Here is a 57,671-nt window from a genome sequence, read left to right as displayed (position 1 = left end):
CTCTTTTAAATACCAAGATTACACAGTAAATGAGCTGATCGCGGTTGCACTTCCAGTATCTGCGAAGGTAGGTTTTGTTGCCTTTATCTTCACACTATTGATGGGGGTCACCGTCGGGACGATTGCCGCCTTGAAGCACAATACCTGGGTCGACTACACCATAATGTCGACCGCCATGCTCGGGGTGGTGATGCCATCCTTCGTGTTGGCACCGGCGCTTATTTACCTTTTCTCCCTGCACTGGAACATATTCCCAGCAGGTGGTTGGCATGGCGGTACATTCATGTACATCGTGCTGCCTGTTATCGCGATGTCTCTTCTTTACGTAGCAACCTTTGCTCGTATTACTCGCGGTAGCATGATTGAAACGCTAAACAGTAACTTTATCCGAACTGCTCGTGCAAAAGGTCTAAGCTACCGTTATATCATTCTAAAACATGCACTTAAGCCGGCAATGCTGCCTGTTGTTTCTTACATGGGACCTGCGTTCGTAGGTATCATCACAGGTTCAGTTGTTGTTGAAACCATCTTCGGCCTACCAGGTATCGGTAAGCTGTTTGTTAACGCCGCGTTTAACCGTGACTACTCGCTAGTAATGGGTGTAACCATCTTGATTGGTTTCCTATTCATCTTGTTCAACGCAATCGTTGATATTTTGCTAGCGCTTATTGACCCGAAAATTCGCTACTAACAGGGACGCATGGTTATGTTGAATAAAAAAGAAAATTTAGAAGCGATCGAAAAGTTCTCTGAGAGCTTAGAGATTGAAGGTCGTAGTTTGTGGCAGGACGCGCGCATTCGTTTCATGCGAAACAAAGCTGCGATGGTGAGTCTGTTCATTCTTACGCTTATGGTACTGGCAGTTATCTTCTTACCAATGCTGGCTCAGTACACTTATGACGATACTGATTGGTACGCAATGCACGTTGGTCCGAATGCGGATCACTGGTTTGGTACAGATAGCTTAGGTCGTGATTTGTACGTTCGTACTCTTGTCGGTGGCCGCATCTCATTGATGGTTGGTGTGATGGGTGCCTTCGTAGCGGTACTGATTGGTACGCTTTACGGTGCAGCTTCAGGCTTCATCGGCGGTCGTACTGACCGAGTGATGATGCGTATCCTAGAGATCTTGTACGCAGTACCATTCATGTTCCTAGTAATCGTACTGGTAACGTTCTTTGGTCGTAACATCGTCCTAATCTTCGTTGCTATTGGTGCGATTGCTTGGCTAGATATGGCGCGTATTGTACGTGGTCAAACGTTGAGCCTACGTAGTAAAGAGTTCATTGAAGCTGCACACGTATGTGGTGTAAGCAAATGGAAGATCATTACACGTCACATCGTACCGAACGTACTGGGTATCGTAGCGGTTTACTCTACGCTGCTTATTCCAAGCATGATCCTTACAGAATCATTCTTATCTTTCCTTGGTCTTGGTGTTCAAGAGCCTATGACAAGCTGGGGCGCATTGCTTCAAGAAGGTTCGCAAACAATGGAAGTTGCAATCTGGCAATTAACATTCCCTGCGGCATTCATGGTAGTTACGCTGTTCTGCTTTAACTACGTAGGTGATGGTCTGCGCGACGCGCTTGATCCAAAAGACAGATAACGAAATAGCAATTAAAAGCTATAAAAGATTAAGGAAGCAATAATGAGCTTATTAGATGTCAAAGATCTGCGCGTCGAATTTACCACGCAAGATGGTATCGTAACCGCAGTAAACGACTTGAACTTCTCACTTAACCAAGGCGAAACGCTGGGTATTGTTGGTGAGTCGGGTTCAGGTAAATCACAAACGGTATTTGCACTGATGGGACTGCTGGCTAAGAACGGCATCATCTCAGGCAGTGCAAAGTTTGAAGGCAATGAAATCCTCAACCTGCCTGAAAAAGCACTGAACAAGGTTCGTGCTGAACAGATCGCGATGATCTTCCAAGATCCAATGACCTCACTGAACCCTTACATGAAAGTAAGTGATCAGTTGATGGAAGTACTTATGCTGCATAAAGGCATGGGGAAAGCAGAAGCGTTTGAAGAATCAGTACGCATGCTTGAAGCGGTGAAAATCCCTGAAGCTCGTAAGCGTATTACCATGTATCCGCACGAATTTTCTGGCGGTATGCGTCAGCGTGTGATGATCGCAATGGCACTGCTGTGTCGTCCTAAATTGCTTATCGCTGATGAACCAACAACGGCACTGGATGTAACCATTCAAGCGCAAATCATGGAATTGCTGAACGAACTTAAAGATGAGTTCAATACGGCAATCATCATGATCACCCATGACTTGGGTGTTGTTGCTGGCTCATGTGACAAAGTACTTGTGATGTACGCGGGTCGTACAATGGAATACGGCACTGTTGATGAAATCTTCTACGAGCCAAGCCACCCTTATGCGGAAGGCCTGCTTAAAGCGATTCCTCGTTTGGATACCGAAGGTGAAATTCTACCGACGATTCCAGGTAACCCACCTAACTTACTTCGCCTACCAACTGGTTGTCCTTACCAAGACCGTTGTCACCGTGTAATGGACCGTTGTAAGCAAGAAGCACCGATTTTGCAGCCATTTGCTAAAGACCGTCAGCGTGCTTGTTTTTCAGATTGGGAGACTTGGACAAAATGAGTAAAGAATTACTATTAGATATTAAAGACCTGAAAGTTCACTTTAGCATTGCAGCTAAGTCTGCTTGGCCTTGGGCAAAACCATCAAATCTTAAAGCGGTTGATGGTGTTGATGTTCACCTTTACGAAGGCGAAACACTCGGTGTAGTAGGTGAGTCTGGTTGTGGTAAATCAACTTTTGCCCGTGCGATTATCGGCTTGGTTGAAGCAACTGAAGGGCAAGTGATGTGGTTAGGTCAAGACCTAACTAAGATGCAGGAAGTGAAGCGTCGTGAGACTCGCAAAGAGATTCAGATGATCTTCCAAGACCCGCTAGCATCGCTTAACCCACGTATGTCAGTAGGCGATATTATTGCTGAGCCTCTAGAGACTTTCTTCCCTGAACTTTCTAAACAAGAAGTGAAGGACCGCGTTAAAGAGATGATGGCGAAGGTAGGTCTACTACCAAACGTAATCAACCGTTACCCGCACGAGTTCTCTGGTGGTCAGTGTCAGCGTATCGGTATCGCACGCGCACTTATCTTGAAGCCTAAGATGATCATCTGTGACGAACCAGTATCAGCACTAGACGTATCTATCCAAGCTCAAGTTGTTAACCTTCTGAAAGAACTACAAAAAGAGCTAGGTCTTTCGTTGGTATTCATCGCGCACGACTTGTCGGTTGTTAAACATATTTCTGACCGTGTATTGGTGATGTACCTAGGTAACGCGGTAGAGCTGGGTGAATCAGATGCATTATTCTCTGACCCTAAGCACCCGTACACCAAAGCGTTGATGTCTGCAGTTCCGATCCCAGATCCACGCTTAGAGCGCAGCAAAACCATTCAGATGCTGGAAGGTGATCTCCCATCGCCAATCAACCCGCCATCTGGTTGTGTGTTCCGTACTCGTTGCCCACAAGCAACAGAGGCGTGTGCGCAAACTAAGCCAACCATTCAAGGCGATGACGTACACGCAGTATCTTGCTTGCACGTACAAGTCTAGAGCCTATTTAAACCGGTTCAGCCTGTGACAGGCTTAAGCGCAACTTGTTTATGAGTTGCGCTTTTTTTGTGTCTGAACAAGCCTCCTTCAAATAATTCGAACAACTAGGCCAACTTCTTCTAGTTTTGAAAAAGTTGGCTTTTTTTATACTAGAGAAAAGCTTGGATGACAGAGGTTTGGATATGGGTAAGTTAGTTGAAGGTGTTTGGCACGACGTGTGGTACGACACCAAAGAAAGCGGTGGTAAGTTCGTTCGTGAAGATGCGGGCTTTCGTCACTGGGTAGAGAATAAACCGGGCGCGCAGTTTGAGCCGGAAAGCGGCCGTTACCATCTATACGTATCGTTAGCTTGTCCTTGGGCGCACCGCACTCTGATCTTCCGTGAGCTGAAAGACCTAACCGATCATATTGATGTGACGGTTGTTTGCCCAGACATGATGAGTGAAGGGTGGCAAATGGGGTTACCTGAGCCTCTATTCGGTCATACCCGAATGCATCAAATCTACACTCAAGCCAAACCGGATTACTCGGGCAGAGTAACGGTGCCTGTGTTGTGGGATAAGAAAACCAACACCATTGTGAGTAACGAGTCGTCTGAAATCATTCGTATGTTTAACTCAGAGTTTAATGAGCTAACGGGTAACACCGATGATTACTACCCGTGGGAGTTGTCCAAGAAGATTGATGAGTGGAATGATTATATCTACCCAAACATCAACAACGGCGTTTATCGCACTGGCTTTGCGACAACACAAGAAGCCTACGAAGAAGCTTATGACGCCTTGTTTGAAGCCCTAGACAAAGTAGACGCTCACCTTAGCGAACATCGCTATTTGGCGGGTAACGAGATTACAGAAGCGGATTGGCGGTTGTTTACCACTCTGGTTCGATTCGATGCTGTGTATGTAGGTCACTTTAAGTGTAACAAGCAGCGAATTGCGGACTATGCAAATATTCAGGGTTACCTAAAAGAGCTGTATCAGATCGAAGGCATCAAAGAGACGACCGATTTTTACCATATCAAGCGTCACTACTACTACAGTCATACGGGCATTAACCCAACTCAAGTGGTACCCAAAGGACCAGCGCTAGATTTAGAATCGCCACATGGACGAGGCTAGTCTTACCAAGTAGTTCCTTTACTCCAGACATAAAAAAACCCTAGATAAACATCTAGGGTTTTTTCTTTCTACAAAAGAAAAATTAGTTAATTACTTTTTCTTCAGCTTGTGCAGCTTGGTCTGCTTGGATAGCCGTTAGAGCTACTGTGTAAACGATGTCGTCTACTAGAGCGCCACGAGACAAGTCATTTACTGGCTTGCGCATACCTTGAAGCATTGGACCGATAGATACTAGATCTGCTGAACGTTGTACAGCTTTGTAAGTCGTGTTACCCGTGTTTAGATCTGGGAATACGAATACTGTCGCTTTACCTGCAACTGGAGAGTTAGGCGCTTTAGAAGCGGCTACGTTTTCCATGATTGCTGCATCGTACTGTAGAGGACCGTCGATCACTAGATCAGGACGTTTCTCTTGAGCAAGTTTCGTTGCTTCACGTACTTTATCTACGTCTGCACCCTTACCAGATTCACCAGTAGAGTAAGAGATCATAGCAACACGTGGGTCGATACCGAATGCCGCAGCAGAATCTGCAGATTGGATAGCGATTTCAGCAAGCTGTTCAGCTGTTGGATCTGGGTTGATCGCACAGTCACCGTATACAAGAACTTGATCAGGCAGAAGCATGAAGAAGATTGAAGATACGATAGAAGCATCAGGAGCAGTCTTGATGATCTGGAACGGAGGAACGATAGTGTTCGCCGTTGTGTGAACAGCACCAGAAACTAGGCCGTCAACTTCGCCAGCTTCAAGCATCATAGTACCTAGGAATACTGAATCTTCTAGCTTCTCACGAGCAACAACTTCAGTCATACCTTTAGCGCCACGAAGTTCTACTAGACGAGCTACGTAGTTTTCGCGAACTGATGCAGAATCGATGATCTCAACGCCAGCGCCAAGCTCAACACCTTGCTGTGCAGCAACGCGACGGATTTCTTCAGGGTTACCTAGAAGTACACACGTTGCGATACCGCGCTCAGCACAGATAGCCGCAGCTTTAACTGTACGTGGCTCATCGCCTTCAGGAAGAACGATGCGCTTAGCCGCTTTACGAGCAAATTCAGTTAGCTGGTAACGGAATGCTGGTGGGCTTAGACGACGGATGCCTTGAGTACCTTCAGATAGAGAATCAATCCAAGGGCCATCAATGTGGCTTGCAACGTGATCGTTAACGAACTCGATACGCTCTTTATCGTCTGCAGGAACTTCTAGGTTGAAGCTCTGTAGGTTTAGAGACGTCTGCCAAGTGTTACCTTGAGCCTTGAAGATCGGTAGACCTGAAGCGAATGCTGGTGCACAAAGGTTAGCAATGCTTTCTGGAATGTCGTAACCGCCAGTAAGCAGGATTGCGCCAATCTCAACACCGTTTTTCGCAGCAAGAGCCGCAGCAACGATAACGTCAGGACGGTCTGCAGAAGTTACTAGCAGTGAACCTGGTTTGAAGTGCTCAATCATGTGCGGTAGAGAACGTGCACAGAAAGTGATGCTCTTAATACGACGAGTTGAGATTTCACCTTCGTTAACGATTTCAGCGTTAAGGTGCTTAGCCATATCAACCGCACGAGTTGCGATTAGGTCGATGCTCCATGGCACACAGCCAAGAACACGGATAGGGCTAGAATTGAAGATTTGCATTACTTCAAGGTTCGCTTGCTGAGCGCTGTCTGCATCATCAAAGATTTCAGATAGGTCAGGGCGAGTACGGCCAGCTTCATCAACAGGAGCGTTAAGCTTGTTGATGATTACGCCTTTGATGTTTTTGTTCTTAGTACCGCCGAAGTTAGAACATGCTACTTCGATACGCTCTTTAAGCTGCGTAGGGTTGTCAGTACCAGGAGTCGCAACGAATACGATCTCCGCGCCAAGTGTTTTTGCGATTTCCGCGTTCACTTGGTTAGCAAATGGGTGCTTACGAGTAGGTACTAGACCTTCGATTAGCGTTACTTCTGCGTCTTTGTTGATCTTGTTGTATTGCTCAACAACAGACTCAAGAAGCTCGTCCATTTTTTCGCTACCGATCAAAGCTTCAGCTTTAGTCATTGCGATTGGCTCACCAATCTTAATGTCGCTGTTTGCGCTGATGATAGTAGACGTTAGATCTGGTTGGTTACCACCGCTACGAGGTTGAGCGATTGGCTTGTAGAAAGAAACACTTACGCCCTTACGCTCCATAGCGCGAAGAACACCCATGCTAACACTAGTAAGACCAACACCAGCGCTTGTAGGGATAAGCATAATAGTACGTGACATTGACGAACACCTTTGACTATTGGAAATAAAAAAAGCTCAACTGCTATTCCCACCGATATTTAAATTGGGGTAGGAATAGAAGTTGAGCCCCATTTTCTTGATATGAAAAACTGACTAGCTTCGAGTGAAGCTAGTCAGGAAAATCAATTAAAGACCTGCTAGTTTCGCAGTGTCTTCAGCAATTACTAGCTCTTCGTTAGTAGAGATAACCATTGCAGGGATACGGCTGTTAGCTGTAGTGATAGTACCTTCGCCGCCGAAACGAGCTTTCAGGTTAGCTTCACCGTCAACTTCGATGCCGAAGATGCCTAGGCGGTTAAGAACCATTTCACGGATTGGGCCAGAGTTCTCGCCGATGCCGCCAGTGAAAGTGATTGCGTCTAGACGACCTTCTAGAGTTGCAGTGTAACCAGCTACGTACTTAGCTAGACGGTGACAGAACACGTCCATTGCACGAGTTGCTTCTTCTTTCTCACCGTAGTTGTCTTCAACGAAACGACAGTCAGAAGTCACTTCAGTTAGACCAGCAAGACCAGACTCTTTAGTTAGCATGTTGTTGATTTCTTCAACAGAGTAACCAAGAGCGTCGTGCAGGTGGAAGATGATCGCAGGATCTAGGTCACCACAACGAGTACCCATTACAAGACCTTCAAGAGGAGTAAGACCCATAGAAGTATCTACAGATTGACCGTTCTTGATTGCACAAACAGAAGCGCCGTTACCTAGGTGACAGTTGATGATGTTAACTTCTTCAACTGGCTTGTTTAGTAGGCCTGCAACTTCACGAGTGATGAATAGGTGAGAAGTACCGTGCATGCCGTAACGACGGATGCCGTGCTCTTTGTACAGGTTGTACGGTAGAGCGTATAGGTAAGACTCAGAAGGCATTGTTTGGTGGAACGCAGTGTCAAATACAGCAACGTTTTGTAGACCAGGGAAGTTCTGTTGAGCCGCTTCGATACCGATAAGGTGAGCTGGGTTGTGAAGAGGTGCGAAAGTCGCAGCGTCTTGAATACCCTTAAGAACTTCATCAGTGATAAGTGCAGAAGAAGTGAACTGCTCGCCACCGTGTACGATACGGTGACCGATAGCGCCAAGGTTAGCTTTAAGCTCAGGCTTAGAAGCAAGAATAGTTTCTACCATGAAAGATAGTGCTTCTACGTGAGCTGCGCCCGCGCCTAGTTGTGCTTCATGCTTGCCATCAAGTTTCCACTTCATACGAGCTTCTGGAAGACCTAGACACTCAGCAAGACCAGTTAGGTGCTCTGCACCTGTTTCTGCATCAACAACAGCGAATTTAAGAGAAGAACTACCACAGTTTAAAACTAAAACTAGCTTAGACATTAATGACTACCTGTTTATTTTTCTGATCGAAATCAGTTAAGGATGAAAATTAATCTCAAGAATAGTCGAAGCACATAGGCTTGCGTACTAACCTTGGTCAAAAAAACGTTAATTTCCGTATAAAGTGAAAGCGCTCTTTATCAAAAAGAGGCTTGTGCATTCCTTGCAGAAGTCTTCTCAAAGTTGCTTAAATTGTAAATAAGGGCAACAATGAGATTGAGGTCTGCAAATAATAGCGATATTGTGCAAATATAACAAAAAAATTTGAAAGAATATTATTTTTCGTCAAATTTTTGTGTTTTTAGTTGATGATTTCAACTTTTTTTTAATGGGAGACTCATATGAGCAATAGAGTTGGTTTAGCTAGTAGTTTAAAAGATGGCCAAAAGTACATGGATCTCTGGCCCGTCCGAAAAGAGTTAAACGCGATCTTCCCAGAACAGCGCATTATTAAAGCGACCCGTTTTGGCGTGAAAGTGATGCCTGCGATTGCCGCTATCAGTGTTCTTACACAAATGGTCTTTAATAATTACCAAGCGATGCCACAGGCTGTGGTTATGGCTTTGTTTGCGATCAGCTTGCCGCTTCAAGGTATGTGGTGGTTGGGCAATCGCTCAAATACACAACTTCCGCCGGCGCTAGTATCGTGGTACCGCGAACTGCATGAAAAGATCACTGAAACGGGTTTTGCGTTAGAGCCTATGAAGCCGCGCCCTCGCTATAAAGAATTGGCAATCATTTTAAATCGTGCCTTTCGTCAGTTAGATAAATCCTCAATGGAGCGTTGGTTCTAAAGAATCCCAGCTCTCCCTCTTGTCTGAGAACAACTATTCATCATCTATAGCTTGTTCTCAGATTTGCTCCTCTCTTTGTTACCTCGCTTACTTTCCGTTTAGCTTACCTGTCCTTATTCACTTGGTTTCTTACCTTCCTCCGAAGTCAATATAACCTTTCTCACATAACTCGAGCCTTGTTGTATTTTTGTTAAATATCACTTCAAGTTATCAATGGTTACTGGTAATAATGTCAATAGTGATTTTGATGTTGTTCTCTTTGAGCGAGTAATGACGGGTAGAGCTTGATTCAGGGAGCGATAATGAGTTCTGTAAGAAAGGTATTGGCAGCGGTTTTAAGTTGCTTGATGTTGCTATGGACTGGCAATGCAATGGCAAACGTTGCCAAAGTGTCGGTTTCACAAGTTGTTGACCATCCAGATCTGAATGCGACACGTCTAGGGCTTCTTGAAGGATTGAGAGCTAAGGGTTATGAACCCGGTAAGAACTTAGAATTCTCCTATGAAATGGCGAATGGTAACCCGGCTCAGGCAGCCAAGATTGCCAGAGAGCTCGTCAGTGAAAATCCTCATGTACTTGTTGGTATCGCGACACCGACTTCACAAGCTTTGGTTTCGGCAACCCGTTCGATACCGATTGTGTTTACAGCGGTAACCGATCCCATTGGTGCAAGGCTGGTCAAACAGCTAGAAAAGCCGGGCCGAAATGTCACGGGGCTTTCTGATCTCTCTCCAATCGTTCAACATGTCTCTTTGATCAAAGAGCTTCTTCCTAAGGCAAGTTCAATCGGTGTGGTTTATAACCCTGCGGAAGCGAATGCCGTTGCGTTAGTTGGGTTATTGAGAAAGGCAACTCGAGATTTCGGTTATACACTTCACACCGAAAAAGCGCTGACTGTTGACGATGTCGAAGCAAAAGCAGAATCCATTGCTAAGAAGTCTGATGTTATCTATGCCTTGACCGATAACACGGTTGCAAGCGGCATGGAGGGGTTGATAGACGCTGCAAACCAAGCTGGTACACCTGTGGTTGCAGGAGCAACGTCTTATGTAGGGAAGGGAGCGATTGCCGGTTTAGGTTTAGATTATTATGATGTTGGGGTTCAGACCGCGGATTATGTCGCAGCCATTCTGGACGGACAGAAGCCGGGGAAGCTGAGTGTCAAAACTGCGCAGAGTTCTCAGTTGGTGGTCAACCTAGATGCTGCACGTGAGCTTGGCGTGACAGTGCCTCAATCTGTGATTGATCGTGCGGTCATTAGCCGCTGATGGCGCAATTCCAAATTTGATATCCCTTTCTCAAATGGGTGACTCAATTGATCATTTTGAGAGAAATCGACTTACTGTAAACAAAATGGATCTACAAAACGTGATCTACTTTAACGGATATTATTTTTCTCATTGTGGTCAATGAAATTTTTCATATCTTAAGCAAATTGAACATTGCTCGAGAACCGCTATGAAACCATTTATCTTTCATGCTCAAACTTCTGACTACTTCTCTGAAAAAGACGGCGTATTAACCGTAACATTATTGTCTGAACGTAATGACTGGAATAAGGTTCAGTTGAGGCATGAGCCAGATAACGAAGAGTATCTGCTTGATATGAGCAAAGTCGGTACTGAAGGTCGATTGACCGTGTGGCAAGTATCTTTTCCTGTCAATGCAGACAGAGATATTACTCACTATGTGTTCAAGTTAGTCGACTCGAAAGAACAGCACTGGCTTGATGCTAGGGGCGTACATAGTCGCGTTCCAAGCCGTGAATTTCATTTTAAGTTTAATGCCCATTACCGCCCACCATCATGGGTCTCGGAGCAGGTTTTCTACCAAATCTTCCCAGAACGTTTTTGCAATGGTAACCCGAGTATCAGTGTTAAAGCCGGGGAATATCGCCTAAAAGAAAACACCTTAGATGTCGTTGTTAAAGAGTGGGGCGATTCTGTTGAAGGGCACAATGGAACAGGGGCTGCTGAGTTTTTTGGTGGCGACTTAGCGGGCATTCATAACAAGCTAGACTACTTACAAGAGCTAGGTATTACCGCTTTGTACCTAAACCCGATCTTCCAATCACCGAGTAATCACAAATACGACACGACCGATTACTACAAAGTCGACCCACACTTTGGCACGAATGAAGAGTTCGCAGCGCTTTCAGAGGACATCCATAAGCGTGATATGAGAGTCGTTCTGGATGCTGTGTTTAATCACACCTCTGTGGAGCATCCTTGGTTCGACAAGTTGAAAGTCACAGACTCGGGTGCCTATGACCACCCAGGCTCGGCATTTCATGACTACTATTTTTTCGACCCTGACAACCCTCAGCAATATGTCGGTTGGAAAGGGATCAGTTCGCTTCCAGTCTTAAACTTTTCTAACGCTTCCGTACGAGATTACATATATCAGTCGCAAGACTCTGTAATAAAGCATTGGTTGAAAGCGCCTTATAATGTCGATGGTTGGCGCTTCGATGTGATTCACATGTTAGGCGAGGGTGAGGGCGCTTATAACAATGCGCATTATGTAGAGGCATTTCGGAATTCAGCGAAAGCAGAGAACCCTGAGGCCTACATCTTGGGAGAGCATTTCTTTGAGGCCACATCATGGCTACAGGGCGCACAAGAAGATGGGTCTATGAACTATTATGGTTTCGCTCACCCAGTTCGTGCGCTATTGGCGAAACAAGACATCGCTTACGAGCCGATTGACATTGATATGTTCGCTTTCTGTGATTGGTTAGCCGAAGCGAGAGCGAAGGTTCCTTGGTTGAACCAATTATCGCAGCTGAATCAATTGGACAGCCATGATACGGCTCGCCTACTGACGCTGCTAGGGGGCGACCAAGCTAAGCAAAAACTGGCTTTGACGTTGCTGTTTACCTATGTTGGAACTCCGTGCTTATACTACGGAACAGAAGTCGGTTTAGAAGGGGGGCAAGACCCAGATAACCGCAGATGTTTCCAATGGGGAGAGGAAGAGTCTTCGTCTTGGTTCCCATTCCACCAAGCGTTGATAAAACTAAGAACAGAACGTCGCAGCTTACAAAGTGGTGCGTACCTCGAGTTGTATTGTGACGCTGAGACATTAGTGTTTGCCCGCTGTCTCAACGGTGAAAAAACACTGGTTGCGCTCAACCTATCCCAAAATGAGAAGGCGTTGTCTTTGCCTGTGTGGATGCTTGGACATGAGCAAGGAGAGCTGGTTAATTTGCAAGGCAAGGACAAGAGCGTGCCGATTACTAATGGAGCCATTGATATTCTTGTTCCAGCGATGCAAGCGAAGATTTTTGATGTGGTAAATTGTTGAATTTTAAAATGACTTAAACAATCTCATCTAACCCTGCTTCATGCAGGGTTAGTTTTATAAAAGGAATTGTCTGTTCAATACTTAGGCTCGATTCATATCAATTTACACTCTTTTACCTCGAGGAAAATGGCAATTAATGTAATAATATTAATGGGGTAAATGAAAATAGCTGAACGCTAAGAGCACATTATATGAAAGTAAATAGGCACTTTAGCCTAACCTTTGTCTTCGGGTTTCCCGCTGTGATCGCCGCAATGTTACTTGGCCTAATAGGAAAGAATCATTTTGATTTGGTGAAAAAAGACATTGGCAGCGAATTCCAACGTATTGAAGAGGTATTCAAACGAACCACAAAGGTGGTGACAGCCCTAGACTACAGCTTTTCCAACTATTACAAATCAGGAAACCCTCTCTTTCTTGATCACAACAAACAAGTTGTGGATGGCCTTTGCCAAATTTGGCCGATCGACGTGTTACTCCTCGCTGATGGTAAAACCTCAGATATCCCTTCTGTCGATATTGACTATATGTTGGTCGGTGAAGAGTCCCTTTGTTCTGAAAGCAGTGACAGCTACAAAAGTGCGTCTAAGAAGATTGCTCTTGCGCCAATTCTTTCATTCTTATCCCAACTTGATGAGTTCCATAACGGTGTGCACTTTATTGATACGCGTGGTTATGTGATCTCGTCGCCTGAAGGCTTTGCTAAGAAACTGAGCAAGGAATTGCTTTCGACCATAAAAAGTCGTCCCTATTGGCAAAAAACAGCCAACAATCCAGAACAATTAACACTAACAGGCCCTGCTTATCGATTTGAGTCTCTAGACCGAATGATCAGTATGACGATCCCAGTGTTCCACCAAGGTGTGCATCAAGGGATGCTTTCGGTTGATATTGACGCTGACAAGCTGCTTGCAAACTCGAATGAACATCTTGCCGGTCGGATTGATATCATTGATACCACTTTAGCGACCCCGGTAGACTCTGCGGCTTTTTATCATGAGATCAAACTGGATGGTGTCGCGTCTCACCATGCGATGTATTACGAATTAGACGTCGCGAAAGAGGTCGAGCACTTTTTCGTCTACGAGAAAGACAGCCTTATCGTTGCCATCATTGTGTATCTGTTCTCTGTAACCATCTTCTTCTACGTCAATTCCAATATTGAACGTGGCTACTTCAAAGATCTCGCAGCCAAAGACCCTATGACAGGGTTATTGAATCGTCGTGGCTTAGAAGCGTTCTGGCGCAGCGTAGAGCACGATCAACTGTTTGCCTTAACCGTCTTCGATATCGATGATTTCAAGTCAATTAACGACACCTACGGCCACGATAAGGGGGATGATGTGATTCGTTATATGTCGCGTCAGATCAGCAACAGTATTCGAAGCAGTGACGTTGCAGCACGGTTTGGCGGTGAAGAATTTGTCGTTTACATGAAAGGCGAAGATCGTGAAACTCTGATGAGAACATTAGAACGAGTGAAGAATGCGATTTGTTCCACTTCAGCTGATATTATTCCAAATGGGTTTACGGTATCTGGCGGTGTCTGCATTGTTGAAACTGAGCAAAGTAAACTTAACTTCGATGAGATATTTAAGTACGCCGATGAAAAGCTGTACGTGGCTAAGACGACAGGTAAAGACCGTCTTGAATTTTAGCTACGTTGTTGAATCGATGCTTTGTATGAAAATGAAAATGAAAGAGCCAACGTGTCTACCAAGCAAAGCTTATTTGCACCGGTAAACACGTTTGTATCGTTAGGGGTTAACCCTAAACATAATCTTAAACAGGTTGGCGGCGTTCTTCTTGATAGCGCTGAAGGCGTTCTACAATCGGCGGCGCCTTCTTGAAAGTACGAATTTCTTTAAACAGTTCGTTTGCTTCAGGGTAGCCTTTACTTAGATAAACAAACCACTGCTTCACTCTATTGGGGTAGTACATGCCTTTGTCCCCTTTAATTTGAAACTCTGAATAGCGTAGCAAAAGTTCAATGACTTTATCCCACGGCATTTTCTGGTGGTTGTGCTTAACGACGTTACCAAGGTTTGGAATATTGAAAGCACCACGGCAAACCATTAATGAATTGACGCCTGTTGCTTCTATGCAATCTTGACCATCTTGATAGTTCCAGATCTCCCCATTAGCAATCAACGGGAGAGATGTTTTTTCTCTTATTTGATTGATGAAATCCCATTTGATTTCGCTGGCTTTATAGCCGCCAACTTTGGTTCTTGCATGCACGGTGAGTTCGTCAGCTTTGGCTTGTTCGATGGCATCGACGATTTCAAAGCACTCTTCCGGATGCTCCCAACCTAATCGAATCTTTGCGGATACAGGAATGTGTGCAGGTACTGCTTCTCGACAGGCATTCACCACTTGATAGATGAGCTCTGGTTCTTTTAGCAGTGACGCACCACCATTACTTTTGTTGACCGCCTTTGCTGGGCAACCAAAATTAAGGTCAATGCCTTTAGCGCCTAAGCTAGCAGCTTGAAAAGCATTCTCGGCCATCCAATTTGGGTGTTGACCTAAAAGCTGGAGATGGATTGGCACACCAGCCATGGTCTGAGAGCCTTGATGTAGCTCAGGGCAAATACGGTGGAACACATGCGGGGGAAGAAGTTGATCCACGACGCGCACAAACTCTGTCACACAGAGATCGTAATCATTAATCTCTGTGAGAATTTCACGCATTAGGTGGTCTAGAACGCCCTCCATAGGGCCAAGTATTACGCGCATGCTGCTTTACCGAAACTGAGTGAACCGAAAAATTCGAGGCGTGATTGTACGGCGTGTTAGCTAGATTGTCACTAAGGAGCAGTGTTCGCCATTTCTCGAGCTACTCTTACTTCTCCGGTAATTGGTGAATAATAGAGAATGGGTAAACGTTCAGAACTGGTAAAGCTTGGAGTGTAGTAGTAATAGCACTCAGGTGTTCCAGTGTACCAACTAACAATGGCTTCGTCGGAAGGCAAAATAAAGCCAGTATCGTATTGAGAACGAGCGACCAAATCAGAATCAATCAAAGAGTTCCAAAGTGCCACACATTGCTCACCTTCAACTTGCGGAGCTCCTGTGGGTGGTTGTTCTCGAACAGAAATCGGGAAGCCGGTTTCTGACGGGTAGACATCGCCTTCACCATAATCTACCACCTGATCAAAAGCAGGCTCACCATCGACAAGCCATTGCGAGTGATACATGTCGATGCTGTTTTGGAATGCTGCAAACGCTCCTTGTGCTAAGGCTTCATGAGCATCTCGTTGAACACCCAGAAAACGAGGCGCAGCGGTTACCGCTAATACACCCAGAATAACGACCACCACAATAAGCTCGAGTAATGTAAAACCTTGGGATTTTGATTTCATGATGAATACGCCTATATGTAACAGAATGTTTCAATGAGCGTTTTTACACCTAATATTCTGATTATCAAAGCGAAATAAGTTAAATTTCGATAATATTTGAATAGCAATGGTTTGCGTAAGGTAATTGGTGAGGAAATAGAGAAAAGTGCTTGGCGACATCTTTGGGAGGATAGCGTTATAATATCGAAAATGCCCAACATCCAGAGCTTTCATGACATATCAATTATTAAGCCTACCAGAATCAATCACTGACATTACTCCGCAGTTTATGGAAGGTGCAATCCTTGCCTCTAACTTAGCGACCAAACCACTCGATCCAGAAGAGTGGCTGGCTATCGTTGCGCCTGAAGCGGGTAAAGAGCTGGTAACAACGGTGACAGAACAGATTAACCGCCAACACAACCTGATTCAGCGTAATGAATACCTATTAACAGACGTACTGGCTGAAGGTGACTTTAACGAACAGTTCGCTGATTTTTCTGAAGGCTTCATGATGGTTTGGCCAACAGTGGAAGAGCAGTGGCAGAGCGTGAAAGTCGCGGATGGCACTCTACGCATGTTGCAAGCGCTTCTAACAACCTTGATGCTGGCGATTGATGAAGAGCAAACTCAACAGCAAATGATCGCTGCAGGGCTTACTAACCCACCATCGCTTGCCGATTTAGTGGGTCAAGTCGATCTGATGATATCAGAAGTGGCAATGGCAGCGGATGAAGCTATGTTGGGTAATAAATCGCAGAGCGTGAATCCGTTTAAAGATATTGGTCGAAACGATCTTTGCCCTTGTGAAAGCGGCAAGAAGTTTAAACAATGCTGCGGTAAAAACAGCTAATCACGGCTTGTTGAGCAACTTAGCTTGAGTGAGTAACAGACTTTCTTAAGTGATAAAAAGTTTAAGTAATAAAAAAGTCGACCTTTGGGTCGACTTTTTCGTTTCTGGACATGATGAGCTAATTGTTAGTCATTCTTTGATTTTACAAATTGAGAAATCACTACAAAACCGAAAGCAACTAAGTTGCCCGCGAAGATAATCACCAGCCACTGTGGCATCGAAAGTTCTAAGAACTGCCACACGACCTTGCTGCAGTCACCGTAAGCCTCAAACATCCACGGAGCCCATTGGTTTAAAGGCGCCCAGCTTGGGAAGGTCACGAATAGGTCACAAGTAGCAAAAGGAGACGGATTAAACTGGTAGTCAACGTGTTCTAAAGCCAGCGTCAAACCTTTGTATGCGCCAAATCCCCAGCCAGCAAGGCCTAACCAACGTGATATTGGGTTATGAGGGGCAATAGCACCAATGATTGCAGCAACACCGATAGCAAGCATAGCAACGCGCTCATAGATACACATTACGCAAGGGCCAAGCATCATCACGTGTTGAAAGAAGAGAGCGCATGCCTCAAAAAAGACAATAAAAGCCAGCAGTAAAAGCCAAGATAAACGTCCCTTAGAGAAGTCTTTAAGCATTGCAAAAAAGTTCACGAATTTAATCCCGTCTATAAAATGAAAAAGCCCTGATTACTCAGAGCTTTTTATCTTGGATAAGTTTCCTAATCAACTAATATTTTTGATTAGCTAGGGCGTGTTGACCTTCCGCGATTAAATTTTGTTCGAGATAAAAGCGTTTTAATCGCGGCGAGGGGGAAGTAGCCTAGTCATTCTAAGCAAATCCCCCTCAACAAAGAGTAAAACGCTTTTAGCCGAACCCTTCGGGCAGCGTTTGCTGGTCATTTCTACTACGTTATCGGCTTCTCATGTAGGCTAGCTACACATCAAAGCCTCTGCCTTGTATAAATACCCAGCAACTCGCTGCAAAAATCAGCTCGAAAGGTCAACACGCCCTCGATACACATTTTATGGTTTGCAACACAAAGTCAGATTAATGACCACCAGAGATAACTGGAGCAACAGCTTCACCAGTGCGTTGAATGATCCAACCTGCATCATAGAACCAGGCTGTCATTGGCTCTACGAAGAACACAATGCCTGCTAGGCCAACAAGTGCCAATACGATGGTGTATGGCAACGCCATGATAACCATGCGGCCGTAAGACAATCGAATTAACGGAGCAAGTGCTGATGTTAATAAGAATAGGAATGCAGCCTGGCCGTTTGGCGTTGCAACAGAAGGTAGGTTAGTACCTGTGTTGATAGCAACAGCAAGTAGGTCGAACTGGTCACGAGTGATGATGCCTTCTACTAATGCAGTTTTCACTTCGTTGATGTAAACCGTACCGACGAATACGTTATCTGAAACCATCGATAGAATACCGTTGGCAACATAGAAGAGAGCGAGTTGTGCACCTTTATCTTCAACGTGAAGTACTGCATCGATTACTGGCTTAAACAGAGCTTGGTCGATGATTACAGCAACAACCGCGAAGAAAACGGCAAGAAGTGCAGTAAATGGCAGAGCTTCTTCAAAGGCTTTACCCATAGAGTGCTCTTCAATAACACCTGTAAACGCAGTTGCTAAGATGATTACAGAAAGACCAATTAAACCTACTTCAGCAACGTGAAGTGCGAGGCCAACAATCAGCCAAACTGCGATTGCACTTTGAACCCATAGCTTTGCTACGTCTTGCTTTGTACGGTTTGCACGTTCTTTGTTGTCAAATTCAACCAAGATTTGGCGAACATTCGTTGGTAGCTCTGCGCCGTAACCAAACACTTTGAATTTCTCTACAAGTGCACAAGTTAGAATGCCGCAGAAGAAAACAGGCAGTGTTACTGGCAGCATACGGATGATAAATTCACCGAACTCCCAACCCGCTTGCTTAGCAATTACCAAGTTTTGTGGTTCACCTACCATGGTCATTACACCACCCAGTGCTGTACCCACACCAGCGTGCATAAGCAGTGAACGTAGGAAAGCACGGTAGTTTTCTAGGTCATCACGAGTTAGCTCTGAGATCTCTTCATCATGAGTATGATCGTGCGAAGACGTTGTGCCCTTGCCTGATGCAACCTTGTGGTAGATAGAGTAGAAGCCGACCGCAACGCTAATAACTACGGCGATTACTGTTAGTGCATCTAGGAATGCTGATAAGAAAGCGGCAGCAACACAGAAGGCAACAGAGAGTAGAATTTTAGATTGGATGCCAAGTAAGATCTTCGTGAAAATGAACAAAAGCAGTTCTTTCATGAAGTAAATGCCAGCAACCATGAATACGAGCAAGAGTAATACAGGAAGGTTTGCTTGCAGTTCATGATAAACCATTTCTGGTTTGGTCATGCCAATGGCGACTGCTTGAATAGCTAATAGGCCACCCGGTTGAAGTGGGTAGCATTTGAGAGCCATAGCTAGAGTGAAAATAAACTCAACCACCAATAGCCAGCCCGCAACAAATGGGTCAACTAGGAAGAAAACAAACGGGTTGATGATTAAAAAGGAAATGATGGCAAGTTTATACCAATCAGGAGCTTTACCAAGGAAGTTCTTGATAAAAGCGTTTCCGAGAGACATCGGCATGTTAATACTCTTTTATGTTGATTATGAATAGACAAGCAATACAACATTTTGAGAATCGAGCTATAGAAATTGTTAAAAACTATAACTAACAGTGACTTAGAAAAACTACATTCCATGTAATGTTCTGTGGTCTTGCCAAGTCACTCCCTTAGAAACTCAAGCACTGCTTATTTTTGAGCGCAACTCTACTCTTAGATAACATTTAGTCAACAGGAAAAGCCCTGTAGCACTAAAAATACCTCTTTTTTGTTGAGAAACGCGATCAAAGTAGCGCAAGCATACCACTTAAAATGTGATAAAAACCGACTAGAATCAATATTTCAGCGAAATGATTGAAAATTACAGAATAACGACGACTTATATATGATTATTACAACTTAATATTGCAAATTAATAGCTTTAAAAGTATGACCAATCTCATTGATTTTAAAGAAAATTTGTTGTGTTAACGGTTTGTTGAAATGGTGGTTTAGAGTCGCTTGCTTTACAAACCTGAGGTGCAAACGCGTGCTGAACTTTAGAGTTATAACTCTAATGGTATTTAGGGTGAGTAAAATTTTTGAGGGTGTTTCCGCTAGGTGTGAACTAGTGGTATGATGAGTAAATTAGAACAGAATAATTAAATTGGATTGAAGTGTAGATGGTCATTAAGGCGAAGAGCCCGGCAGGATTTGCAGAGAAGTATATCATTGAAAGTATTTGGAATGGCCGTTTCCCTCCAGGTTCTATCTTGCCCGCAGAGCGTGAGCTTTCTGAGCTGATTGGTGTTACACGTACTACGCTTCGTGAAGTACTACAACGTCTTGCTCGTGATGGTTGGTTGACAATCCAACACGGCAAACCCACTAAAGTTAATCAGTTTATGGAAACCTCAGGTCTTCATATCCTTGATACGCTAATGACGTTGGACGTTGATAACGCAAGCAAAATGGTAGAAGACCTGCTTGCTGCTCGTACTAATATCAGCCCGATCTTTATGCGTTATGCATTCAAAGCAAACAAAGAAGCTTCAGAGCGTACTATCAGTAACGTGATTGAATCTTGTGAAGCGCTACTTGCGGCACCAACTTGGGATGAGTTCCTAGAATCGTCGCCATACGCTGACAAGATCAAACAAGCGGTAAAAGAAGATTCAGAAAAAGATGAAGCGAAACGTCAGACGATCTTAATCGCGAAGACTTTCAACTTCTATGATTACATGCTTTTCCAACGTTTGGCATTCCACTCTGGCAACCAGATTTATGGCCTGATCTTTAACGGTGTGCGTAAATTGTATGACCGTATCGGTAGCTACTACTTCTCTAACCCAGAAGCACGACGTTTAGCGATGGACTTTTATAAAGAGTTGTTCATTATCTGTGAGAGTGGCGAGCGAGAAACGTTGCCAATAGTGATTCGTAACTACGGTATCGCAAGTGCACAAGTTTGGAATGAAATGAAAACGACATTGCCAACGAACTTCACTGAAGACGACAGCTAAGCTATAGGTTTACTATTTTTGCTCTTGTTTAGTCAGTGACGCAAAGAAAACGAAAAAGCGGCGAGATAATTCAATTATCTCGCCGCTTTTTATTTATCTGTCGTTACTAGAAAATTATCCGTGGGTCAGTTACTTACCTATGACGAGTAATTTATCTATGTGCAGCAACTTAAAATTTATCAAGGAGTAGCAACTTACCCCGCAAACTCTTCTGAGTCTGGACGGTTGGTAAATTGCACGCCGTTTAGAAAATCGCAAAGTAGTTGGTCTTCACACACTTTGTAGTTTTTGTTTTCTGGCTTGCGGAAGTAAGCGCCGATTTCGTACTTGCTCAAGCTAATGCCAACCACTTCTAGTACGTCCAAAACATCTTCTGCTTTCATGTTTAATGCGATACGAAGCTTCATGAAGATCATGTTGTTCGTCAGTGCAACTTCAGGTTTAGGTTGCTCACCTTCTTTTTTGCCACGCTTAAGGTTGATGAAACCATTTAGGAATACCGCTAACTCTTTATCTTTCATCTTAGAGCATGACTTGTCGTTGTCGTCTTTTAGCCAGTTAATCACTTGGTCATGAGCAACGGTCACATCAGCTTGTTCGATAGCTTTGATGATTTGTGCATTTTTAAGGTTTAGTGCGTGTTGAATACGACGCAAGATTTCGTTGTTAGTCACTGGGGATTCCTAAAAAGGGTTTTAGAGTAAAGAGGCGTTGGTTTAGCCTATTTTTGTCGACGAACCAATTTCTACTCTACATAGCATAGTTGACGGCGACTCTAACAGAGAACGCTAATTTTCGGTAGATATAAAAAATCCCCAATGTTGATTCACTCTTTCAAGTCAAAAAATGCATTAGGGATTTTGTGATGGGTGCTTGTTATCTGACTGGAGTCAGAATTACATTACACGCATACCAGGTTGAGCACCTTCGTGTGGCTCAAGGATCCATAGGTCGCTGCCGCCAGGGCCCGCTGCTAGGATCATGCCTTCAGACATACCAAACTTCATCTTACGAGGTTTTAGGTTGGCTACCATTACAGTTAGTTTGCCTTCTAGCTCTTCAGGTTTGTATGCTGATTTGATACCAGAGAATACTTGGCGAGTCTCACCACCGATGTCCAGTTGGAACTTCAGTAGTTTGTTCGCTTTTGGTACTTCTTCACAAGAGATGATACGAGCAATACGCATGTCTACTGCAGCAAAGGCATCGAACTCAATCTCGTCTGCGATTGGCTCTTTGTCTAGCTCAGTTTGGCTTGCTTGCTCTTTTTCAGCTTCTGCTTTTTCTTTCGCTGCTGCTTCAGCGGCTGCATCTTCTTTAGAAGACTCAACCATTGCTTCCACTTTCTTAGGATCAATACGGTTGAATAGCGCTTTGAACTTAGTGATCTCGTGATCAGTTAGCGGAGTAGCAATCGCTTCCCACGTTAGCTCTTCGTTTAGGAAAGCTTCAGTGCGAGCTGCAAGCTCTGGCATCACTGGTTTCAGGTAAGCCATCAGTACGCGGAATAGGTTAATACCTACAGAAGAAACTTGTTGAAGCTCAGCTTCTTTGCCTTCTTCTTTTGCAAGAACCCAAGGTGCTTTTTCGTCGATGTACTGGTTAGCTTTATCCGCTAGTGCCGTGATTTCACGGATAGCACGGCTGAATTCACGAGTTTCGTATAGCTCACCGATACGCTCAGCAGCAGCAACGAATTCGTTGTATAGCTCAGGTTCTGCAAATTCAGCAGCTAGCTTGCCTTCAAAACGCTTAGTAATGAAGCCAGCGTTACGAGAAGCTAGGTTAACAATCTTGTTTACTACGTCAGCGTTTACACGTTGAGTGAAGTCTTCAAGGTTAAGATCTAAGTCATCGATGCGGCTGTTTAGTTTCGCAGCGTAGTAGTAACGTAGACACTCAGGGTCTAGGTGGTTTAGGTACGTGCTTGCTTTGATGAATGTGCCTTTCGACTTAGACATCTTCGCACCGTTCACTGTTACATAGCCGTGTACGAATACGTTGTTTGGCTTACGGAAGCCTGCGCCGTCTAGCATTGCTGGCCAGAATAGGCTGTGGAAGTAAACGATGTCTTTACCGATGAAGTGGTAAAGCTCTGTTGTGCTGTCTTTCTTCCAGTATTCATCGAAGTTTAGATCGTCACGCTTGTCACATAGGTTCTTGAAAGAAGCCATGTAGCCGACAGGTGCGTCTAGCCATACGTAGAAGAACTTGTCTTTTTCGCCTGGGATTTCAAAGCCAAAGTAAGGTGCATCACGTGAGATATCCCACTGTTGCAGACCAGACTCAAACCATTCCTGCATTTTGTTTGCAGTTTCATTCTGTAGAGAGCCAGAACGAGTCCACTCTTTAAGCATGCTTTCGAACTGTGGTAGGTCGAAGAAGAAGTGCTCAGAGTCTTTCATTACTGGAGTTGCGCCAGAAACCGCTGATTTAGGGTTAATTAGCTCAGTTGGGCTGTATGTCTCACCACAGTTATCACAGTTATCACCGTACTGGTCTTCTGACTTACACTTAGGGCAAGTACCTTTTACGAAGCGGTCTGGTAGGAACATCTCTTTCTCAGGGTCGAAAAGCTGAGAAATAGTACGGCTAGAAATGAAGCCGTTCTTTTTAAGTTCTAGGTAGATGTGAGAAGCCAGTTCACGGTTCTCTTCGCTGTGTGTGCTGTGGTAGTTATCAAAGCTGATATCAAAGCCAGCGAAGTCTTTTTGGTGCTCTTCACTAACAGCAGCGATCATCTCTTCTGGCGTGATACCCATCTGTTGAGCTTTAAGCATAATTGGCGTGCCGTGAGCATCGTCAGCACAGATGAAGTTTACAGTGTTGCCACGTAGACGCTGGTATCGAACCCAGATATCAGCTTGGATATGCTCAAGCATATGGCCAAGGTGAATAGAGCCGTTAGCGTACGGAAGCGCACAAGTTACCAAAAGTTGTCTTGGATCAGTTGCCATACTTAATAATTCGCTTTTTTGATAGGTATAAATTTGAGAAGTAATACTACTTTATAACGTGTGATACGCCAAGGTATCAGACAAAGGATTCCCCTAGTTTTTTAGGGGTTCAGTCTTCATCTCGTGGGTGATAGCATAAATAAAAAAAGGAGCCCCAATGCGTAACTTTACTTCTAAGCAAGATTTCTGTTCATGGTTGAATGAGTTCGAGTCACCAATCCTCATCCCAGAGTGGGCGCTACACCAAAATATTGTATCGGTTGATCCGCGTGGATCATTTGTTATCACCTTGCCTTTTGCTGCTAATCAGCTTGCGGTTGAATTGGAACAATGGATCAACTCTCAGATTGAACAACAGCTTGTTAGCGCTTTTCAGTTTGAAGTAAAAGTGAAGCCGTCTGCGCTAGAAACCACAGTCGCGACGCCATTGAAGGGTGTTAAGAATATTATCGCTGTGACGTCGGCAAAGGGTGGGGTGGGTAAATCAACGACTTCAGTAAACCTTGCGCTCGCGTTATCTAAGTCTGGTTCAAAAGTGGGTTTGTTGGATGCGGATATCTACGGTCCATCAGTGCCTATGATGCTCGGCCAACTAGACGCGAAACCAGAAGTACAGAACAACAAATGGATGATGCCAATCGAGGCACATGGCATTTTCACTCACTCTATTGGGTATCTTGTGTCGAAAGACGATGCGGCAATCTGGCGTGGCCCTATGGCAGCGAAGGCTTTGGGGCAGTTAGTTAATGAAACTGTATGGCCAGAGTTGGATTACCTTGTTATCGACATGCCACCGGGCACCGGTGATATTCAGCTGACGTTGTCGCAACAGATCCCAGTGACGGGCGCAGTAGTGGTGACTACTCCTCAAGATTTGGCACTAGCGGATGCGCGTAAAGGCGTAGCGATGTTCGATAAGGTAAGCGTGCCAGTGGCAGGCTTAGTTGAAAACATGAGCTATCATATTTGTAGTCACTGTGGTGAGAAAGAGCATATCTTTGGTGCTGGTGGTGCTGAAGCCATGTCAGAAGAGTTTTACCTCGATATTTTGGCACAGATCCCTCTTCATATTGATGTGCGAGAAGACATCGATGCAGGTTGTCCGACGGTGATTCGTCGTCCAGATAGTGAGCATACACGTCACTACCTAGAGCTTGCTGAGAATGTGGCTGCGAAGATGTTCTGGACCGGTAAGGCGAGACCAGAGGCGATTAACTTTTCTTTGGTTGAATAGCGAAAGATAATCAAAAAGTTGTGTTAATCATGTTGGATTAGATAAACAACGCTTGGATTTAGGCTGATAGCCATTGGGGTTGTGCAAATAGTTGTAGGCAAGTTATTTGAAAGCAAACGATTGTATTCATTAAATGCATTGATATCATCAATTTGACTGCAATTAGCTAAAATGGCGACTAGAATCTATGTGCTTTAGCCCCTATAATCAGGCGGTTTATCTCTTCCCACCACCAAACCATATCGGGTGCAAAATTAATGTCTGATAATAATCAATGTGTCATCGTAGGTATCGCTGGCGCTTCAGCTTCAGGAAAAAGTCTGATTGCTAGTACAATTTATAATGAATTGCGCGAAAAAGTAGGCGACCATCAAATTGGTGTTATCACGGAAGATTGCTATTACAGCGACCAAAGCCACTTGAGTATGGAAGAGCGTGTTAAAACTAACTACGATCACCCAAATGCACTAGATCATGATCTTTTATGTGAACATCTACAGCAGCTAATGAGTGGCAACGCCGTAGAAGTTCCTGAATACAGTTACACAGAGCACACACGTACTTCTGAAACGACTACACTTACTCCAAAGAAAGTGATCATTTTAGAGGGTATTCTGCTGCTAACAGACCCGCGTCTTCGTAAACTAATGCACGCAAGTGTGTTTATGGATACACCATTAGACATCTGTCTACTACGCCGTGTTAAGCGTGATGTAGAAGAGCGTGGTCGTACAATGGACACTGTACTTAAGCAATACCAAGAAACAGTACGTCCAATGTTCATGCAGTTTATCGAGCCTTCAAAACAACATGCAGACATCATCGTTCCTCGTGGTGGTAAAAACCGTATTGCGATTGATGTACTAAAAGCGCACATTGCGAAGTTGTTGAAGTCTTAATCGAATAAAATTTTGCCTAAGTGACTCACTTAGCTTTATTTTTTACCGAATCAGTGGCACTTTTATAGTGCCACTTTCTTTTGGAATCTAAGCAAGGAATATGCGGATGAAGAAACTACTCATTTTCATAGCTGTACCAGTGTTTGTTGTAATTGCAGCAATTCTGGCACTAGTGCTGTTAGTGAATCCCAACCAATTTAAGCCATTAATTGTCGAACAAGCCCAAAAACACACTGGCCTAGAGCTCGTGATCGAGGGGGATATCAGCTGGCAATTCTTCCCATCCATTGGCTTTGAACTTGGTCAAACTGAATTACGTAACCCTGAAGGGTTCACCCAACCGAACCTATTCAAGGTTGATACCGTTGGCGTTGATGTTTCGGTTACTCCGCTATTTAGCAACCAACTAGAGATCGGCAACATTACTCTAGACGGTGCAGAATTCTATTTAGAAACGCTTAAAGATGGTCGCAAGAACATTGATGCACTAACGCAAGCGTCAGCGCCTCAAGAGTCTGAGCCTGTAGCTGACGCAAGTTCTGAATCCGCGCCTGCACCTCAAGAGCAAACTACCACAGACGCATCGGGTTGGACGATCAACCTTGCAGGCGTGACTGTATCAAACGCATTGTTTGAAATGGACGACAAGCAAGCGGGTTCATTCACTAAGCTATACGATGTGTCTTTGAATCTTTCTGAGTTTGCCGTTGATACATGGACAACCGCGACATTTGCGGCTTCTGGTGAAAACAATCAACAGAAGTTCTCTGCACAAGGTAGCGCAGAGTTCAAGTTAGCTGAAGGCTTCGCAAGTTACGCACTTCGTAATATCGACTTAAACGCTAAGTTCAATGATCCAGCGACGTCGATTGAGTCAGCAAAAATTGGCTTGAATACGTTTGAGTTCGATAAGGTAAACCAACTGACTTACGCTGTAATCGGTAACGCGGCTGGCCTTGACCTTGATCTTAAAGGTGGCGGTGAACTTACTGTTGATAGTGCGATTTCAAAAGTAACGCTGAACAAATTAACGTTAGACTCAACATTCAAAGGCGACACGCTTCCTCAGTCTCCAATGAAAGTCGACATGCTGTCTGACTTAAGCTTCGATCTTAACAAGAGCCATCTGAGCTTTGTGTTAGAGAAGCTACAAGCTAACGCTATTACATTAGACGGTAAAGCAGACGTAACCCTATCTGAAATACCAAAGGTTCGTTTCTCTCTTCATAGCCCGAATATTGATTTGGACGAGTTCCTAGGCTTAGGCAATACAACAGAAACAGCGAGCACTGCTCCTTCTGGTTCTGCTGGTGGCTCAACGTCAAACTCTGGTAGTTCAGCTCCAGCTAAAGAAGTGGAACCTGATCTGTCGGCTCTGAAAACGTTAGACGTGAAAGGTGACATCACGATTGATAAGTTCAAGGCGAACAACGCGAAGATGCAGAATGTTAAAACGGCATTTTCGGTTAACCGTGGTATCGCAGAGCTAACCTCATTCACCTCGAATCTTTACCAAGGTTCTATTTCAGCTACGGCTAAGCTAGATGCTCGTAAAACACCAGCGACTTACACGGCTAAGAAGAAAATCAAAGGCGTGAAAGTACAACCGTTACTGGTTGATGTTGCAGATAACGATATGCTGGAAGGTACCGGTAATATTGATGTCAACGTGAAAGGTAAGAGCTTAACTCCAACAGGTATCAAGAAAAACCTAGTCGGTACTATCGCGATTAACTTTGAAGATGGTGCAGTTAACGGCATCAACGTAGCTCAACTGATTCGAGAAAACTACGCTAAGATCAAAGGCGAGAAAGTTGAAAGCACAAATGAAGCTCAAAAAACGGACTTCAGTGCAATGAAAGCGACGCTGAAAGTGGATAAAGGTTGGGTTTCAACTAACGACTTATCAGCACAGTCGCCATTGTTACGCGTGACAGGTCAAGGTAAAGCAAACTTCATCAATGAGACGGTCGATTTCCTTGTGCGTACATCAATTGTGGGTTCACTTGAAGGTCAGGGCGGTAAGAGTATCGACGACCTGAAAGATGTGACTATCCCAATTAAGGTAACCGGCCAGTGGGCTGACCCGAAATTCGCACTTGTTTTTGATGATGTGTTGAAGCAGAAAGCACAGAAAGAAATTGACCGTGGTGTGAACAAGCTAACGGACAAGATCAAAGACGAGAAAACTAAAGAAGCCGTTGATGGTTTATTGAAAGGTTTCTTTAACTAAACGTTTTTAACTCGTATATAAAAGAAGCGCCATTCCTATTGTAGGAGTGGCGCTTTTGTTTGGGTGCTTATAATACTTTCGAGAGATTCCCTATGACACTCGTCCCTCGTTCTAGGGAATGACGATCGGTTTCGTCCTTTGTTCAAGGGCGTGACAGTCTAGTGGTCGTCATCCTTGAGAGGGAAGAATGACCGAGTCGGGGGATCTCTGGTTGAATGCTATTACCAATCCACGCCTTGAAGCGCTTTTACACCAGATTCGAAAGCGTGTTTAACGTTACGAACTTCAGACACGGTATCGGCCATGTCCGTTAAAGTGCGGTGCGCCCCACGGCCAGTAATGATCACGGACTGCATTTTCGGACGGTTGTTTAGAGCTTCTACCACTTCATCAAGTTCAATGTAGCCGTAACTCACCATGTAAGTCAGCTCATCAAACAGAATTACATCAATCGACTCATCGGCTAGCATGCGTTGACACTCTTTCCACACGCGCTGTGCGGCTTCGATATCTTGAGCCTTGTTTTGAGTTTCCCAAGTAAAGCCAGTACCCATCACTTGGAACTCTACATCGAGCTTTTGAAGAACGTTCTTTTCACCGTTATCCCAAGTTCCTTTTACAAACTGAGCAACGGCACACTTCTTACCATGACCAACGGCACGGGTAATCGTACCAAAACCGGATGTTGATTTACCTTTACCGTTACCAGTGATAACCAGCAATAGGCCTTTAACTTCTTGTGCTGCAGCGACACGAGCATCGACTTGTTCTTTTACTTTCTGTTGTCTTGCTTTGTGGCGTTGTTCTTTGTTGTCTTCAGTCGACATAACAAATCCTTTTAAGTTGTGATTGCGCCTATCATAGCCTAACTTAACGATAGCAAAAACCATCGGAAGAACAGGTGATTAGGGATGAAGACGATACTCGTAGTTTGTATGGGGAATATTTGCCGTTCGCCAACAGGCGAAGCGGTGCTAAGGAAGAAAGCGCAACAGCTGGATATTGACGTTGTGGTCGATTCTGCAGGGACGATTGGTTTTCATCAAGGCAACCCGCCAGACTCGCGTTCGAAATCTGCAGGAGAGAAGCGAGGTTACAGCTTTAAGGGGATTACTTCTCGTAAAGTGGTAGATAATGACTTCGAAGAATTTGACCTGATACTCGCGGCCGATAGGGCGAATTTAGATGACTTAATGAGCCAATGCCCCGCTCATCTCCAATACAAGCTTGCGTTATTTTTAAGCTTTGGAGAGTCACAATATCAAGAGATCCCCGATCCGTATTATGGTGAGGGAAATGGCTTTGAATTGGTGTTGGATTTAATCGAAGAGTCTAGCGAAGCGATACTGCGTTCAATGTAGTGTGGAAGCAATGTACGTCGTTTGGTGATCAGCGTAAGGGCTGACCGATAGGTATAAAAAAGGCCGACATTGAATGTCGGCCTCTCTAAATCTAACTTAAAGCTACAGCTAAGATTACTTAGACATTACTTTGTAGATTGGGTCTTCTGCAACGTTCGCTTCAACTAAGCTACCCGCTTTGTGCAGCATAGCAACACAGTCTTGGCTTAGGTGGCGAAGGTGAAGTGTTTTACCTAGCGCCGCGTAACGGTCAGCAATTGTATCGATCGCTTCAATTGCAGAGTGGTCAGTAACGCGTGAGTTTGCGAAATCAACGATCACATCTTGTGGATCGTTGTAAGCGTCAAACAACTCTAGGAAGTTAGCTGTCGAACCAAAGAAGATTGGACCGTTAACTTTGTACTCTTTTGAGCCTTCAGCGTTTACTGATGTATCTGCGTAGATGTGTTTAGCATGTTGCCAAGCAAACATTAGCGCTGAAGCTACAACACCAACACCTACCGCTACAGCAAGGTCAGTCAGTACGGTTACTACGGTAACAAGAACGATAACGAAGAAGTCTTGCTTAGGAACGCGACGCGCAAGCTTGAAGGTTGCCCATTCAAATGTGCCGATAACAACCATGAACATTACGCCCACAAGTGCTGCTAGAGGAATCATTTCAATCAGTGCAGAACCGAACAGGATGAACATCAGTAGTGCAACTGCGGCTACGATACCTGAAAGACGACCACGACCACCTGAGTTTACGTTGATCATCGATTGACCGATCATCGCACAACCACCCATCGCACCGAATACAGAACACGTTACGTTAGCCATACCTTGACCAACACATTCACGGTTAGATTGACCACGAGTGTTTGTCATTTCGTCTAGTACTGTCAGTGTCAGCAGAGATTCAATCAGGCCGATAGCCGCAAGGATAATTGCGTAAGGCAGGATGATCTGTAGTGTCTCTAAAGAAAACGGAACAGCAGGAATTGAGAATGTTGGTAGAGAGCCCGCTAGCGTTGCAGCTTCGTCACCAGACATTGTACGTAGGAAGTCGACAACAGTGCGAGTTTCAAGGTCAAGACCCACAACCAAAGCTGTTACTGTAACAATAGCAACCAATGAAGATGGTACTGCTGTTGTTAGCTTAGGTAGGAAGTGGATGATAGCCATTGTAAGGGCTACTAGACCTAGCATTAGTGTCATTTGACCGCTTGGTAACCAAGTCAACGCACCTGTTACGTCTGGTGCTTTAAATTGACCAAGCTGAGCTAGGAAGATAACAATGGCCAAACCGTTCACGAAACCAATCATTACTGGGTGTGGAACGATACGGATAAATTTACCTAGTTTAAATACACCTGCTGCGATTTGCAGAAGGCCAGCCAGCATAACGGCTGCGAATAGGTATTGAACACCATGGGTTGCCACTAGGCTCACCATTACAACTGCCATTGCGCCAGTTGCACCAGAAATCATACCTGGACGGCCGCCAAAGACAGAAGTGATTAAACCTACGATGAATGCTGCGTAAAGACCAACCATTGGGTCAACGCCAGCAACAAAGGCGAATGCTACAGCTTCAGGTACCAGAGCTAGGGCTACTGTAAGACCTGAAAGCACGTCATTCTTTACAGAGTGCTTTGAAAATTGTGGGAATTCGAACATGTTTGCTCAGCTATGCTTAAGATGGATTTACCGACACGGGTGTATTGCGTAGCCAAACAGTGATGGAAAAGAGCGGCAATAGCGAAGTGTCGAAAAGATAAGTGCGCGAATGCTACCCAAAAATGTGATTAAGTTCAAGGTTGAACCTAACTTTGAGTAATATATCTGTTAATTTTTATTCGATTAGTAGATATGAAAAAGGCTGCTTTAATAAGCAGCCTTTGATTCTATTTACTTGCGATTATCTATCAGTAATCGCTAGTAGTTTGGCTTAGTCATCGCCGCGCCAGCTTTGTTCGACGCTGCCTGACTGCCTGCACCTTTCGATACAAAACGTTCAGTGCGGAACGGAGCTGCAATCACTTCAATCTCTTTGATCTCTTGAGGACCAGGAGCTTTAGTCATTGGTGAACCGGCTTGCTTCTTAGCAACAGCTGCCTTTGGTGCCGCTTTAGGAGCTTCTGTTTTTACAACAGGTGCTTCTTCAACTTTTGCACTTTCAGCTTTAGGCGCTTCAGCTTCAACAACTGGTGTTGCTTCTGCTTGCACAGCTTCTGCTACAACAGGCGCTTCAACTTTCGTCGCTTCTGCAATCACTGGAGCTTCAACTTTCGCAGTTTCAACAACCACTGGTGCTTCTTCAACGACTGCAGGAGCTTCAACTACAGCAGGAGTCTCAGCTACTTGAGCTTCAACAGTAGCTTCTTCGCGACGGATAATCACTTTGCCCATAGCTAGTTCAGGACATGCGAAGCCGCCAGCCATTGCTACGTTGCTTTGTGGTGCCGTCTCTAGAGCAGCATTCTGCTCTTGAACAGATGTTTGAGCTTCAGCTGCTACTTGAACTTCAGCCACTTCAGGTTTTGCCTGCTTGTGGTGAGGTTTTGGAATGAAGCGAGGCATCACTTTACCCATAGCCATCTCTGGAGAAGCTACACCACCTTTACGTAGGCGGAATGGGTTAGGGCGACGATCACGACCGCGACGACGACGTTGACCACTTGCACGTAGGTGACGTGGAGAACGACGGTTACGACGTTGTTTCGGCTCTTCCTGTTCAGTTTGCTCTGCATTCGCTTGAGTTGCTTCTACTTGTTCCGCAACTTTTTGCTCTTGAGCTACTGACTGTTCTTTTGAAACAGATAGTTCTTTAGCAATAACCTGTTCTTTTGAAGCATTATCTTCAGCTTGAGCTTGTTGGTCTTTAACACGAACTTGCTTGTTCAGTTTACGACGCTGACGACGCTCTTTAATCTTAGCTGCTTTCGCTTCAGGTTTAGCCTTAGGCGCTTCCGGTTTACCAGCTTGTGCTTCTGCTGCTAGCTGTAGACCTTCTTCTGCTAATTTAGATGGTGCTTGCTCTTCGCGTTGCTTCTGCTCATCACGTGGCTTGTTGCGACGGTCTTGCTTAGGCTTGCGAGGCTGACGAGTTTGCTGTGGAGCTGCTTCTTTTTGCTCTTCAGGCTTCTCATCACGAGCTGGCTTACGACGGCGTTTGTTGTCACGGTTTTCGTTACGATTGTCGCCACGTTCACCACGGTCGTTACGCTGTTCGCCACGCTCACCACGTTGGTTACGACGACGGTTATCGTTACGATCACGGCGTTGACGGTTGCCGTTATTGCGATTGTTTTTAGGTTTCTCTTCTTCTTTCTTCTCTTCTTCTTTTTTCTCTTCTTGAGTTGAAGAGCCAAATAAGAAGCTACCGATAGCTTTGAAGAAACGACCAATTAGGCCTGGTTCTTGAGTCGCTGCTGGTTCAGCTTTCTTCTCTTCTACAGCTTTAGGTGCTGGAGCAGGAGTCGGTGCTGATTGAGCAGGAGCTGCGAAACCTTTCAGAGCAGGTTCTTCGATCTTCTTAGGACGAATAGTCTGTTCAGCAGGCTCTTTGCTTTCCGCTTCTTTTAGAGCTTCTAGCTTGTTAGGCAGCAAGTAAGACAGTAGATCGAACTCTTCACCTTCACGAACACGGATAACCTCAAAGTGCGGCGTTTCCATGTCTGAGTTAGGAACAACAGTGATCTTAACTTCTTGGTTTTTCTCGATGTGGTTTACTGAGCGACGTTTTTCGTTCAGAAGATAAGAAGCGATTGGAACAGGCACAACAGCAAGTACTTGTGCTGTGTTGTCTTTTAGAGCTTCTTCTTCAATCAAACGTAGAACAGAAAGTGCTAGAGATTCGTTATCACGAACAACACCAGTACCTGTACAACGAGGACAAATGTGGTGGCTTGCTTCTGCTAGTGATGGGCTCAAACGTTGACGAGACATCTCTAGAAGACCAAAGCGAGAAATACGACCAATCTGAACACGTGCGCGATCTAAACGAACGGCATCACGTAGACGGCTTTCTACTTCGCGTTGGTGGCGAACCGGAGTCATATCGATAAAGTCGATTACAACAAGACCACCTAGGTCACGTAGACGTAATTGACGTGCAATTTCATCGGCAGCTTCTAGGTTAGTGTTAAGTGCTGTTTCTTCAATATCGCCGCCCTTTGTTGCACGAGCAGAGTTGATATCGATAGAAGTCAGTGCTTCTGTTGGGTCGATTACGATAGAACCACCAGATGGAAGACGAACTTCACGTTGGAAAGCAGATTCGATCTGGCTTTCAATCTGGTAATGGCTGAATAGTGGCACTTCACCATCGTATTTCTTAACGCGATTCATGAAATCTGGGCGTATTAATTGAATGTGCGCTTGTGCACGTTCAAAAATAGTATTGCTGTCGATTAGAATCTCGCCAATATCACGACGTAGGTAGTCACGAATTGCGCGAACAATAACGTTACTCTCTTGGTGAATTAGGAAAGGAGCTGCATTTGAATCAGAAGCTTGCTTGATAGCGCCCCAATGGTTCAATAGAACATTCAGGTCCCACTCTAGCTCTTCTGCACTTTTGCCAACACCCGCTGTACGCACGATTAAGCCCATACCTTGAGGAAGCTCAAGAGTGCTTAATGCTGCTTTCAGTTGAGTGCGTTCATCACCTTCGATACGACGAGAAATACCGCCAGCACGAGGGTTATTAGGCATAAGAACTAAGTAACTACCAGCCAAAGAGATGAAAGTTGTCAGTGCAGCACCTTTGCTACCACGTTCTTCTTTCTCTACTTGTACGATTACTTCTTGGCCTTCTTTTAGCACTTCTTTAATGCTAGGACGGCCTTGGTATGTATAACCTTCAGGGAAGTATTCGCGGGCAATTTCTTTAAGAGGGAGGAAACCGTGACGTTCTGCGCCGTAATCAACGAATGCCGCTTCTAGGCTTGGTTCAATACGGGTAATACGTCCTTTGTAGATATTCGCTTTCTTTGACTCGTGACCTGGACTTTCGATATCTAGATCGAACAGTCGTTGGCCATCAACCAAAGCGACACGCAACTCTTCTTTTTGAGTTGCGTTAATTAACATTCTTTTCATTTAGAAATTCTCATTGTCTTTTCTTATTTTCATCATTGTTCTTATCGCTTTATTTCGTTTCTCATGGTGCCAGATCCCATGGCTTTATCGGTGCAGCCTCCCGGCTGGAGAGGGATGCTCTGGGGCACGTCAGTCATCATAGGGAGTTAGCCTATGATCCGCGATGTGGCGGTGAATACTCAACATGAGTGTACGTGAGTAGAGCGATAAGGAACTCAGTTGACCGTGTCTTACGCCGATTGCAGCACTGTCTAATCTGAGTTATCTACTCATTTACTTGCTTATGAATGGTTAGCTGTTTAAATAATAGTCAAACCACTGATAGCAGCTGTGAACTATAGCAGTGGTCGGTAAACACAGCAATCTGCTTTGTCGGAATGCTGTAAAAAAAACAGTTTTTGTTTGGGTTTTGATAGCTCTAACTCACTGTCTATAAATAATTTATCTTTTGATATTTTAATTTGCAGGAATCTTGATGCTTTTTTGTTCGAAGAATCAAAGAAATATAGAACTTCGACGACCATTTTGTGATAGATCGGTAAGGATTAGGGATAAATAAGTTCGGAATAGGGCTAAGAAAATCTCAATTATCAAAAGTGACAGTGATACAATAGCGCAATGAGCGAAATTAGAACCCAAGTCCAATTCGTCGACATTGACGAAGATATGGCTGGTCAGCGTATTGATAACTTCTTACGCAACCAATTAAAAAACATCCCGAAAAGCATGATTTACCGAATCGTGCGTAAAGGCGAAGTCCGCGTAAATAAAAAGCGCATCAAGGCTGAATACAAACTAAAAGCTGGCGATTTAGTTCGTATCCCTCCGGTTACTATTGAAGAGAAAACAGAAGAGAACGTGCCGAGCACGAAACTCAACAAGGTTTCAGAATTAGAACAGTGCATCATTTATGAAGATGATCACATGCTAATTCTTAACAAACCGTCTGGCACTGCTGTTCATGGTGGTAGCGGATTAAAGTTTGGCGCGATTGAAGCATTACGTGCGCTTCGCCCTGATGCTCGTTTTCTTGAATTAGTGCACCGTATCGATAGAGATACGTCTGGCATTTTGCTTGTTGCTAAGAAGCGCTCGGCGCTAAGACACCTTCAAGCACAGTTCCGTGAAAAAACGGTTCAAAAATACTACTTCGCTTTAGTGATGGGCGAATGGAAAAACAGCTGTAAAGTCGTCAACGCACCTTTGTTAAAAAATGAAGTGAATAGCATTGTTCGAGTGAACCCGAATGGTAAAGCTTCTGAAACTCGCTTTAAGGTTTTAGAGAAGTTCCAAGAGGCGACGTTGATTCAAGCTAGCCCAATTACAGGCCGTACACACCAAATTCGTGTGCACGCTCAGTATACTGGTCACCCAATTGCTTGGGATGATCGCTACGGTGATCGTCGTTTTGATGCTTACACGGGCAAGGTTGGTCTTGATCGTCTGTTCCTACATGCAGCAAACATCAAGTTCACACACCCAGGTAGTGAAGAGAAGATGGATATCTCGGCGCCAATGGAAAGAAGGCTAGAGAAAGCCCTAACGGGTTTACGTAAGCTTTAAGAAGATACGAGATTTTTCGTGAATTGAGTATCAGATGCATCAAATGGAAAAGGTTGACGAATATCGTCAACCTTTTTTGTTTTTATCTATTGTAGAGATCCCCAACTCGCTTGTTCCTCGCTCTTGAGGATGACGACTTTTTAAAATCACGTTCTATATCATTAATTGGTTAGATAAAATTGCGTGTTCCGTCATTCCCTAAACTGACGAAGGAAGGAGTAGGGAATCTCTAACAAAGAGAGCGTATCCGTTATAGTACGCCCATTCCTTGCGCTTCTAACATATCGACTAGATCGATTAACGGTAAGCCGATCAAAGTATTCGGATCTTTACCTTCCATCTGTTTAAACAACGCGATGCCTAACCCTTCACACATAAAACTGCCCGCGCAGTAATAAGGTTGTTCTTTCTCGACATAACTAATGATTTGCTGCTCGGTTAAATCGCGGAAATGCACAACAAAGGTGTCGAGACGCGTGTCAGCTTGATTGGTTTCGTTGTTCCAAACCGAAAGCCCAGTATAAAAAGTAATGCTCTTGCCGCTTTGACGAGATAACTGCTCGATCGCTTTTTCTCGAGTATGAGGCTTACCTATGATCTCTCCATCAATCACACAAACCTGATCAGAACCAATGACTAAGCTAGGTTGCTCCACAGCACAAGACTTAGCTTTGGTCTCAGCAAGGCGCATCACCAACTGTTGTGGCGTCTCTTCAGGAAGCGGCGTTTCATCGCAGTCTGGCTTGGCTGTAATGAAGCTTAACTGTAGTTTTTTGAGGATCTCTTGCCTAAATGGTGATGTAGAGGCTAAAACTAGTTGGTAATTTCTCATTTTAATTTACAATTCAAGGAAGCATTTATCTCAGGATAACGTAACTTGTCCTGCTATTCATAATGCTCTGAATAGGAAAGGCAGGAAAGTACATTTTTTTTGCCATTTCCTTTGACTAAACACGATTTGGAAGATAAGATTCGCGCCCTATGCAAAAGGAAAAAATACCGCGTACAGTTGATCCGGCAAGAACGGCTCAAAAACGACTCGATATGGATGGTATCATTCAGATCAGTCTTTTGAAGCGTTTAACTGAAGCAACTGAAGGCGTAAAACGTGACGCGCAAGTCTCAATGTCATTTGGGCTTGATGAACAACGATTAGTCGTTATCTCTGGTAAAGCTAACGTCGAAGTCGATTTAGAGTGTCAACGTTGTAATGAGGTTTTCGCACATGAGTGCGATGTCCAATTTACTTATACTCCTGTTTACAGTGAGAAAAGTGAAGAGGAAGCACCGGAAGAGTACGATTTGGTAGATCTGAACGAGTACGGTGAGTTAGACCTGATTCAATTAGTTGAAGACGAGTTCATCCTTGGATTGCCACAAATAGCAATGCACGACGATGCGAAATGTAGCGTTAACTCAAATAACTTGGTGTTTGGTGAACTTCCTGAAGAAATTGAGGAAGACAAAAAGCCGAATCCATTTGATGTTTTAAAAAGCTTAAAGAAGTAATTGCTTCTTTAAGAATTTACATAGGAGTAGGGTCAATGGCCGTACAAAAGAGCAAGAAATCACGTTCAATGCGTGGCATGCGTCGTTCACACGATGCGCTAACTACAGCTGCACTTTCTGTAGACGCAACTTCAGGTGAAACTCACCTACGTCACAACGTGACTGCCGAAGGTTTCTACCGCGGCAAAAAGGTTATCAACAAGTAAGGTTGACCTTTGCAAAATCTAACCGTTGCGCTTGATGCAATGGGCGGGGACTTCGGTCCTCGTGTAACAGTGCCTGCCGCCGTGCAGGCACTGTCGTATTTCCCAGAGCTAAAAGTCATTCTAATAGGTGATCGAAACGCGATCACATCTCAATTATCTTCATTAGGTCGAATGCCTGATTCTCGTTTGAGTATCCAGCATTGTGATCGAGTCATTTCCAATTCTGAAAAACCTTCACTAGCCTTACGTAATAGTCAGGGTAGCTCTATGCGTGCCGCTATCGATCTGGTTGCCGAATCACAGGCTGATGCTTGTGTGAGTGGTGGTAACACTGGCGCACTGATGGCTTTATCCCGTTTCAGACTCAAGCTTCTTCCCGGTATTGATAGGCCTGCATTGGTTTCAGCTTTGCCTACTGCATCCGGAAATCGTACATGGATGCTTGATTTAGGGGCGAACGTTTCTAGCGACGCAGATTCACTGTTTCAGTTTGCTGTCATGGGCAGCGCATTAGCAGAACAACATTTAGGTCGCGCACCACGTGTCGCTATCTTGAATATCGGTGCAGAAGAAATTAAAGGCAATGACCTTGTAAAACGATGCGCTGAAATGTTGTCTAATACTCAGTCTGTGAACTTCATAGGCTATATTGAAGGTAATCAATTACTTCAAGATGCTGCTGATGTCGTCGTATGTGATGGTTTTGTGGGCAATGTCTGCTTAAAAACGTGCGAAGGTACGGCTCAGCTCTTTATTGATAAGCTAAAAACGCGCATGATGGCTTCAACAATAAAGGGTTGGATAGCCAGAATGCTGTTTTCTGAGCTATTTACTGAATTAAAAACCTTGAACCCCGACCAGTATAACGGCGCAAGTTTGTTAGGATTGCGCGGCATTGTCATTAAAAGTCATGGAAGTGCTGATGTGTCTGCAGTCGTCAACGCGATTGGTGAAGCAGTACACGAGGTCAAACGACAAGTCCCCAGCCGCATTAGCGATCGTTTGGAAGCGGTTTTACTCGAGAGGCATTATTAGTCTTCATGTATAGCAAAATTTTAGGTACTGGCAGCTACTTGCCATCTCAGGTGCGTACTAACGCAGACTTAGAGAAAATGGTAGAGACTAGCGATGAGTGGATCGTTGCTAGAACTGGTATTAAAGAGCGTCGTATTTCAGCGGAAAACGAAACCGTTGCTGATATGGCGTTTTACGCTGCTGAAAATGCCATTGAAATGGCAGGTATCGACAAAGAAGATATTGATTTAATCATCGTTGCGACAACCAGCAGTAGCCACACATTCCCGTCTTCGGCATGTCAGGTACAAGGCAAGCTTGGTATCAAAGGCTGCCCTGCGTTTGATTTGGCTGCGGCGTGTTCTGGTTTTGTCTACGCACTGTCTGTTGCTGATCAACATATCAAGACTGGCATGTGTAAGAACGTTTTGGTAATTGGTGCTGATGCACTGTCAAAAACCTGTGATCCGACTGACCGCTCTACTATTATCCTATTTGGTGATGCAGCAGGCGCGGTGGTTGTAGGCGCAAGCGAAGAGCCAGGTATTTTGTCTACTCATATTTACTCTGACGGTAAATACGGTGAGCTTCTAAGCTTAGAAGTACCAGAGCGTGGCGGTGATGCAGACAAATGGCTGCACATGGCGGGCAACGAAGTATTTAAAGTGGCGGTAACTCAGCTTTCTAAGCTAGTTAAAGACACTTTAGCGGCGAACAATATGGATAAGTCAGAGCTTGATTGGTTAGTTCCACACCAAGCGAACTACCGTATTATCTCGGCTACCGCTAAAAAGTTGACGATGTCGCTTGATCAAGTAGTGATTACTCTTGATAAGCACGGCAACACGTCAGCAGCTACCGTACCAACGGCCCTAGATGAGGCTGTTCGCGACGGGCGAATTAAACGTGGTCAAACGCTTCTACTTGAAGCATTTGGCGGCGGCTTCACTTGGGGTTCTGCGTTAGTTAAATTCTAACCCCAAGCGATAATCAACAAACAAGGCACATAACTTATGTGCCTTATTCAATTTTTTGCTTTGCTTAAAGGAAAATTACAATGAGCAAGTTTGCTATCGTATTCCCAGGCCAAGGCTCTCAAGCTATCGGTATGCTTGCTGACCTAGGCGAACAGTATGATGTTGTAAAACAGACATTTGCTGAAGCTTCAGAAGCTCTTGGTTACGATCTATGGGCATTGGTTCAAGATGGTCCAGTAGAAAATCTAAATGAAACTTTTCGCACTCAACCGGCTCTACTAACAGCGTCTGTTGCAATTTGGCGTGTATGGCAAGAGCTTGGCCTAGAGCAACCTGTAAATCTAGCAGGTCACAGCCTAGGCGAGTACTCTGCACTTGTATGTGCTGGCGTTATCGACTTTAAAGAAGCGATCAAGCTGGTTGAATTGCGTGGTCAATTGATGCAAGAAGCAGTTCCTGCTGGCGTTGGCGCAATGTACGCAATCATCGGTCTAGATGATGAAGCGATCGCTAAAGCGTGTGAAGAAGCTGCGCAAGACGAAGTTGTGTCTCCAGTTAACTTTAACTCTCCTGGCCAAGTTGTTATCGCGGGTAACAAAGCGGCAGTAGAGCGTGCTGGTGCACTGTGTAAAGAAGCGGGCGCTAAGCGTGCACTTCCGTTACCTGTTTCTGTGCCGTCTCACTGTGCACTGATGAAGCCAGCAGCAGACAAGCTAGCGGTGGCTCTAGAAGCTCTAGAGTTCAACACGCCAGCATTGCCTGTTATCAATAACGTTGATGTTATTGCTGAAACAGATCCTGCAAAAATTAAAGACGCACTTGTTCGTCAGCTATATAGCCCAGTTCGTTGGACTGAAGGTGTACAAGCGATGAATGAGCAAGGCGTTGAGAAGCTACTTGAATTAGGCCCTGGTAAAGTTCTTACTGGTCTAACAAAACGAATCGTAAAAACTATGACAGCTGCTGCAGTTAATGATACTGCATCACTAGAAGCTGCTAAGTAAATAACCACTTAATAGAGAAGTTATGATGAATTTAGAAGGCAAAGTTGCACTAGTTACAGGCGCAAGCCGTGGCATCGGTCGTGCAATCGCTGAACTTTTAGTTGAGCGTGGTGCTAAAGTTATCGGTACTGCGACATCTGAAGGCGGCGCAGCTGCAATCAGCGAGTACCTTGGTGAGAACGGTAAAGGTCTTGCTCTTAATGTAACGGATACTGACTCAATTGCTGCTACACTGAAAACCATCAACGATGAATTCGGTGCGATTGACATTCTAGTTAACAACGCAGGTATCACTCGTGATAACCTACTGATGCGTATGAAAGACGACGAATGGAATGACATCATCGATACTAACCTAACGCCTATCTTCCGCATGTCTAAAGCTGTATTGCGTGGCATGATGAAGAAGCGTCAAGGCCGTATCGTAAACGTTGGTTCTGTAGTAGGTACTATGGGTAACGCTGGTCAAGCTAACTACGCAGCTGCAAAAGCAGGCGTAATTGGTTTTACTAAATCAATGGCTCGTGAAGTTGCGTCTCGTGGCGTTACAGTGAACACTGTAGCTCCTGGTTTCATCGAAACTGACATGACTAAAGCGCTAAATGATGACCAACGTGCAGCAACTTTGGCGAATGTACCAGCAGGTCGACTAGGTGACCCTCGCGAAATCGCTGAAGCTGTGGTATTTTTGGCGTCACCTGCGGCAGCTTATATCACAGGTGAAACACTTCACGTCAATGGCGGTATGTACATGGTGTAAATTATGTGCAACATTTGTGCATGATTTAAGTCAAGATCATACGTAATTTCGGTTAAAATCGTGAAAATTGTGGTTTGACCAGAAAAGTTGACCTTGCAACTTTCAATAGATTGAATAAACTACGGAAAACATCGCATAAAGCGAACTCTGTAAAGGAAAAGAAAAAATGAGCAACCTCGAAGAACGCGTAAAGAAAATCATTGTTGAACAGCTAGGTGTAGACGAAGCTGAAGTTAAAAACGAAGCTTCTTTCGTTGATGACCTAGGTGCAGATTCTCTAGACACAGTTGAGCTAGTAATGGCTCTAGAAGAAGAATTCGACACTGAAATCCCAGATGAAGAAGCTGAGAAAATTACTACTGTTCAAGCAGCTATCGATTACGTAACTAGCGCTCAGTAATAATCTCTCCCAGGCGGTCACCTCGACCGCCTGTGTTTTATCTAACTCATCTATCCTCATCTTAAATCACCTCAATCCCCGGAGTGTAAAATCGTGTCCAAGCGTCGTGTAGTTGTCACTGGCATGGGTATGTTGTCACCGGTAGGCAACACTGTAGAATCTTCTTGGAAAGCCCTGCTAGCTGGTCAAAGTGGTATCGTTAATATCGAGCACTTTGATGCAACCAATTTCTCAACTCGTTTTGCAGGTCTAGTTAAAGACTTTAACTGCGAAGAGTATATGACTAAAAAAGATGCTCGTAAGATGGACTTGTTCATCCAGTACGGCGTCGCAGCAGGTATTCAAGCTTTAGATGATTCAGCCCTAACTATTACTGAAGAAAACGCTCCACGTGTGGGTGTTGCTATCGGTTCTGGTATTGGTGGTCTTGGTTTGATCGAAGCCGGTCACCAAGCTCTAACTGAAAAAGGCCCTCGTAAGATCAGCCCGTTCTTCGTACCGTCGACGATCGTGAATATGATTGCTGGTCACATGTCTATCATGCGTGGCCTACGCGGTCCAAACATCGCGATTTCTACTGCATGTACGACTGGCCTACATAACATTGGTCACGCGGCTCGTATGATTGCATACGGCGATGCTGACGCAATGCTAGCGGGTGGTGCTGAAAAAGCATCTACACCACTAGGTATGGGCGGTTTTGGTGCGGCTAAAGCACTGTCTACTCGTAACGATGAGCCTCAAAAAGCTTCTCGTCCATGGGACAAAGGCCGTGATGGTTTCGTTCTTGGTGACGGTGCCGGCATGATGGTTCTTGAAGAGTACGAACATGCGAAAGCTCGTGGCGCTAAGATTTACTGTGAGCTAGTTGGCTTCGGTATGTCGGGTGACGCTTACCATATGACATCTCCAAGTGAAGATGGCTCAGGTGGCGCACTAGCGATGGAAGCGGCTATGCGTGATGCTGGCATTACTGGTGAACAAATCGGTTATGTTAACGCACATGGTACGTCGACTCCTGCGGGTGACGTTGCGGAAGTTAAGGGCATTAAGCGTGCTCTTGGCGAAGCAGGCAGCAAGCAAGTATTGGTTTCTTCCACGAAATCAATGACTGGTCACCTTCTAGGTGCTGCAGGTTCTGCTGAAGCTATCATCACGGCTATGTCTCTGGTTGACCAAATTGTTCCACCAACAATCAACCTAGATGATCCTGAAGAAGGCTTAGATATTGACTTAGTACCTCACACTGCGCGTGAAGTTAGCAACATGGAATATGCTGCATGTAACTCATTCGGTTTCGGTGGTACAAACGGCTGTTTGATCTTCAAAAAGATTTAATCATCTTATTAAAGACATAAACACTCGTAGATAGTCACAATTAGACTTGTTTTTAAACGGCTTGATGCTTTAGCATTGAGCCGTTTCTTTTTATGGGGAAAAACATGTTTTGGGTTGATGGAGAAAGCCAGCAAACTGTCGATATATTGGATCGCTCATTTCAGTACGGAGACGGCTGTTTTACGACGATGCTCGTGAGTGATGGTGAGATACAACATTTTCACGATCATCAGCACCGTGTCGACGAATGCCTTAAAGCGCTGCGCATTTCTGCTCTTGATTGGGATGTTGTTAGTCTTTGGCTCGATACTGCACTTCAACACATCCAAGATAACGATCTTCACGGCACAAAGAGCCTTGATGGTTCAGGCAAGCTCGATAACGCCAACAAGCCTCATAATCAAAAAGCAGGGATCAAGCTGCACGTTAGTCGTGGCGCTGGTGGTCGAGGCTACAGTACCAAGAATATCGCCAAGCCGACAATCACCATCAGTACCTTTGATTACCCAAGTCATTATTCAGCGTGGCAAGACTCCGGTGTTGAACTCGGTATCTGTCATCAAGCGCTAGGTTTGAGCCCGCTACTGGCTGGCCATAAGCACAATAATCGTCTTGAGCAGATTTTGATGAAAGATGAAATGGATCAGGCTAATGAAGTGGATGGTGTGGTTCTTGATATATCGGGCAATGTGATTGAAACCACCATGGCCAATCTGTTTTGGCGAAAAGGTCAGGCGATATACACACCTCAACTCACTCAAAGTGGTGTCGCGGGGGTTATGCGTAAGCAAGTGTTAACCGCGCTGAATCAAGCTGAACTTTCCGTTACAATTAGTGACTACTGCTTATCTCAACTCATGCAAGCTGATGAGGTTTTCATGACCAACTCCATCTTAGGGGTTGCCCCAGTTACCCGTATTAGTGATACCCAATTTAACATTGGAACCGTTACTCGTAGCCTTCAAGGACAACTAAACTCGTGATCAAAAAGTTATTTATTTTTATTATCTTGTGCTTAATCGCAGCCGGTGCTGCTGGTTTTTATGTTTACAACCAAGCGCAAGATAACCTGAAACAAGTTATTCAATTAGAAAAACCACAAGTCGTGACTGTTGCTTCAGGTAGCAGCTTTAACCGCGTTCTAGCCCAGTTGATTAACGAGGGGCTGTTTGAGGCTTCTCCTTACGAGAAATTAATCCGTAAGTTACATCCTGAGCTTGTAGACGTAAAAGCCGGTACTTTCCTGCTTGAACCGGGTTTAACCTTAGAGCAGGCGCTACAGGTGCTTGTCGAAGGGAAAGAACACCAGTTCACCATTACCTTTGTTGAAGGTAGTCGTTTTGATGAATGGCTTGTTCAGCTGAAAGACAACGAATTTATTCAACAAACGTTGGATGGCGTTTCTGAAAAAGAGATCGCTGAAAAGTTGGGTATTGAAAACGAAAAGCTAGAAGGTCTCTTTTTAGCAGAAACGTATCACTACACCTACGGCACCACTGATTTAGATTTACTGAAACGCGCGCATCGAGACCTAATGAGCGTGGTGAATGAAGAGTGGGAAAATCGAGCGGATAAACTTCCTCTTAAATCGCCATACGAAGCGTTAATTCTTGCGTCTATCATTGAGAAAGAGACCGCTGTTGCGTCAGAACGTGAGCGTGTTTCTTCTGTGTTCGTTAACCGTCTGAACAAGCGCATGCGTTTGCAAACTGATCCAACGGTTATCTATGGCATGGGTGACAGCTACGATGGCAACATCCGTAAGAAAGACTTACGCACGCCAACGCCATACAACACCTATACAATGAGTGGCTTGCCACCGACACCTATCGCCATGGCAGGCAAAGCGTCTATCAACGCGGCGTTGAATCCAGAGAAGAGCAACTACTTGTATTTTGTTGCGAGTGGAACAGGTGGTCACGTATTTTCAAAGAGTTTGACTGAGCATAACCGTGCAGTGCGAGCTTACTTAAAGCAATTAAGAAAAAACAGATAAAGAAATAATTATGAATCAGTCGAAATTTATCGTGGTTGAAGGCCTTGAAGGCGCTGGCAAAAGCACAGCAATCAATGCCATTGTTGAGACATTAAAAGCATCGGGTGTTGAGGATATTGTTAATACTCGTGAGCCGGGTGGTACTGTCTTAGCTGAAAAGATGCGCTCATTGGTTAAAGAAGAGCACGAAGGCGAGAAGCTTCAAGACATGACTGAATTGCTGCTGATGTACGCAGCACGTGTTCAATTAGTCGAGAACGTTATCAAGCCCGCACTCGACAATGGTCAATGGGTATTGGGTGATCGTCATGATATGTCTTCACAGGCATACCAAGGTGGTGGTCGCCAGATCGCGCGCACGACTATGGAATCACTGAAATCAACCACGCTAGGCGGCTTTAAACCCGATCTAACGCTATATTTGGACCTAGACCCTAGAGTAGGGCTAGAGCGTGCTAGAGGCCGTGGTGAGCTCGATAGAATTGAAAAGATGGACATCTCATTTTTCGACCGCACGCGTGAGCGCTATCTAGAAATTGCAGAACAAGATGATTCTGTACTTGTGATTAACGCGCAGCAAGAAATTGAGCAAGTAGCCGCTGATATTAAAGTCGCGCTAACTGCTTGGCTCGACAAACAGTAGGTAGTCATGGCTGAAGTGTATTCTTGGCTCACACCTGTATGGAGTGAGTGGAAAAAAAGTCTCGATGCGGAGCGTTTTCCTAACTCTGTGATTGTTAATGCACCGGAAGGGCTCGGCGTTGATGCGTTGATTAGCCAACTTACCGACGCATTGATGTGCACGAACTATGAAAGCGAGTCGTGCGGATTTTGCCACAGCTGTGAGTTAATGAAGTCGGGCAGTCACCCTGATTTTCATGTGATCTCACCAGAGAAAGAAGGTAAGTCGATCACGGTTGATCAAGTGCGTGCCAGTAACCGCTGGGCTCAAGAGTCTTCTCAGTTAGGTGGTTTGCGCGTTATTTTGCTTACCCCTGCTGAAGCAATGAACGAATCGGCTTCCAACGCACTATTGAAAACTCTGGAAGAGCCATCAAGCAAGTGCATCTTCATTCTGTCTACACGTAACAGCAATCGCTTAATGCCGACTATTATTAGCCGTTGTCAGCAATTCAATGTGGTTAGCCCGCAGTTGGAGACAGGTTCGGCGTGGTTAGATGGAGAAGTGGGTAAAGCGGTACCGCAGTATATTTTAGCACTCAATGACAACGCGCCTTTAAAAGCAAAAGCGATGTTTGAGCAAGGTGGCGTTGAAGCTTCAACAAAAGCGCTCGATGGCTTTGTGAATGTGATAAAAGGCACTCAACCTGACATGCTAAAGTTCTCTACAGAGCTTAGCAAAGACCCTTTAATTCAACTTGGTTGGCTTTGGCATCTATTGTCAGATGTACAGAAGCTGCATTTTGGTTTGGCGAATCAGGCTTTCACTCCTAGTGCGAAAGCACTGTGTGAGGTGATGTCTTATCAAAGTGCTTATGCAGCATCGAATAAACTGCTGATATTGATTGAGCAGTTAAAGCAACACCCTGGGCTCAATACGGAGCTACTCATAATGAATTGGCTGATAGCCACTTGCGAGGAAACATGTTCGTAGATTCCCACTGTCATTTAGACAAACTGGATTACCAAGATTTACACACCAGCGTAGAAGATGTGGTTAACAAGGCGAAGGCTGCTAACGTAGACCAATTGCTTTCTGTCGGTGTGACACTCGATTCGTTTGAAAATATGCTCGAGATGATCTCGCCGTTTGATAACGTTAAAGCCTCTTGTGGCGTTCACCCTCTCGATGTTGAAAGTGATTTCAGCCTAGAGACAATGCGAGAATACGCGAGCAACCATAAGGTTGTGGCGATTGGTGAGACTGGCTTAGACTATCACTACCAACCAGAGACGGCAGAGCTGCAACAGCTACGATTTAAGCAGCATGTTGAGTTGGCCGTTGAACTGAATAAACCTTTGATCATTCACACTCGTAACGCACGTGAAGACACATTAGCTATTTTACGTGATGGCGGAGCTGAGAAGTGTGGTGGTGTGATTCACTGCTTTACCGAAGATCAAGCGTTCGCTGAAGCAGCAATGGAACTAGGTTTCTATATCTCAATTTCAGGTATTGTGACCTTTAAGCAGGCTACAGAACTTAAAGAAGTTGTTAAGAACCTACCGCTAGACAGGTTGCTGATCGAGACAGATTCTCCATACTTGGCACCCATCCCATATCGTGGAAAGCAGAATCAACCTGCATATGTCGTCGAAGTGGCGGCCTACATTGCGCAATTAAAAGGTGTGTCGATGAAAGAGGTTGCCGAACAAACGACCAAAAATTACCAAAAACTTTTTTTGCGATAAAAATCTAAGTAAACAAATAAAAGGGAGCGAAAGCTCCCTTTTTGTGTTTTTGATCACCAAAAATACGTTTTTTTTTAATGTTTACGAATTATGTTGAACTTGAGAGCGCTAATTATAACATTTGTAATTTTGTTACTAAAAATAACATTCGCTCCTATTTTATTTACCCAGTAAAATAATAGAGCCACTTAAAAATACTTATATATTTCAATTAATTAAATGCTTGTAAAGCATTGCATTTCTAGATTTGACATGTGATCCAAGACGTGTTTTGAAACTAAATTTCGTAAGTGACTAGAAAGTTAGTTCCCCATCAATATATATTTAGCGGCAGAAAATATAATGCAATACATGGTTACATTTTCGCAGGGTGCTAACATATAGGCTACGGGGGTGTGCCGTTAGAACCCAATATAATTATTTTATCTTTATCAGGAGCATAAACATGTTTAAGAACCTTTTTGCTAGCCTGCAGAAAGTTGGTAAGTCTCTGATGCTTCCAGTATCAGTTTTACCAGTTGCGGGTATTTTGCTAGGTGTCGGTGCAGCAGATCTTCCTTTCATTCCAGAAATCGTTTCAAACTTAATGGAACAAGCTGGTGGTTCAGTATTCGGTCAAATGGCACTACTGTTCGCAGTAGGTGTTGCACTTGGCTTTACTAACAACGATGGTGTAGCGGGTCTAGCTGCTATCGTTGGTTACGGCATCATGACTGCTACACTTGGCGTAATGGCTGGTGTAATGGGCGTTGATAAAATCGATACTGGTGTACTAGGTGGTATCCTAGTCGGTGGTGTTGCTGCTTGGGCATTCAACCGTTTCTTCCGTATTCAACTACCAGAGTACCTTGGCTTCTTCGCTGGTAAGCGTGCAGTGCCAATCATCACAGGTTTCTCTGCGATTGGTCTAGCAATCCTACTATCTGTAGTATGGCCACCAGTTGGCGGCGCTATCTCTGCGTTCTCTGATTGGGCTGCTCACCAAAACCCACAAGTGGCGTTTGGTATCTACGGTATCGTTGAGCGTTCTCTAATTCCATTTGGTCTTCACCACGTTTGGAACGTACCTTTCTTCTTTGAAGCTGGTACTTGTGTAAACGCTGCTGGCGAAACTCAAAACGGTGTTCTTACTTGTTACCTAGTTGCTGATGACGCATCTCGTGCAGCGGGCAATGGCTTCGGTCAGCTAGCTGGTGGTTACATGTTCAAGATGTTCGGTCTACCTGCTGCTGCAATCGCGATTGCACACTCAGCTAAGCCTGAAAACCGCGCTAAAGTAATGGGCATCATGGCTTCTGCTGCGTTGACTTCATTCCTAACGGGTATCACTGAACCAATCGAATTCTCTTTCCTATTCGTTGCTCCAGTACTGTACGCAATCCACGCTCTACTAGCTGGTTCTGCATACGTTCTTGCGAACACTCTAGGTTTTGTACACGGTACATCTTTCTCACACGGTCTAATCGACTTCCTAGTTCTATCTGGCAACGCGTCTAAGATGGGCCTAATGGTTGTATGTGGTATTGCTTACGCTGCAATTTACTACATCGTATTCCGCACTGTGATTAAAGCTCTAGACCTTAAAACTCCAGGCCGTGAAGACGAGACTGAAGAAGAGTCAGTTGCGACTGGTTCTGAACTTGCTGGTGAGCTAGTTGCTGCATTCGGTGGCAAAGCGAACATCACTGGTCTTGACGCTTGTATTACTCGTCTACGTGTTGCAGTTGCTGATACAGCAGTTGTTGACCAAGACAAACTGAAGAAACTAGGCGCTGCAGGTGTTGTTGTAGTTGCTGGTGGCGTACAAGCTATCTTCGGTACTAAGTCTGACAACCTTAAGACAGACATGGATGAGTGGATCCGTAACAACGGTTAATTCACTGATTCAATAAATTGAAAGGAGGCCGAAAGGCCTCCTTTTTTGTTTTCAGCTCTATGAAAGATCTTTTCGCGTCTAATCCTCTCTAACTCAGAGAGTTACCATTCAACTCGATTATTTGATGGTCGTTCCCAAATTTTTCGTGTCTTTTATCTTTTACCCAGCGATGACACCTTTTGCTGAGATTCCAGTAGACTTCCGTTTTTTAAATACAGTCTGAGAATATTATGAAACATCGTTACTTGATCGGCCTTATGTGCTGCAGCGGAGCCTCGTTTGCTCAAGCTTCTGAAGCTCCAGCTTTGGAAGTGGGACTCGCCATTGACCAAGACCTGAGTGTCGTTGTGGAATTTGATCAGAAATACCGTGCTACGATTGGCAATGACGGCGCTGCCTTTGATTACATCTTGAAGCGTGGTCAGTTCGAGACTGAAGCTCCGTTGAGCTGGTACGTCGGTGCTGGTGCTTGGGCTGAATGGAATGACGACTTTGGCTTACGCTTGCCGTTAGGCGTGAAAGTGAATTTCTACGAAGGTTGGAATGCTTACGCACAAGTTCACCCTGAACTCGATATGTATAAAGGTGTTGAGTTGCAAATAGGCGGCGCTTTAGGTGTTACCTATAAGTTCTAATCTGAACTAAAACTGTTTTAATAATGAAAAAACCAGCATTTAGCTGGTTTTTTCGTTTGGGCCGATCTTATATTTTTGCTTCATTGAGCCGCTTAGAAAGTAAAACTCAGTCCGACATTAGCTTGGAATTGGTTCATCCAGTCGGTATCAAAGCGAATGATGCACTCTTGCCCGTTATTTGGGATATTACAAACACCGGAGGTATCGTTGTCGACAACCGTGCCTAACCAACGTACTTGTGTGTTCAACGCTAATCGGTCGCTAAATTTGTACTCTAAGCCGCCAAAGATAGAAGTTGAGAATCCATACTTATCTTTTGCCCAGTCTACATCGACGTAAGAAGCACCAAGGCCTAGCCCTAGATAACCCGACAACACAGGCGAAGCAGGGTAGTAGATGCTGCTTTGAAGGTGCAGGTATTGGATGGAGGAGCTTAGGTTAAGCGTTTCTAATTCCGAGCTCTGATTGGAATAGAAGAAGCCGATACGTCCTTTTTCAAGTGGCGTTTCAATGGCAAAGGTGTAGTTTTCAGAGCCTTTCATGTCATAGGTTTTACCGTCCTGGTCTTCGACACTGCCACCGCCGGTATAACCTACCATAGGTGTAATGATGATCTCCGGCGAAGCATACGCGCTTGAAACGGAGAGAAGCGTAATCAGTGCCATCATATTTGCTTTGTTATTCATGAGTATATCCTTATCCATACACTTACTAATTGTGATGGTTACATCAATATTGTGCGACTAATTTCGACGATTCTTGAAGATACTTCACACACCTGATAGTACTTAAATAGAGACTCGACAAATTAATAATAAGCCAGAGGTGTCTATGGACCATAATCTGAAAAATGCCCTACAAATTACCGTGTTTATCTACATGATCATTCTTTCATTTGGCTTTATTGCGATTGGTAGTTAATACCATCTATTGCGAGGCTGAGTTTTGATACTCAGGGAATAATGAATAGTGGGATTATAACCAATATTGATACAGCAATAGACTTGGATTATTACGCTAAGTTTATTGCTGGAAAAACAGCACTGGTCGCTCAAGGTGGCGGACAGAGAAGTATTTTTACTTCTGGAGTGCTGGATGCCTTTCTTCTCTCAAATTTTGATCCCTTCGACGAATTTTTTGGTACCTCAGCAGGTGCTCTCAACTTATGCGCTTATCTGTGCCGTGATAAAGGCCTTGGCCGTTCTTTTGTTCTCGACCTCACAACCTCACCAGAGTTCTTCAATCTCTTTTCCTATATACGACACAGAAAGAACCTAGGATTAGAATGGGCGCTAGAACAAATTATGGCTTACCCATATAAGCTCGATCTGGATTTAGGGCGGCAAACGCTAGGCGATCGCCACTTCTATGCGGCTGTAACGGATTCCAAAGACTTACGAGACCACTACTTCCCATTATTGGGTGAAGATTGGTACAAGGTGATGATTGCGACCTGCGCCATTCCTCGTTTGTACAATGATGAAGTCTTTATTGGTGACAGTGCTTATGTGGACGGTGGTGTATCGGCGTGTATCCCAGTTCAGGAAGCGTGGCGAAGACAAGCCCGTTCTATTGTAGTGATTCGTACTGAGCCAGTGGTTGAGGAAGGTAATACCCAATTGGTTGAAGCACCAGTTAAGGGACCTTCAGTCAAAGCGCCTAAACCAATCTCTGCCGAAGAACTGGAGTGGTTTCGCGAATCTTTCGACAATGTTCAAGGTCATTGGCAACAGAAAGTGGAGCAGTGGAAAACCGACTGGACCTCTTTCTTCCAACAACAAATTATGCGCTCAAAAGAGCAGAAGCGTGACCGTGGGCATTTAGACCTGCTGAACGGTGGTCGCTGGCTATTTGGTGCAGATGATATTTATCGCTTAAGTCATTTAATCGGAGATAAGTTTGATTCAGGCTTGGCTGACATGCTGATGGTGCATTATCAGACCTACTCATTGACTCAGGATTTTTTGAATTCGCCACCAGACGACGCGTTTGTGGTTCAGATAGCGCCAAGTCAGCCGCTAAAATCGAGTTCATTAATGAGCGACAAAGAAGACCTGTTGCACGATTACGAAATGGGCTTAGAAGCCGGTTACCGATTTGTAGAAACCTATACCTCAACGGAGAATGCTCGCAATTCTCATATGCCACAGTTAGCCACCATTGCTGCTGGTAAATAAATCTCGAAGTTGATGAGTTAGCATGCTGTGTCTCGTTATGCTGCTTAAGCAGGTTGTAGTGAGTCGTGTTCTGAAATGAAAAAGGGTTATTGAACTTGGTTCGATAACCCTTTTGGTTTTTGAGGTAAGGCAAATCGTTTCGCCTTAAGGTCAAATATTAGGTGACAGGCAAGATTCTCATACAGTTGGTCGACCCCGCCACATCCATAATGTCGCCTTGAGTGACGATCACTAGGTCGCCAAACTTAAGGTGTCCTTTCTCTTTCAAGCAAGTGAGTGTAGATAGTGCAATGTCAAAGCTGTCTTCGGCTTCTGTCTCGAAGTAGATAGGTGTCACACCTCGGTACAAGGTACAGCGATTAAGCGTTCCTTCGTTACGAGACAGCGCGTAGATAGGCATGTCAGCACTTAGGCGAGACATCATCAGTGCAGTGCGGCCTGATTCTGTGAGAGTGACAACGCCTTTAATGCCTTCCATATGGTTCGCAGAGTAGATGGTCGCCATCGAAACGGTTTCTTCGGCAGTAACAAAGGTGCGATCAATACGGTAATTGGATTGGTTATTAATGCCTGCCATCTTCTCAGCACCAATACAAACTTCTGCCATCGATTTTACGGTTTCGACTGGGTAGTCACCAGCTGCAGTTTCACCAGACAGCATCACAGCATCGGTGCCATCGAGTACGGCGTTGGCAACATCCATAACTTCGGCACGGGTTGGCATTGGCGCAGAAATCATTGATTCCATCATCTGAGTTGCAGTGATGACTGTTCTGTTAAGCGCTCTGGCACGGCGTATGAGCTGTTTTTGTACTCCGACTAACTCAGGGTCGCCAATTTCCACTCCGAGGTCACCACGAGCCACCATGACCACATCTGAGGCCATTATGATGTCATCCATGTTCTCAACAGTAGCTACTGTCTCTGCTCGCTCCACTTTTGCGACGAGGTGAGCTTCTAAGCCTGCTTCTCGTGCAAGCTGACGAGCATAGTGCATGTCTTCACCATTACGAGGGAAAGACACCGCTAGGTAATCCACTTTGATTTGTGCGGCGGTGACGATGTCGCGCTTGTCTTTTTCTGTTAGCGCTTCTGCGGAAAGGCCACCACCTTTTTTGTTGATGCCTTTGTTATTTGAGAGTGGGCCGCCAATGATGACTTCGGTATGAACGCGACAGCCTTCCACTTTGGTTACTTTGAGTTGAACACGACCATCATCAAGCAACAGGATATCGCCGGCGGATACGTCGTTAGGCAGTTCTTTGTAATCAAGGCCAACGGCTTCTTGATTGCCTTCACCTAAACCTAGGCTGCTGTCGAGAGTAAATAGGTCACCTACGGCAAGTTGAATTTTGCCATCTTTGAATGTCGACACACGAATCTTGGGACCTTGTAAGTCTCCGAGAATGGCGATTTGAGTGCCGTGTCTTTTTGCTATTGCTCTGACTTTTTCTGCGCGTTGTATATGGTCGTCGCTGGTGCCGTGAGAGAAGTTCATACGAACGATATTGGCACCGGCTTTGATGATCTCTTCAAGCACGTTACCTTTATCAGTAGAGGGGCCTAGCGTTGTGACGATTTTCGTTTTTCTTAATTCGGCTGTCATGAATACTCCTAGAGTGAGGCCAAGTAATCTTTTGAAAGACTAGGGCGTGTTGCTCTTTCGAGCTGATTTTTGCAGCGAGTTGCTGGGTATTTATACAAGGCAGAGGCTTTGATGTGTAGCTAGCCTACATGAGAAGCCGATAACGTAGTAGAAATGACCAGCAAACGCTGCCCGAAGGGTTCGGCTAAAAGCGTTTTACTCTTTGTTGAGGGAGATTTGCTTAGAATGACTAGGCTACTTCTCCCTCGCCGCGATTAAAACGCTTTTATCTCGAACAAAATCTAACCACGAAAGGTCAACGCGCCTTAATTAAGTATATGCATTAATTGATAATTTATTGGGAGCTAGGAGGATATTTCTTGATTTGCCTTTAATTATTGAATTCAGGGCTCAAATGCGATGTTTTATTCTGAAAATTAAGTCGAAAATTATCGATGTGGGTGTTAATTTTCCTCGAACTATTTGACTCGATACACAAAGATTCATGTATATACGTGATACTGGTCACGGCGATATACCAAGTGACTTCACAATTACTTCGCAAAGTAAAAAAATTACCTCGTTGATGATTTCTGGAGCGTAAAATGTACATGGCTCAACCGGGCCATATTGATCATATCAAACAGGTCAATGCTGGTCGTGTATATAAACTAATTGACCTTAAAGGTCCTATTTCTCGTATCGATCTGTCCAAGCAAAGTGAGTTGGCTCCGGCGAGTATTACTAAAATTACCCGTGAACTCATTGAAGCTCACCTGATTCACGAAACAACGGTTCAAGAAGCCACGACTCGTGGGCGTCCTGCTGTCGGTCTGCAAACCAATAACGAAGGTTGGCAGTTTCTGTCGATGCGTCTTGGTCGTGGATACTTGACGATCGCGCTCCATGAATTGGGCGGCGATGTGCTTATCGATACCAAGATTGATATCCATGAACGTGATCAAGATGATGTGCTTGCGCGTCTTCTCCATGAAATCGATGAGTTCTTCCAAACCTATGCCGAGCAACTCGACAGGGTGACGAGTATCGCTATCACACTGCCTGGTTTGGTGAATTCAGAGCAAGGTATTGTGTTGCAGATGCCGCACTACAACGTTGAAAACTTAGCGTTGGGGCCTGAGATCTACAAAGAAACCGGTTTGCCAGTTTTTATTGCCAATGATACCCGAGCGTGGGCATTAGCAGAGAAACTGTTTGGTAACTCACAAGACAACGACAACTCTGTTCTTATCTCGATTCACCACGGTTTAGGTGCCGGGATCATTCTTGATGGTCGCGTTCTGCAAGGGCGTCACGGTAACATCGGTGAGTTGGGGCATATCCAGATCGATAAAGAAGGCAAGCTTTGCCACTGTGGAAATCGAGGCTGTTTAGAAACGGTGGCGAGTTCTCAGGCAATCCGTGAGCAAGTTAAAGAGCGATTGGCAAATGGTGAAGAATCAACGCTCACTGTGTTTGAAGATGTCACTATTGAACAGATCTGTGCTGCCGCTGCTGATGGGGACCCGCTGGCTGTTGAAGTGATTGAACAGTTAGGTCGTTATCTAGGCTCTGCGATTGCGATTGTGATTAACCTATTTAACCCAGAGAAAATCTTGGTGGGTGGTGTTATCAATCAGGCGAAGAGCGTGTTATACCCGGCGATTCAAAAGTGTATCGAAGAGCAGAGTCTATCGGTTTACCATAAAGACTTAGAGCTGGTGGAATCTCGTTTTTATAAGCAGGCAACCATGCCAGGTGCTGCGCTCATCAAGCAGGCCTTATATGATGGCCAACTGTTAATGAAAGTTATTGAAGGTTAACCCCTTTTTCTCGTCTTGTAGCCTTACCCTGAACCTTTCCATGTACTTAAGCTTTGTATAACATCATTTGTTGTACTTAGTTTAAGCATTCTGTGCATTGGCGCTTTGCTTTAACCTATTGAAGTAGGCTATTGTAGCCACAGTTATTATTTGTCACTAAGGTGTTGTATGTCTGGCGTTTTAAATTCGGTTGATCAGAGAACCAAACTGGTCGGTGAAAACCGTCTGGAACTCTTGTTATTCAGCTTAAATAGTCGTCAACTATTTGCGATTAACGTATTTAAAGTGAAAGAAGTCCTCAAAGTGCCAGTTCTCACTCGCTTACCGGGCTCTCATCATCATATTACGGGTGTTGCGTCTTTACGTGGTGAATCGGTGCCTGTTATTGATTTGCGTAGTGCCATTGGTTTTCCGCCATCTCGTGCGGAATCTCAAGAGAGCAACCTGATCATTACGGAATACAACCGAACCGTACAAGGTTTCTTGGTTGGGCAAGTTCGTAATATCGTGAACACGACATGGACAGAAATCCAGCCGCCGCCAAAGACAACAGGCCGTGCAAATTACCTAACCGCTATCACGCATATTCACGAAGAAGAGCAGCACAAGATCGTCGAGATCATCGATGTTGAGAAAGTGTTGGCTGAGATCATTGATTACGATGTCTCGATCTCTGAAGGCGTCTTGGATGAACAATTAGCTCAGGAGATGATTGGACGTAACGTGCTTATCGTTGATGACTCTTCAACAGCGCGTAACCAGATCAAAGGCACCTTGTCACAGCTTGGTTTGAACATTATTGAGTGTTGTGATGGCTTAGAAGCACTGACCTTACTTAAGGGCTGGTGTGATGAAGGCAAAGACATCAATCAAGAAATATTGTTGATGATCACCGATGCTGAAATGCCTGAAATGGATGGCTATAAGCTGACACACGAAGTACGTACTGACCCAAGAATGCATGACCTATTCATAACGCTAAATACTTCATTAAGTGGAAGTTTTAATGAAGCCATGGTTGAGAAAGTAGGGTGTAACCGCTTTATTTCTAAGTTCCAGCCAGACCTTTTGGTTGAAGTGACTCAAGAGCGAATGCGTCAGATCCTATAATTAATGCTGCTGTACGGTTTGTTTTGAGTGACCTTATAGAAAACGTTTGCTAATATTCACGCAGCATATTTTTCTTAACGAAATATGCTCAACTACTAGCGTAACTTTTCACACACAATCTAAGGTAGTTCCTCTTAATGATATGGTTAACGTCTAAAGTCGTCATGACTTTGAGCTTATTACTGTATAGGGAATTTAAGAAAAGACGTACGGAAGCTGAAGTTGAGTCATAACTCAACAACTGTAATTGAAGGGAAGCGGATGCTTCCCTTTTTCGTTTTCTTTCTCTCGTTTCTTTAGCCAAGGACCGATTGAGCACAGTTGGTACTTCGCTAATGAAAATCCCGAGATTTGGTTTTCAAGCCAACAATTTCATCGGTAATATCGATAAGTTTTCCCGCGATAACATGCACGACTTCACCTTCTTTTTCTAATATCCCTTGTACTTTTAACGCCTTGGCTGTGAGATAAGCTTGCTGTTGAGCGCGTGCGGTTGCTCCCCATACCACGACATTAATATTGCCAGTGCTATCTTCCAGTGTGACAAAGGTGACACCTGCCGCGGTGCCGGGAGATTGTTTGCCTGTGACTAATCCGACAACGGTGACCATAGATTTGTGTCTTTGTTGTGTTAAATCTTTCATGTGTGTGAATCGACCTAGTCGTCCCGCTTCTTCGAGCAAAGTGATTGGGTGTTTGTTCAATGAAATTCCGACACTGGTGAAGTCTTCGAGTAGATCTTGCATCTCATTGGGCTTGTGCAGTACATGTTCGTCATGTCCTGCCTCAGCATCGTCATGGGCTTGGCTAAACAGAG

The 57,671-nt window shown here is 44.6% G+C and carries 50 protein-coding genes (2 of these 50 cut by a window edge); 35 read left to right on the top strand and 15 right to left on the bottom strand.

The features are described 5' to 3' along the window. The 5 genes from oppB to MSG34_RS07645 all read left to right on the top strand — a co-directional run. Positions 1-691: the 3' portion of an oligopeptide ABC transporter permease OppB gene (gene oppB / locus MSG34_RS07665; protein WP_017062174.1), read on the top strand. The gene continues 230 nt to the left of window position 1, outside the view; 691 of the gene's 921 nt are visible here — the last part of the coding sequence; its start codon lies off the left edge, out of view; it ends in the stop codon at positions 689-691. A 15-nt stretch (positions 692-706) separates the two neighbouring features. Next, on the top strand, positions 707-1,609 hold the full coding sequence (gene oppC, locus MSG34_RS07660; RefSeq protein WP_050633746.1) for an oligopeptide ABC transporter permease OppC: 903 nt from the start codon (positions 707-709) through the stop codon (positions 1,607-1,609). Positions 1,610-1,651: 42 nt separating this feature from the next. Next, positions 1,652-2,623: an ABC transporter ATP-binding protein gene (locus MSG34_RS07655; protein WP_012603544.1), complete on the top strand. Its 972-nt coding sequence runs from the start codon at positions 1,652-1,654 to the stop codon at positions 2,621-2,623. Continuing rightward, on the top strand, positions 2,620-3,606 hold the full coding sequence (gene oppF / locus MSG34_RS07650) for a murein tripeptide/oligopeptide ABC transporter ATP binding protein OppF (protein WP_017062172.1): 987 nt from the start codon (positions 2,620-2,622) through the stop codon (positions 3,604-3,606). The genes MSG34_RS07655 and oppF overlap by 4 nt, the downstream gene beginning before the upstream one ends. A gap of 182 nt (positions 3,607-3,788) precedes the next feature. Beyond that, positions 3,789-4,727 carry a glutathione S-transferase family protein gene (locus MSG34_RS07645; protein WP_248336919.1) on the top strand — a complete coding sequence of 313 codons (939 nt, stop codon included), beginning with the start codon at positions 3,789-3,791 and terminating at the stop codon, positions 4,725-4,727. 82 nt (positions 4,728-4,809) lie between these two features. Here MSG34_RS07645 and pta read toward each other — a convergent pair whose 3' ends face one another. After that, entirely contained in the window at positions 4,810-6,975 is a 2,166-nt protein-coding gene (gene pta / locus MSG34_RS07640; protein ID WP_017069189.1) for a phosphate acetyltransferase, read from the bottom strand. A 147-nt stretch (positions 6,976-7,122) separates the two neighbouring features. Further along, the gene (locus MSG34_RS07635) at positions 7,123-8,319 is read right to left on the bottom strand and encodes an acetate kinase (RefSeq protein ID WP_017107306.1); all 1,197 of its coding nucleotides are present in this window, start codon (positions 8,317-8,319) and stop codon (positions 7,123-7,125) included. Between the two features lie 341 nt (positions 8,320-8,660). Between MSG34_RS07635 and yfbV the strand changes: the two genes are divergently transcribed. From yfbV to MSG34_RS07615, 4 genes are all read left to right on the top strand, one after another. Next, positions 8,661-9,113 (top strand): terminus macrodomain insulation protein YfbV, encoded by a 453-nt coding sequence (gene yfbV / locus MSG34_RS07630; RefSeq protein ID WP_017062168.1) that lies wholly within the window; start codon positions 8,661-8,663, stop codon positions 9,111-9,113. Between the two features lie 302 nt (positions 9,114-9,415). Next, on the top strand, positions 9,416-10,381 hold the full coding sequence (locus MSG34_RS07625; RefSeq protein ID WP_248336917.1) for an ABC transporter substrate-binding protein: 966 nt from the start codon (positions 9,416-9,418) through the stop codon (positions 10,379-10,381). 190 nt (positions 10,382-10,571) lie between these two features. Continuing rightward, positions 10,572-12,419 (top strand): maltodextrin glucosidase, encoded by a 1,848-nt coding sequence (malZ, locus tag MSG34_RS07620; protein WP_248336915.1) that lies wholly within the window; start codon positions 10,572-10,574, stop codon positions 12,417-12,419. A gap of 191 nt (positions 12,420-12,610) precedes the next feature. After that, on the top strand, positions 12,611-14,077 hold the full coding sequence (locus MSG34_RS07615; RefSeq protein ID WP_248336913.1) for a sensor domain-containing diguanylate cyclase: 1,467 nt from the start codon (positions 12,611-12,613) through the stop codon (positions 14,075-14,077). A gap of 124 nt (positions 14,078-14,201) precedes the next feature. Here MSG34_RS07615 and dusC read toward each other — a convergent pair whose 3' ends face one another. Further along, positions 14,202-15,158 (bottom strand): tRNA dihydrouridine(16) synthase DusC, encoded by a 957-nt coding sequence (gene dusC / locus MSG34_RS07610; RefSeq protein ID WP_248336911.1) that lies wholly within the window; start codon positions 15,156-15,158, stop codon positions 14,202-14,204. Positions 15,159-15,229: 71 nt separating this feature from the next. Further along, positions 15,230-15,784 (bottom strand): prepilin-type N-terminal cleavage/methylation domain-containing protein, encoded by a 555-nt coding sequence (locus MSG34_RS07605; RefSeq protein ID WP_248336909.1) that lies wholly within the window; start codon positions 15,782-15,784, stop codon positions 15,230-15,232. A 211-nt stretch (positions 15,785-15,995) separates the two neighbouring features. Here MSG34_RS07605 and MSG34_RS07600 point away from each other — a divergent pair, with 211 nt between their 5' ends. Next, entirely contained in the window at positions 15,996-16,616 is a 621-nt protein-coding gene (locus MSG34_RS07600) for a YecA family protein (RefSeq protein ID WP_248336907.1), read from the top strand. A 125-nt stretch (positions 16,617-16,741) separates the two neighbouring features. On the opposite strand, the gene dsbB is transcribed toward MSG34_RS07600, so the two are convergent. Next, positions 16,742-17,251 (bottom strand): disulfide bond formation protein DsbB, encoded by a 510-nt coding sequence (gene dsbB, locus MSG34_RS07595; protein WP_048617897.1) that lies wholly within the window; start codon positions 17,249-17,251, stop codon positions 16,742-16,744. A 412-nt stretch (positions 17,252-17,663) separates the two neighbouring features. Continuing rightward, positions 17,664-19,256 carry a Na(+)/H(+) antiporter NhaB gene (gene nhaB / locus MSG34_RS07590; protein WP_248336905.1) on the bottom strand — a complete coding sequence of 531 codons (1,593 nt, stop codon included), beginning with the start codon at positions 19,254-19,256 and terminating at the stop codon, positions 17,664-17,666. A 640-nt stretch (positions 19,257-19,896) separates the two neighbouring features. On the opposite strand from nhaB, the gene fadR reads away from it, so the two are divergent. Continuing rightward, the gene (fadR, locus tag MSG34_RS07585) at positions 19,897-20,736 is read left to right on the top strand and encodes a fatty acid metabolism transcriptional regulator FadR (RefSeq protein WP_248336903.1); all 840 of its coding nucleotides are present in this window, start codon (positions 19,897-19,899) and stop codon (positions 20,734-20,736) included. Between the two features lie 194 nt (positions 20,737-20,930). On the opposite strand, the gene MSG34_RS07580 is transcribed toward fadR, so the two are convergent. After that, positions 20,931-21,410: a DUF1456 family protein gene (locus tag MSG34_RS07580; protein WP_010437231.1), complete on the bottom strand. Its 480-nt coding sequence runs from the start codon at positions 21,408-21,410 to the stop codon at positions 20,931-20,933. 222 nt (positions 21,411-21,632) lie between these two features. Then, a complete protein-coding gene (gene metG / locus MSG34_RS07575) occupies positions 21,633-23,693 on the bottom strand; it encodes a methionine--tRNA ligase (protein WP_017062160.1) in 2,061 nt (686 codons plus the stop codon). A gap of 157 nt (positions 23,694-23,850) precedes the next feature. Here metG and apbC point away from each other — a divergent pair, with 157 nt between their 5' ends. The 3 genes from apbC to MSG34_RS07560 all read left to right on the top strand — a co-directional run bounded on the left by apbC (position 23,851) and on the right by MSG34_RS07560 (position 28,059). Continuing rightward, positions 23,851-24,927 carry an iron-sulfur cluster carrier protein ApbC gene (gene apbC / locus MSG34_RS07570; protein ID WP_050651554.1) on the top strand — a complete coding sequence of 359 codons (1,077 nt, stop codon included), beginning with the start codon at positions 23,851-23,853 and terminating at the stop codon, positions 24,925-24,927. Between the two features lie 257 nt (positions 24,928-25,184). Then, on the top strand, positions 25,185-25,826 hold the full coding sequence (gene udk / locus MSG34_RS07565; RefSeq protein WP_004734002.1) for a uridine kinase: 642 nt from the start codon (positions 25,185-25,187) through the stop codon (positions 25,824-25,826). Between the two features lie 106 nt (positions 25,827-25,932). Continuing rightward, positions 25,933-28,059: an AsmA family protein gene (locus tag MSG34_RS07560; RefSeq protein WP_050633755.1), complete on the top strand. Its 2,127-nt coding sequence runs from the start codon at positions 25,933-25,935 to the stop codon at positions 28,057-28,059. A gap of 221 nt (positions 28,060-28,280) precedes the next feature. Here MSG34_RS07560 and cobO read toward each other — a convergent pair whose 3' ends face one another. After that, positions 28,281-28,886 carry a cob(I)yrinic acid a,c-diamide adenosyltransferase gene (gene cobO, locus MSG34_RS07555; protein ID WP_048610567.1) on the bottom strand — a complete coding sequence of 202 codons (606 nt, stop codon included), beginning with the start codon at positions 28,884-28,886 and terminating at the stop codon, positions 28,281-28,283. Between the two features lie 84 nt (positions 28,887-28,970). Between cobO and MSG34_RS07550 the strand changes: the two genes are divergently transcribed. After that, entirely contained in the window at positions 28,971-29,420 is a 450-nt protein-coding gene (locus tag MSG34_RS07550; RefSeq protein ID WP_248336901.1) for a low molecular weight protein-tyrosine-phosphatase, read from the top strand. 114 nt (positions 29,421-29,534) lie between these two features. Here MSG34_RS07550 and MSG34_RS07545 read toward each other — a convergent pair whose 3' ends face one another. Next, entirely contained in the window at positions 29,535-31,082 is a 1,548-nt protein-coding gene (locus tag MSG34_RS07545; RefSeq protein WP_019823563.1) for a SulP family inorganic anion transporter, read from the bottom strand. Between the two features lie 258 nt (positions 31,083-31,340). Further along, on the bottom strand, positions 31,341-34,508 hold the full coding sequence (gene rne / locus MSG34_RS07540) for a ribonuclease E (protein WP_248336899.1): 3,168 nt from the start codon (positions 34,506-34,508) through the stop codon (positions 31,341-31,343). 618 nt (positions 34,509-35,126) lie between these two features. Here rne and rluC point away from each other — a divergent pair. Then, positions 35,127-36,071: a 23S rRNA pseudouridine(955/2504/2580) synthase RluC gene (gene rluC / locus MSG34_RS07535; protein WP_017054981.1), complete on the top strand. Its 945-nt coding sequence runs from the start codon at positions 35,127-35,129 to the stop codon at positions 36,069-36,071. 250 nt (positions 36,072-36,321) lie between these two features. On the opposite strand, the gene MSG34_RS07530 is transcribed toward rluC, so the two are convergent. After that, entirely contained in the window at positions 36,322-36,903 is a 582-nt protein-coding gene (locus MSG34_RS07530) for a nucleoside triphosphate pyrophosphatase (RefSeq protein WP_248336897.1), read from the bottom strand. A gap of 149 nt (positions 36,904-37,052) precedes the next feature. On the opposite strand from MSG34_RS07530, the gene yceD reads away from it, so the two are divergent. The 15 genes from yceD (at position 37,053) to MSG34_RS07455 (ending at position 50,159) form a co-directional block, all read left to right on the top strand. Next, the gene (gene yceD / locus MSG34_RS07525) at positions 37,053-37,580 is read left to right on the top strand and encodes a 23S rRNA accumulation protein YceD (RefSeq protein WP_248336895.1); all 528 of its coding nucleotides are present in this window, start codon (positions 37,053-37,055) and stop codon (positions 37,578-37,580) included. 35 nt (positions 37,581-37,615) lie between these two features. Continuing rightward, a complete protein-coding gene (rpmF, locus tag MSG34_RS07520; RefSeq protein ID WP_004737376.1) occupies positions 37,616-37,786 on the top strand; it encodes a 50S ribosomal protein L32 in 171 nt (56 codons plus the stop codon). Positions 37,787-37,795: 9 nt separating this feature from the next. Then, positions 37,796-38,821 carry a phosphate acyltransferase PlsX gene (gene plsX, locus MSG34_RS07515; protein ID WP_017062152.1) on the top strand — a complete coding sequence of 342 codons (1,026 nt, stop codon included), beginning with the start codon at positions 37,796-37,798 and terminating at the stop codon, positions 38,819-38,821. A gap of 5 nt (positions 38,822-38,826) precedes the next feature. Further along, positions 38,827-39,777 carry a beta-ketoacyl-ACP synthase III gene (locus MSG34_RS07510; protein WP_010437276.1) on the top strand — a complete coding sequence of 317 codons (951 nt, stop codon included), beginning with the start codon at positions 38,827-38,829 and terminating at the stop codon, positions 39,775-39,777. 80 nt (positions 39,778-39,857) lie between these two features. Continuing rightward, complete coding sequence (fabD, locus tag MSG34_RS07505; protein ID WP_017630537.1) at positions 39,858-40,781, top strand: ACP S-malonyltransferase; 924 nt, start codon at positions 39,858-39,860, stop codon at positions 40,779-40,781. Between the two features lie 25 nt (positions 40,782-40,806). Then, the gene (gene fabG / locus MSG34_RS07500; RefSeq protein ID WP_029235138.1) at positions 40,807-41,541 is read left to right on the top strand and encodes a 3-oxoacyl-ACP reductase FabG; all 735 of its coding nucleotides are present in this window, start codon (positions 40,807-40,809) and stop codon (positions 41,539-41,541) included. Positions 41,542-41,707: 166 nt separating this feature from the next. Continuing rightward, the gene (gene acpP / locus MSG34_RS07495; protein WP_004737381.1) at positions 41,708-41,941 is read left to right on the top strand and encodes an acyl carrier protein; all 234 of its coding nucleotides are present in this window, start codon (positions 41,708-41,710) and stop codon (positions 41,939-41,941) included. A gap of 93 nt (positions 41,942-42,034) precedes the next feature. Then, entirely contained in the window at positions 42,035-43,279 is a 1,245-nt protein-coding gene (gene fabF / locus MSG34_RS07490; protein ID WP_019821243.1) for a beta-ketoacyl-ACP synthase II, read from the top strand. A 104-nt stretch (positions 43,280-43,383) separates the two neighbouring features. Continuing rightward, on the top strand, positions 43,384-44,262 hold the full coding sequence (pabC, locus tag MSG34_RS07485; RefSeq protein WP_248336893.1) for an aminodeoxychorismate lyase: 879 nt from the start codon (positions 43,384-43,386) through the stop codon (positions 44,260-44,262). Next, complete coding sequence (gene mltG / locus MSG34_RS07480) at positions 44,259-45,275, top strand: endolytic transglycosylase MltG (protein WP_017062149.1); 1,017 nt, start codon at positions 44,259-44,261, stop codon at positions 45,273-45,275. The genes pabC and mltG overlap by 4 nt, the downstream gene beginning before the upstream one ends. Positions 45,276-45,285: 10 nt before the next feature. After that, positions 45,286-45,918, top strand: a complete 633-nt coding sequence (gene tmk / locus MSG34_RS07475) for a dTMP kinase (protein ID WP_019821240.1) — start codon at positions 45,286-45,288, stop codon at positions 45,916-45,918. A 6-nt stretch (positions 45,919-45,924) separates the two neighbouring features. Next, complete coding sequence (locus MSG34_RS07470; protein WP_248336891.1) at positions 45,925-46,890, top strand: DNA polymerase III subunit delta'; 966 nt, start codon at positions 45,925-45,927, stop codon at positions 46,888-46,890. Further along, positions 46,881-47,648 carry a YchF/TatD family DNA exonuclease gene (locus MSG34_RS07465; RefSeq protein ID WP_086774979.1) on the top strand — a complete coding sequence of 256 codons (768 nt, stop codon included), beginning with the start codon at positions 46,881-46,883 and terminating at the stop codon, positions 47,646-47,648. Before MSG34_RS07470 ends, MSG34_RS07465 begins: the two co-directional genes overlap by 10 nt. Before the next feature lie 445 nt (positions 47,649-48,093). Further along, positions 48,094-49,524: a PTS glucose transporter subunit IIBC gene (ptsG, locus tag MSG34_RS07460; protein ID WP_048610590.1), complete on the top strand. Its 1,431-nt coding sequence runs from the start codon at positions 48,094-48,096 to the stop codon at positions 49,522-49,524. Positions 49,525-49,754: 230 nt separating this feature from the next. After that, a complete protein-coding gene (locus MSG34_RS07455) occupies positions 49,755-50,159 on the top strand; it encodes a hypothetical protein (protein ID WP_048610592.1) in 405 nt (134 codons plus the stop codon). Between the two features lie 92 nt (positions 50,160-50,251). On the opposite strand, the gene MSG34_RS07450 is transcribed toward MSG34_RS07455, so the two are convergent. Further along, a complete protein-coding gene (locus MSG34_RS07450; RefSeq protein ID WP_017067207.1) occupies positions 50,252-50,845 on the bottom strand; it encodes an outer membrane beta-barrel protein in 594 nt (197 codons plus the stop codon). A gap of 145 nt (positions 50,846-50,990) precedes the next feature. On the opposite strand from MSG34_RS07450, the gene MSG34_RS07445 reads away from it, so the two are divergent. Together MSG34_RS07445 and MSG34_RS07440 are read left to right on the top strand one after the other, a co-directional pair. Continuing rightward, positions 50,991-51,080 carry a YnhF family membrane protein gene (locus MSG34_RS07445; protein ID WP_100214626.1) on the top strand — a complete coding sequence of 30 codons (90 nt, stop codon included), beginning with the start codon at positions 50,991-50,993 and terminating at the stop codon, positions 51,078-51,080. Between the two features lie 41 nt (positions 51,081-51,121). After that, entirely contained in the window at positions 51,122-52,336 is a 1,215-nt protein-coding gene (locus MSG34_RS07440; RefSeq protein WP_050652947.1) for a DUF6363 domain-containing protein, read from the top strand. Between the two features lie 157 nt (positions 52,337-52,493). On the opposite strand, the gene pyk is transcribed toward MSG34_RS07440, so the two are convergent. After that, a complete protein-coding gene (pyk, locus tag MSG34_RS07435) occupies positions 52,494-53,942 on the bottom strand; it encodes a pyruvate kinase (protein WP_017062141.1) in 1,449 nt (482 codons plus the stop codon). 584 nt (positions 53,943-54,526) lie between these two features. Here pyk and MSG34_RS07430 point away from each other — a divergent pair. Then, positions 54,527-55,744 (top strand): ROK family protein, encoded by a 1,218-nt coding sequence (locus MSG34_RS07430; protein ID WP_048607464.1) that lies wholly within the window; start codon positions 54,527-54,529, stop codon positions 55,742-55,744. A 168-nt stretch (positions 55,745-55,912) separates the two neighbouring features. Beyond that, positions 55,913-56,854, top strand: coding sequence for a chemotaxis protein CheV (locus MSG34_RS07425; RefSeq protein WP_248336890.1), 942 nt, complete (start codon positions 55,913-55,915; stop codon positions 56,852-56,854). Between the two features lie 332 nt (positions 56,855-57,186). On the opposite strand, the gene MSG34_RS07420 is transcribed toward MSG34_RS07425, so the two are convergent. Beyond that, positions 57,187-57,671, bottom strand: the final stretch of a protein-coding gene (locus tag MSG34_RS07420) for an error-prone DNA polymerase (protein WP_248336888.1). Its footprint extends 2,608 nt past the window's final position; only the last 485 of its 3,093 coding nucleotides appear in the window; its start codon lies off the right edge, out of view; its stop codon occupies positions 57,187-57,189.

The sequence above is a fragment of the Vibrio sp. 1CM2L genome (assembly GCF_023161695.1).
GTDB lineage: Bacteria > Pseudomonadota > Gammaproteobacteria > Enterobacterales > Vibrionaceae > Vibrio > Vibrio coralliirubri.
Note: the sequence above shows the minus strand (reverse complement) of the source record. Positions and strands in the feature narration are given on the sequence as shown.

What these genes read in the sequence shown, in the direction of transcription:
- MSG34_RS07510 (WP_010437276.1), top strand. Translation starts at nt 38,827, where the DNA reads ATGTATAGCAAAATTTTAGGTACTGGCAGCTACTTGCCATCTCAGGTG.
- cobO (WP_048610567.1), bottom strand. Translation starts at nt 28,886, where the DNA reads ATGTCGACTGAAGACAACAAAGAACAACGCCACAAAGCAAGACAACAG.
- MSG34_RS07605 (WP_248336909.1), bottom strand. Translation starts at nt 15,784, where the DNA reads ATGAAATCAAAATCCCAAGGTTTTACATTACTCGAGCTTATTGTGGTG.
- dusC (WP_248336911.1), bottom strand. Translation starts at nt 15,158, where the DNA reads ATGCGCGTAATACTTGGCCCTATGGAGGGCGTTCTAGACCACCTAATG.
- udk (WP_004734002.1), top strand. Translation starts at nt 25,185, where the DNA reads ATGTCTGATAATAATCAATGTGTCATCGTAGGTATCGCTGGCGCTTCA.
- pyk (WP_017062141.1), bottom strand. Translation starts at nt 53,942, where the DNA reads ATGACAGCCGAATTAAGAAAAACGAAAATCGTCACAACGCTAGGCCCC.
- rne (WP_248336899.1), bottom strand. Translation starts at nt 34,508, where the DNA reads ATGAAAAGAATGTTAATTAACGCAACTCAAAAAGAAGAGTTGCGTGTC.
- rpmF (WP_004737376.1), top strand. Translation starts at nt 37,616, where the DNA reads ATGGCCGTACAAAAGAGCAAGAAATCACGTTCAATGCGTGGCATGCGT.
- nhaB (WP_248336905.1), bottom strand. Translation starts at nt 19,256, where the DNA reads ATGCCGATGTCTCTCGGAAACGCTTTTATCAAGAACTTCCTTGGTAAA.
- MSG34_RS07440 (WP_050652947.1), top strand. Translation starts at nt 51,122, where the DNA reads ATGAATAGTGGGATTATAACCAATATTGATACAGCAATAGACTTGGAT.
- metG (WP_017062160.1), bottom strand. Translation starts at nt 23,693, where the DNA reads ATGGCAACTGATCCAAGACAACTTTTGGTAACTTGTGCGCTTCCGTAC.
- MSG34_RS07530 (WP_248336897.1), bottom strand. Translation starts at nt 36,903, where the DNA reads ATGAGAAATTACCAACTAGTTTTAGCCTCTACATCACCATTTAGGCAA.
- MSG34_RS07465 (WP_086774979.1), top strand. Translation starts at nt 46,881, where the DNA reads ATGTTCGTAGATTCCCACTGTCATTTAGACAAACTGGATTACCAAGAT.
- fabD (WP_017630537.1), top strand. Translation starts at nt 39,858, where the DNA reads ATGAGCAAGTTTGCTATCGTATTCCCAGGCCAAGGCTCTCAAGCTATC.
- apbC (WP_050651554.1), top strand. Translation starts at nt 23,851, where the DNA reads ATGCGTAACTTTACTTCTAAGCAAGATTTCTGTTCATGGTTGAATGAG.
- fabG (WP_029235138.1), top strand. Translation starts at nt 40,807, where the DNA reads ATGAATTTAGAAGGCAAAGTTGCACTAGTTACAGGCGCAAGCCGTGGC.
- yceD (WP_248336895.1), top strand. Translation starts at nt 37,053, where the DNA reads ATGCAAAAGGAAAAAATACCGCGTACAGTTGATCCGGCAAGAACGGCT.
- fadR (WP_248336903.1), top strand. Translation starts at nt 19,897, where the DNA reads ATGGTCATTAAGGCGAAGAGCCCGGCAGGATTTGCAGAGAAGTATATC.
- ptsG (WP_048610590.1), top strand. Translation starts at nt 48,094, where the DNA reads ATGTTTAAGAACCTTTTTGCTAGCCTGCAGAAAGTTGGTAAGTCTCTG.
- malZ (WP_248336915.1), top strand. Translation starts at nt 10,572, where the DNA reads ATGAAACCATTTATCTTTCATGCTCAAACTTCTGACTACTTCTCTGAA.
- oppC (WP_050633746.1), top strand. Translation starts at nt 707, where the DNA reads ATGTTGAATAAAAAAGAAAATTTAGAAGCGATCGAAAAGTTCTCTGAG.
- acpP (WP_004737381.1), top strand. Translation starts at nt 41,708, where the DNA reads ATGAGCAACCTCGAAGAACGCGTAAAGAAAATCATTGTTGAACAGCTA.
- yfbV (WP_017062168.1), top strand. Translation starts at nt 8,661, where the DNA reads ATGAGCAATAGAGTTGGTTTAGCTAGTAGTTTAAAAGATGGCCAAAAG.
- MSG34_RS07560 (WP_050633755.1), top strand. Translation starts at nt 25,933, where the DNA reads ATGAAGAAACTACTCATTTTCATAGCTGTACCAGTGTTTGTTGTAATT.
- rluC (WP_017054981.1), top strand. Translation starts at nt 35,127, where the DNA reads ATGAGCGAAATTAGAACCCAAGTCCAATTCGTCGACATTGACGAAGAT.
- oppF (WP_017062172.1), top strand. Translation starts at nt 2,620, where the DNA reads ATGAGTAAAGAATTACTATTAGATATTAAAGACCTGAAAGTTCACTTT.
- MSG34_RS07450 (WP_017067207.1), bottom strand. Translation starts at nt 50,845, where the DNA reads ATGAATAACAAAGCAAATATGATGGCACTGATTACGCTTCTCTCCGTT.
- MSG34_RS07455 (WP_048610592.1), top strand. Translation starts at nt 49,755, where the DNA reads ATGAAACATCGTTACTTGATCGGCCTTATGTGCTGCAGCGGAGCCTCG.
- dsbB (WP_048617897.1), bottom strand. Translation starts at nt 17,251, where the DNA reads ATGCTTAAAGACTTCTCTAAGGGACGTTTATCTTGGCTTTTACTGCTG.
- MSG34_RS07445 (WP_100214626.1), top strand. Translation starts at nt 50,991, where the DNA reads ATGGACCATAATCTGAAAAATGCCCTACAAATTACCGTGTTTATCTAC.
- MSG34_RS07635 (WP_017107306.1), bottom strand. Translation starts at nt 8,319, where the DNA reads ATGTCTAAGCTAGTTTTAGTTTTAAACTGTGGTAGTTCTTCTCTTAAA.
- MSG34_RS07600 (WP_248336907.1), top strand. Translation starts at nt 15,996, where the DNA reads ATGACATATCAATTATTAAGCCTACCAGAATCAATCACTGACATTACT.
- MSG34_RS07430 (WP_048607464.1), top strand. Translation starts at nt 54,527, where the DNA reads ATGTACATGGCTCAACCGGGCCATATTGATCATATCAAACAGGTCAAT.
- pabC (WP_248336893.1), top strand. Translation starts at nt 43,384, where the DNA reads ATGTTTTGGGTTGATGGAGAAAGCCAGCAAACTGTCGATATATTGGAT.
- MSG34_RS07470 (WP_248336891.1), top strand. Translation starts at nt 45,925, where the DNA reads ATGGCTGAAGTGTATTCTTGGCTCACACCTGTATGGAGTGAGTGGAAA.
- tmk (WP_019821240.1), top strand. Translation starts at nt 45,286, where the DNA reads ATGAATCAGTCGAAATTTATCGTGGTTGAAGGCCTTGAAGGCGCTGGC.
- MSG34_RS07425 (WP_248336890.1), top strand. Translation starts at nt 55,913, where the DNA reads ATGTCTGGCGTTTTAAATTCGGTTGATCAGAGAACCAAACTGGTCGGT.
- MSG34_RS07615 (WP_248336913.1), top strand. Translation starts at nt 12,611, where the DNA reads ATGAAAGTAAATAGGCACTTTAGCCTAACCTTTGTCTTCGGGTTTCCC.
- MSG34_RS07545 (WP_019823563.1), bottom strand. Translation starts at nt 31,082, where the DNA reads ATGTTCGAATTCCCACAATTTTCAAAGCACTCTGTAAAGAATGACGTG.
- MSG34_RS07645 (WP_248336919.1), top strand. Translation starts at nt 3,789, where the DNA reads ATGGGTAAGTTAGTTGAAGGTGTTTGGCACGACGTGTGGTACGACACC.
- MSG34_RS07625 (WP_248336917.1), top strand. Translation starts at nt 9,416, where the DNA reads ATGAGTTCTGTAAGAAAGGTATTGGCAGCGGTTTTAAGTTGCTTGATG.
- pta (WP_017069189.1), bottom strand. Translation starts at nt 6,975, where the DNA reads ATGTCACGTACTATTATGCTTATCCCTACAAGCGCTGGTGTTGGTCTT.
- MSG34_RS07655 (WP_012603544.1), top strand. Translation starts at nt 1,652, where the DNA reads ATGAGCTTATTAGATGTCAAAGATCTGCGCGTCGAATTTACCACGCAA.
- MSG34_RS07550 (WP_248336901.1), top strand. Translation starts at nt 28,971, where the DNA reads ATGAAGACGATACTCGTAGTTTGTATGGGGAATATTTGCCGTTCGCCA.